The organism is Streptomyces sp. NPDC007917 (genome assembly GCF_042959105.1).
In the GTDB taxonomy this organism is placed as follows: domain Bacteria; phylum Actinomycetota; class Actinomycetes; order Streptomycetales; family Streptomycetaceae; genus Streptomyces.
On sequence record NZ_JBIBKK010000035.1, the window covers coordinates 1 to 57,671 of the forward strand.

General features: G+C 68.2%; 46 protein-coding genes and 5 pseudogenes (1 of these 51 running past the window's edge). 26 read left to right on the plus strand and 25 right to left on the minus strand.

What is annotated here, in order from left to right:
- From ACFZDL_RS41375 to ACFZDL_RS41400, 6 genes and pseudogenes are all read right to left on the minus strand, one after another.
- Positions 1–161: DUF4916 domain-containing protein (locus ACFZDL_RS41375; protein ID WP_353592157.1), on the minus strand; the 161-nt coding region annotated here is incomplete at its 3' end.
- Between the two features lie 222 nt (positions 162–383).
- Positions 384–599, minus strand: a pseudogene (locus ACFZDL_RS41380) (integrase core domain-containing protein); the annotation flags it as partial.
- A gap of 1 nt (position 600) precedes the next feature.
- A pseudogene (locus ACFZDL_RS41385) lies at positions 601–768 on the minus strand (transposase); the annotation flags it as partial.
- Between the two features lie 50 nt (positions 769–818).
- Complete coding sequence (locus ACFZDL_RS41390) at positions 819–1,223, minus strand: hypothetical protein (RefSeq protein WP_353595667.1); 405 nt, start codon at positions 1,221–1,223, stop codon at positions 819–821.
- 438 nt (positions 1,224–1,661) lie between these two features.
- Positions 1,662–1,832, minus strand: a complete 171-nt coding sequence (locus ACFZDL_RS41395) for a hypothetical protein (RefSeq protein WP_353595668.1) — start codon at positions 1,830–1,832, stop codon at positions 1,662–1,664.
- Positions 1,833–1,919: 87 nt separating this feature from the next.
- Complete coding sequence (locus ACFZDL_RS41400) at positions 1,920–2,888, minus strand: LysR family transcriptional regulator (protein WP_353595669.1); 969 nt, start codon at positions 2,886–2,888, stop codon at positions 1,920–1,922.
- A gap of 170 nt (positions 2,889–3,058) precedes the next feature.
- On the opposite strand from ACFZDL_RS41400, the gene ACFZDL_RS41405 reads away from it, so the two are divergent.
- The 3 genes from ACFZDL_RS41405 (at position 3,059) to ACFZDL_RS41415 (ending at position 5,951) form a co-directional block, all read left to right on the plus strand.
- Positions 3,059–4,180 carry a PrpF domain-containing protein gene (locus tag ACFZDL_RS41405; protein ID WP_353595670.1) on the plus strand — a complete coding sequence of 374 codons (1,122 nt, stop codon included), beginning with the start codon at positions 3,059–3,061 and terminating at the stop codon, positions 4,178–4,180.
- A gap of 107 nt (positions 4,181–4,287) precedes the next feature.
- Positions 4,288–5,541 (plus strand): SLC13 family permease, encoded by a 1,254-nt coding sequence (locus tag ACFZDL_RS41410; protein WP_353595671.1) that lies wholly within the window; start codon positions 4,288–4,290, stop codon positions 5,539–5,541.
- Positions 5,542–5,789: 248 nt separating this feature from the next.
- Positions 5,790–5,951: a hypothetical protein gene (locus ACFZDL_RS41415; RefSeq protein ID WP_353595672.1), complete on the plus strand. Its 162-nt coding sequence runs from the start codon at positions 5,790–5,792 to the stop codon at positions 5,949–5,951.
- Positions 5,952–6,003: 52 nt separating this feature from the next.
- On the opposite strand, the gene ACFZDL_RS41420 is transcribed toward ACFZDL_RS41415, so the two are convergent.
- Complete coding sequence (locus ACFZDL_RS41420) at positions 6,004–6,771, minus strand: class I SAM-dependent methyltransferase (RefSeq protein WP_353595673.1); 768 nt, start codon at positions 6,769–6,771, stop codon at positions 6,004–6,006.
- A gap of 158 nt (positions 6,772–6,929) precedes the next feature.
- Between ACFZDL_RS41420 and ACFZDL_RS41425 the strand changes: the two genes are divergently transcribed.
- Positions 6,930–7,289 carry a non-reducing end alpha-L-arabinofuranosidase family hydrolase gene (locus ACFZDL_RS41425; protein ID WP_353595674.1) on the plus strand — a complete coding sequence of 120 codons (360 nt, stop codon included), beginning with the start codon at positions 6,930–6,932 and terminating at the stop codon, positions 7,287–7,289.
- 162 nt (positions 7,290–7,451) lie between these two features.
- On the opposite strand, the pseudogene ACFZDL_RS41430 reads toward ACFZDL_RS41425, so the two are convergent.
- From ACFZDL_RS41430 to ACFZDL_RS41440, 3 genes and pseudogenes are all read right to left on the minus strand, one after another.
- Positions 7,452–8,120 (minus strand): annotated as a pseudogene (locus tag ACFZDL_RS41430) (TIM-barrel domain-containing protein); the annotation flags it as partial.
- Positions 8,121–8,208: 88 nt separating this feature from the next.
- Positions 8,209–9,315 carry a ricin-type beta-trefoil lectin domain protein gene (locus ACFZDL_RS41435; RefSeq protein WP_353595675.1) on the minus strand — a complete coding sequence of 369 codons (1,107 nt, stop codon included), beginning with the start codon at positions 9,313–9,315 and terminating at the stop codon, positions 8,209–8,211.
- Positions 9,316–9,815: 500 nt separating this feature from the next.
- Positions 9,816–9,968, minus strand: a complete 153-nt coding sequence (locus tag ACFZDL_RS41440) for a helix-turn-helix domain-containing protein (protein WP_353595676.1) — start codon at positions 9,966–9,968, stop codon at positions 9,816–9,818.
- A 1,046-nt stretch (positions 9,969–11,014) separates the two neighbouring features.
- On the opposite strand from ACFZDL_RS41440, the gene ACFZDL_RS41445 reads away from it, so the two are divergent.
- Both ACFZDL_RS41445 and ACFZDL_RS41450 read left to right on the plus strand, forming a co-directional pair.
- Complete coding sequence (locus tag ACFZDL_RS41445; RefSeq protein ID WP_353595677.1) at positions 11,015–11,605, plus strand: RICIN domain-containing protein; 591 nt, start codon at positions 11,015–11,017, stop codon at positions 11,603–11,605.
- A 274-nt stretch (positions 11,606–11,879) separates the two neighbouring features.
- Positions 11,880–15,068 carry a glycoside hydrolase N-terminal domain-containing protein gene (locus ACFZDL_RS41450; RefSeq protein ID WP_353595678.1) on the plus strand — a complete coding sequence of 1,063 codons (3,189 nt, stop codon included), beginning with the start codon at positions 11,880–11,882 and terminating at the stop codon, positions 15,066–15,068.
- 137 nt (positions 15,069–15,205) lie between these two features.
- Here ACFZDL_RS41450 and ACFZDL_RS41455 read toward each other — a convergent pair.
- The 3 genes and pseudogenes from ACFZDL_RS41455 to ACFZDL_RS41465 all read right to left on the minus strand — a co-directional run.
- Positions 15,206–15,436: pseudogene (locus tag ACFZDL_RS41455) on the minus strand (transposase family protein); the annotation flags it as partial.
- 98 nt (positions 15,437–15,534) lie between these two features.
- Entirely contained in the window at positions 15,535–16,746 is a 1,212-nt protein-coding gene (locus tag ACFZDL_RS41460; protein ID WP_353595679.1) for an alpha-L-fucosidase, read from the minus strand.
- Positions 16,747–16,873: 127 nt separating this feature from the next.
- Positions 16,874–18,001, minus strand: a complete 1,128-nt coding sequence (locus ACFZDL_RS41465) for a hypothetical protein (protein ID WP_353595680.1) — start codon at positions 17,999–18,001, stop codon at positions 16,874–16,876.
- Between the two features lie 124 nt (positions 18,002–18,125).
- On the opposite strand from ACFZDL_RS41465, the gene ACFZDL_RS41470 reads away from it, so the two are divergent.
- The 3 genes from ACFZDL_RS41470 (at position 18,126) to ACFZDL_RS41480 (ending at position 20,174) form a co-directional block, all read left to right on the plus strand.
- Positions 18,126–18,488 carry a hypothetical protein gene (locus ACFZDL_RS41470; RefSeq protein ID WP_353595681.1) on the plus strand — a complete coding sequence of 121 codons (363 nt, stop codon included), beginning with the start codon at positions 18,126–18,128 and terminating at the stop codon, positions 18,486–18,488.
- Positions 18,489–18,649: 161 nt separating this feature from the next.
- Entirely contained in the window at positions 18,650–18,817 is a 168-nt protein-coding gene (locus ACFZDL_RS41475; RefSeq protein ID WP_353595682.1) for a hypothetical protein, read from the plus strand.
- A 424-nt stretch (positions 18,818–19,241) separates the two neighbouring features.
- The gene (locus tag ACFZDL_RS41480) at positions 19,242–20,174 is read left to right on the plus strand and encodes an aldo/keto reductase (protein WP_353595683.1); all 933 of its coding nucleotides are present in this window, start codon (positions 19,242–19,244) and stop codon (positions 20,172–20,174) included.
- Positions 20,175–20,388: 214 nt separating this feature from the next.
- On the opposite strand, the gene ACFZDL_RS41485 is transcribed toward ACFZDL_RS41480, so the two are convergent.
- The 6 genes from ACFZDL_RS41485 to ACFZDL_RS41510 form a co-directional block, all read right to left on the minus strand.
- Positions 20,389–20,550, minus strand: coding sequence for a winged helix-turn-helix domain-containing protein (locus tag ACFZDL_RS41485; RefSeq protein WP_353595684.1), 162 nt, complete (start codon positions 20,548–20,550; stop codon positions 20,389–20,391).
- 235 nt (positions 20,551–20,785) lie between these two features.
- Positions 20,786–22,369: a GMC family oxidoreductase gene (locus tag ACFZDL_RS41490; RefSeq protein WP_353595685.1), complete on the minus strand. Its 1,584-nt coding sequence runs from the start codon at positions 22,367–22,369 to the stop codon at positions 20,786–20,788.
- A 56-nt stretch (positions 22,370–22,425) separates the two neighbouring features.
- The gene (locus ACFZDL_RS41495) at positions 22,426–24,003 is read right to left on the minus strand and encodes an FAD-dependent oxidoreductase (protein WP_353595686.1); all 1,578 of its coding nucleotides are present in this window, start codon (positions 24,001–24,003) and stop codon (positions 22,426–22,428) included.
- Positions 24,004–24,340: 337 nt separating this feature from the next.
- Complete coding sequence (locus ACFZDL_RS41500; RefSeq protein WP_353595687.1) at positions 24,341–25,342, minus strand: glycoside hydrolase family 3 N-terminal domain-containing protein; 1,002 nt, start codon at positions 25,340–25,342, stop codon at positions 24,341–24,343.
- A 55-nt stretch (positions 25,343–25,397) separates the two neighbouring features.
- Entirely contained in the window at positions 25,398–26,159 is a 762-nt protein-coding gene (locus tag ACFZDL_RS41505) for a DeoR/GlpR family DNA-binding transcription regulator (protein ID WP_353595688.1), read from the minus strand.
- 304 nt (positions 26,160–26,463) lie between these two features.
- Positions 26,464–28,071 carry a PucR family transcriptional regulator gene (locus ACFZDL_RS41510; protein WP_353595689.1) on the minus strand — a complete coding sequence of 536 codons (1,608 nt, stop codon included), beginning with the start codon at positions 28,069–28,071 and terminating at the stop codon, positions 26,464–26,466.
- A 125-nt stretch (positions 28,072–28,196) separates the two neighbouring features.
- Here ACFZDL_RS41510 and hisD point away from each other — a divergent pair, with 125 nt between their 5' ends.
- The 4 genes from hisD (at position 28,197) to ACFZDL_RS41530 (ending at position 33,718) form a co-directional block, all read left to right on the plus strand.
- Positions 28,197–29,525, plus strand: coding sequence for a histidinol dehydrogenase (gene hisD / locus ACFZDL_RS41515; RefSeq protein ID WP_391193929.1), 1,329 nt, complete (start codon positions 28,197–28,199; stop codon positions 29,523–29,525).
- A gap of 89 nt (positions 29,526–29,614) precedes the next feature.
- The gene (locus ACFZDL_RS41520; protein WP_353595690.1) at positions 29,615–31,228 is read left to right on the plus strand and encodes an amino acid permease; all 1,614 of its coding nucleotides are present in this window, start codon (positions 29,615–29,617) and stop codon (positions 31,226–31,228) included.
- Positions 31,225–31,893: a ThuA domain-containing protein gene (locus ACFZDL_RS41525; RefSeq protein WP_353595691.1), complete on the plus strand. Its 669-nt coding sequence runs from the start codon at positions 31,225–31,227 to the stop codon at positions 31,891–31,893. Before ACFZDL_RS41520 ends, ACFZDL_RS41525 begins: the two co-directional genes overlap by 4 nt.
- Positions 31,894–31,930: 37 nt before the next feature.
- The gene (locus ACFZDL_RS41530; protein ID WP_353595692.1) at positions 31,931–33,718 is read left to right on the plus strand and encodes a thiamine pyrophosphate-binding protein; all 1,788 of its coding nucleotides are present in this window, start codon (positions 31,931–31,933) and stop codon (positions 33,716–33,718) included.
- 131 nt (positions 33,719–33,849) lie between these two features.
- Here the strand turns inward: ACFZDL_RS41530 and ACFZDL_RS41535 are convergent, their stop codons facing one another.
- Complete coding sequence (locus ACFZDL_RS41535; RefSeq protein ID WP_353595693.1) at positions 33,850–34,287, minus strand: hypothetical protein; 438 nt, start codon at positions 34,285–34,287, stop codon at positions 33,850–33,852.
- 32 nt (positions 34,288–34,319) lie between these two features.
- On the opposite strand from ACFZDL_RS41535, the gene ACFZDL_RS41540 reads away from it, so the two are divergent.
- Complete coding sequence (locus ACFZDL_RS41540) at positions 34,320–34,760, plus strand: alpha/beta hydrolase (RefSeq protein ID WP_353595751.1); 441 nt, start codon at positions 34,320–34,322, stop codon at positions 34,758–34,760.
- Between the two features lie 265 nt (positions 34,761–35,025).
- Here ACFZDL_RS41540 and ACFZDL_RS41545 read toward each other — a convergent pair whose 3' ends face one another.
- Positions 35,026–35,256, minus strand: coding sequence for a hypothetical protein (locus ACFZDL_RS41545; protein ID WP_353595694.1), 231 nt, complete (start codon positions 35,254–35,256; stop codon positions 35,026–35,028).
- 278 nt (positions 35,257–35,534) lie between these two features.
- Positions 35,535–38,342 carry a DNRLRE domain-containing protein gene (locus ACFZDL_RS41550; RefSeq protein ID WP_353595695.1) on the minus strand — a complete coding sequence of 936 codons (2,808 nt, stop codon included), beginning with the start codon at positions 38,340–38,342 and terminating at the stop codon, positions 35,535–35,537.
- A gap of 436 nt (positions 38,343–38,778) precedes the next feature.
- On the opposite strand from ACFZDL_RS41550, the gene ACFZDL_RS41555 reads away from it, so the two are divergent.
- The 6 genes from ACFZDL_RS41555 to ACFZDL_RS41580 all read left to right on the plus strand — a co-directional run bounded on the left by ACFZDL_RS41555 (position 38,779) and on the right by ACFZDL_RS41580 (position 47,729).
- The gene (locus ACFZDL_RS41555) at positions 38,779–39,777 is read left to right on the plus strand and encodes a LacI family DNA-binding transcriptional regulator (RefSeq protein ID WP_353595696.1); all 999 of its coding nucleotides are present in this window, start codon (positions 38,779–38,781) and stop codon (positions 39,775–39,777) included.
- 107 nt (positions 39,778–39,884) lie between these two features.
- Positions 39,885–42,851 carry a glycoside hydrolase family 2 TIM barrel-domain containing protein gene (locus ACFZDL_RS41560; RefSeq protein WP_353595697.1) on the plus strand — a complete coding sequence of 989 codons (2,967 nt, stop codon included), beginning with the start codon at positions 39,885–39,887 and terminating at the stop codon, positions 42,849–42,851.
- Positions 42,852–42,918: 67 nt separating this feature from the next.
- On the plus strand, positions 42,919–44,223 hold the full coding sequence (locus tag ACFZDL_RS41565) for an extracellular solute-binding protein (RefSeq protein WP_353595698.1): 1,305 nt from the start codon (positions 42,919–42,921) through the stop codon (positions 44,221–44,223).
- Between the two features lie 100 nt (positions 44,224–44,323).
- On the plus strand, positions 44,324–45,304 hold the full coding sequence (locus ACFZDL_RS41570; RefSeq protein WP_353595699.1) for a sugar ABC transporter permease: 981 nt from the start codon (positions 44,324–44,326) through the stop codon (positions 45,302–45,304).
- On the plus strand, positions 45,301–46,179 hold the full coding sequence (locus ACFZDL_RS41575; RefSeq protein ID WP_353595700.1) for a carbohydrate ABC transporter permease: 879 nt from the start codon (positions 45,301–45,303) through the stop codon (positions 46,177–46,179). Before ACFZDL_RS41570 ends, ACFZDL_RS41575 begins: the two co-directional genes overlap by 4 nt.
- A 50-nt stretch (positions 46,180–46,229) precedes the next feature.
- Complete coding sequence (locus ACFZDL_RS41580; RefSeq protein WP_353595701.1) at positions 46,230–47,729, plus strand: alpha-N-arabinofuranosidase; 1,500 nt, start codon at positions 46,230–46,232, stop codon at positions 47,727–47,729.
- Between the two features lie 242 nt (positions 47,730–47,971).
- On the opposite strand, the pseudogene ACFZDL_RS41585 reads toward ACFZDL_RS41580, so the two are convergent.
- From ACFZDL_RS41585 to ACFZDL_RS41595, 3 genes and pseudogenes are all read right to left on the minus strand, one after another.
- Positions 47,972–48,100, minus strand: a pseudogene (locus ACFZDL_RS41585) (IS5/IS1182 family transposase); the annotation flags it as partial.
- 196 nt (positions 48,101–48,296) lie between these two features.
- Positions 48,297–50,348: a family 43 glycosylhydrolase gene (locus ACFZDL_RS41590; RefSeq protein ID WP_353595702.1), complete on the minus strand. Its 2,052-nt coding sequence runs from the start codon at positions 50,346–50,348 to the stop codon at positions 48,297–48,299.
- A 379-nt stretch (positions 50,349–50,727) separates the two neighbouring features.
- On the minus strand, positions 50,728–51,525 hold the full coding sequence (locus ACFZDL_RS41595) for an FCD domain-containing protein (RefSeq protein ID WP_353595703.1): 798 nt from the start codon (positions 51,523–51,525) through the stop codon (positions 50,728–50,730).
- Between the two features lie 398 nt (positions 51,526–51,923).
- Here ACFZDL_RS41595 and ACFZDL_RS41600 point away from each other — a divergent pair, with 398 nt between their 5' ends.
- The 6 genes from ACFZDL_RS41600 to ACFZDL_RS41625 form a co-directional block, all read left to right on the plus strand.
- Positions 51,924–53,285 (plus strand): extracellular solute-binding protein, encoded by a 1,362-nt coding sequence (locus tag ACFZDL_RS41600; protein ID WP_353595704.1) that lies wholly within the window; start codon positions 51,924–51,926, stop codon positions 53,283–53,285.
- Positions 53,282–54,196: a sugar ABC transporter permease gene (locus ACFZDL_RS41605; RefSeq protein ID WP_353595705.1), complete on the plus strand. Its 915-nt coding sequence runs from the start codon at positions 53,282–53,284 to the stop codon at positions 54,194–54,196. The genes ACFZDL_RS41600 and ACFZDL_RS41605 overlap by 4 nt, the downstream gene beginning before the upstream one ends.
- The gene (locus ACFZDL_RS41610) at positions 54,186–55,064 is read left to right on the plus strand and encodes a carbohydrate ABC transporter permease (protein WP_353595706.1); all 879 of its coding nucleotides are present in this window, start codon (positions 54,186–54,188) and stop codon (positions 55,062–55,064) included. The genes ACFZDL_RS41605 and ACFZDL_RS41610 overlap by 11 nt, the downstream gene beginning before the upstream one ends.
- A 93-nt stretch (positions 55,065–55,157) precedes the next feature.
- A complete protein-coding gene (locus ACFZDL_RS41615; protein ID WP_353595707.1) occupies positions 55,158–57,173 on the plus strand; it encodes a hypothetical protein in 2,016 nt (671 codons plus the stop codon).
- On the plus strand, positions 57,170–57,517 hold the full coding sequence (locus ACFZDL_RS41620) for an L-rhamnose mutarotase (RefSeq protein WP_353595708.1): 348 nt from the start codon (positions 57,170–57,172) through the stop codon (positions 57,515–57,517). Before ACFZDL_RS41615 ends, ACFZDL_RS41620 begins: the two co-directional genes overlap by 4 nt.
- A 37-nt stretch (positions 57,518–57,554) precedes the next feature.
- Positions 57,555–57,671: the beginning of an amidohydrolase family protein gene (locus tag ACFZDL_RS41625; RefSeq protein ID WP_353595709.1), read on the plus strand. The gene runs 762 nt beyond the window's last position; the window shows 117 of its 879 coding nt (coding positions 1–117); the start codon lies at positions 57,555–57,557; the stop codon falls past the right edge of the window.

Consider the following 57,671-nt stretch of genomic DNA (forward strand, 5'->3'; position numbering starts at 1 on the left):
TCCGGTCCGATGCGGAGCAGTAGCCCGATGCTGGTGACTTCGCCGCTGTCGTCGACTCGCACGGGCACGGCCTCGACGTACAGGATCGGCATCTGCGCGCGTGCCTGTTCGAGGTTGTCGGGACTCAGCCAACCCGGTGTGGTTTCGGTCATGTCAGCCATTGCGTGATCGTACTTTCACCGCGCCCTGTTGTGCGTGCGCGCCGTATCCGGCTCTGTGGCGCCGTGGCGAGACAGTCCGCTGGGGGCCCATGGTAAGAAAAGTGTGCCAGGCGAGGCAGGGGAGTGCCGGGGGTGTGGTGTCGCCGGAGCAGACATCCGGCATCGCAGTATCTGGTGCTATGGGGGAGGCCTGGGGGCTTGACCCGGAATCTTGGACACGGGCTATGCGGCTTGGGCCAGGATAGTTGATGTTGTATCGAGTGCTGTCTCGTAGGTGACGGGACTGCGTTGTCGGAGGCTGGAGTGGCGGCGTCGGGTGTTGTAGCGGTGCAGCCAGCGGAACATGTCGAGGCGGGCTTCACGCTCGTCGGCCCAGGCACTGCGGCCCTGGAGAGTTTCCCTCTTGCATGTGGCGTTGAAGGACTCGGCAAGCGCGTTATGTCGGGTCCAGGCTCATCAGCGCCATGTAGATGCACTTGAGGGCGGCGGCCTCGTTGGGGAAGTGTCCGCGGGTGCGGACGGCCTTGCGCATGCAGGCGTTGACGCTCTCGATCTCGTTCGTGCTGCAGATGACCTTGCGTATATCGACGTCGAAGTGGATGGGGGGCGGGGGCTGCGTCCCAAATTGCGCCCGCGCGATGTCGCAGCCAATGAAGCTCAACGGTGGATTCGCCGCACCTCCGAGAGAGCCCACTCGGGCTTCGGGCGTACGAAGGGGAGCAGGTAGACGAGCACGAACCCGCCTACTGCTCCCACTCCGGTGGCCGGCCAAGCCCAGATGCGCCGCGTGTTGATCGCCGAGTCGCACGCCGCAACGCGAGCGTCCACAGCCCGCCCCGGCAGCCCGGCCTGGACGGCGTCATAGGTGACGGCGCTTTCCACGCCTGTGACGGCGGTCCCGCACTTCAGAGGGTCCCCCTCGCTCGCATCGACCTTCACTCCGAGCAGCAACCCGCATAGGCCGCTAAGGAAGAGGGCACCAGCGATGACGTACAGCACCGCGTAAACAGTGCCGTCAATCGTCCGTTCCTCGTTCCAGCCCAGGCGTCTTCTGCTTCCCATAGTTCCGTGCTTACCCCGCCGTGCGACCCGCTACGTCGTCGGCATGGCTGCACATGGTGGGCTCTGCGGCCTTTTCAATCTCGGTTTGAGTAGGTCAGTCCTTCTGTTCCCTGTCGGGTAACGCCTTGCTGGCGTGAAAACATGATCGCGGCGACGGCTCGCCGACTCCGTTGTCTCGTTGGGACTTGAGCCCGTAGGTCAGTCTGGTGCTGAGGCCGCTGCGAGCCTTGCCTTGTTGCCGTAGAGCACTGCGCGATCCTGTTGCCCATTTGCTGTTTGTGCTGGTCGGGGTGTTGATTGTTGCGGCAGGCTGGTCTGGTGGCCGGTCTTTCTCGATCCGGTCACGGAGCGGGAGGGGCCCGTGTCGATGGAGCCGCGGTCGTGGCCGGAGCCGGCGCCGGAGGTGGCACGGGTGGTGCGGGCGAAGTACCCGGGACGTCAGGCGCTGTTGCCGGTCGCGGTGTGAACCGCCCCGGGTTCGACAGAGATCTGGGTGAGCTCGTGCCGCAAGATCGGTATTTCCGCGTTCTTGGCCGCAGAGGAGCGGGACAGCAGGACCAGCCATGCGAAGATCCGTGTGGCGATCAGGTAGACAACTCGTGCCAGCACAAGGATTGATCATGCTGGGCGGACGGGCGCGCCATGGCGTTTCCCTCGGTCAGGCAGGTGAAGCCATTCTGGAGCGCTACGGGTTTCTCAGACGCGTCCGGGTCCGCCTCTTCGCACAGCGCCGAGTTGAGTGCGGTCGAGGCCGGCCTCGGTGAACTTCTGTGCCACCACGCGCAGTACGCGGGCCATGGCCTGGGCGGGCGGGGTCGCGGGGCGGGTCGCGGCGCGGGCGAGCAGGATGCGGCGGGTGGGAGCGGGCACGTCGGAGCCGAAGGGCAGCAGGCGGACGTCGCTGCGGCGGCTGGTGAGGGCGAGTCGGGGGGCGAGGGCGATCCCGAGACCGGCCGCGACCATGGCCTGTGCCTCCTGGTAGTCGTGCGAGGCATAGGCGATACGCGGCTCGAACCCGGCCCGGCGGCAACTGCGGCGCAGAACGTCGGCGACGGGATGGTTGTCGGCGCGGATGATCCACTCCTGATCGGCGAGGTCGCCGAGGCGCAGCGCCGGGCGGGTGCGCAGCGGGGAGTCGGCGGGCACTACCAGCACGGTCGGGTCGTCGAGAAAGTGAGTGACGGCGAGGGCGTCGTCGTCGACGCGGTTCCACTCGTAGTCCCACAGCAGCGCCTGCTCGACCTCGCCCGTGTGCAACATCTCGCGCAACTGGTCGAGGACTCCGGCACGTACCACGATCCGCACGCCGGGGTGACGGTGGCTGAACCGGGTGAGGGCGAGCGGCAGCAGTGAGGCGCTGGCCGTGGGGAAGGAGCCGAGCCTGAGAGTGCCCTGGTCGAGGTCGGCGAAGGACTCCAAATCGGCCTCGGCTGCGCCCAGTTCGCGGCGGATGACCCGGCCCCGCTCGGCCAGGGCGGCGCCCGCGGGGGTGGTGCGGATGCCGCGCGGCAGCCGTTCGATCAAGGGCTGTCCGGCCTCCCGTTCCAGCAGGGACATCTGCTGGGAAGCGGCGGAGGTGGTCATTCCCATAGCCTCCGCGGCGGCGGTGAGCGAGCCGCGCTCGGCGGCCTCGGTGAGCAGCAGCAGACGGCGCACGTTCAGCATGCGAAGACTTTAGCTGAGCTAAACCGTACTGAAGGAATCTGTCATTGTGCCCAAGTCACGCGTCTGCGAAGGTCGTCGCATTCGCCGAGCGGTTCACCGGATCGCGACACGCCCGTAACCGTCCGCCCGGCGCTCTCCCTCCCCATGAGACACAGGAAGAGCCCGAAGCCGTGCACACTCCCGCGACCCTGGTACGTGGCGGCACCAGCAAGTGCTGGTTGTTCAGCCAGGTCCATGTCCCCACCGACCGCAGCGAGTTGGAGAAGCTGCTGGTCGCCGCCTATGGCTCCACCGATCCGGTGGAGCTGGACGGGGTGGGCGGAGCGACACCGACCACCTCCAAGGCCGCCGTCGTCGGCGTCTCACCCGAGCCCGGCGTGGATGTCGACTACCTCTTCGCGCAGGTCGGCATCGGCACCGGCACGGTGGAGTGGACCAGCAACTGCGGCAACTGCGCCACCGGCATCGCCCTGTACGCAGTAGCGAAGGGGCTGGTGCCCGTCATCGGTGACCGCACCCGCGTGGTGATGCGGAACAGCAACACCGGCGCGCTGCTGGAAGGCGTGGTGGACACCACGGGCGGCGTGGTGCACGAGTTCGGCGACCAGACCGTGCCGGGCACCCGGGCCGGCGGCGTGGCGGTCGGCCTCACCTTCCTCCGCCCGGCCGGCGGCACGACGGGCTCGCTGCTGCCCACAGGGCGGGCGGCCGAAGAACTGAGGCTCGGCATCGCGGCGCCGCAGCGGGTGAGCATGGTGGACGCGGGCGCTCCCGTGGTTCTCGTGGACGCGCTCGGCGCCGGTCGCACCGGCGCCGAGACCCCGGACCAGATGCGCGCCGACGTGCCGTGGCTGCGCGCGGTCCGGCACGCGGCCGCACCGCTGATGGGACTCCTCGAGCCGGGGCAAGAGCCCGGCGACGCGGTACCCAAGGTGGGCCTGATCGGCCCCCCGGTGCCGTACACCACCACCCTGGGCGAACCCGTCGCCGCCGAGGACTACGACGTCTCGGTGCGCATGCTCACCATGAACGCCCCCCACCCGGCGATCGGTCTCACCTCCGCCGTCGCCGTCGCGGCCGCGGCCCTGCTGGAGGACTCCGTGGTCTCCCGGGCCGCCGCCGCAGAGCGCGGCGAATGGCTGCGCCTGGGCACCCCCGCCGGTGTCGTGGCGGTCCGCTGCTCGGACGCCCGCGACCGCGTCCCGGAGCGGGTCACCGTGCAGCGGGCCGCCCGGCTGCTCGCCGACGCACGCATCTACGTACCGGAACGGGGAGCACGCAAGGCTTCCTGACCGGGACGCATCTCACCTCGGGCGGCCGGTCCCCAGCCGTCCACACCGGGGTAGCCTCGCGCCCTCGGGGCGCGCACTCCCGTCCCCTTCTGCACCAAGGAACAAAGATGTCTCCTGAAGTGATCTCCATAGGCACGCTGCTGGTGATGTTCGTGATCGGCACCGTACTGCCGATCAACCTGGGCATTCTTGCCTTCGTCGCGACCTTCGCGGTCGGCACTGCCTCGCTCGGCCTCACCGAGGACGAGATCTTCGAAGGCTTTCCGGTGAAGCTGTTCGTCACGATCGTGGGGGTCACGTATCTGTTCTCCGTCGCCCGCCGCAACGGCACCATCGACCTGCTCGTCGCGGCCGGCGTGCGGCTGGTGCGCGGGAAGGTCGCACTCATCCCCTGGGTGCTGTTCCTGGTCGCCGCCCTGCTGACGGCGTTCGGCACGTTCACCCCGGCCGCCGTCGCGATCCTCGCGCCGATCGGCATGAACTTCGCCCACCGCTACAAGCTGAACCCGCTGGTCGTCGGCATGCTGGTGATCAGCGGCGGCCACGCGGGCGCGTTCTCCCCGCTCGCCGTCTCCGGTGCGCTGGTCCTCGGCCTGGTCGACAAGACTGGACTGCACGTGTCTCCCGTCGCGCTGTTCACCGCCAGCTTCGTGATCAACCTGGTGCTGTCACTGCTCACCTACGCGCTGCTGGCCAAGCGTCCTGTTCCTCTGGCCGAAAGAGACGAGGCGACCGGAGACGACGAGGATCTCGCCGCCTCCGGCAGGCCCGACTGGCGGCAGTGGCTGACCCTGGGCTGCCTGCTCGCCCTCGTCGTCGGGGCGCTCGGCTTCCGGCTGGAGATCGGCTTCCTGGCCCTGGTCGCGGGAGCCCTCCTGGCCCTGGTGGACATGAAGCGACAGGAGAAGGCGGTCGACGGCATCAGCTGGTCCACGCTGCTGCTGGTCGCAGGCATGATGACGTACATCGCGATGCTCGAGAAGGCCGGCATCATCGAGGAGATCTCCGAGCACGCCGCGGGCCTGGGCGCCCCGATCGTCGTAGCCCTGCTGCTGTGCTTCACCGTGGCCATCACCTCGGCGTTCGCCTCGTCCACCGCGATCCTCACGGCGATCGTCCCCATCGCCGTGCCACTGCTGCTCTCCAGCCACCTCAACGCAGCCGGGCTGATCGCCGCCCTGGCGGTGTCCACCACGATCGTCGACACCTCCCCCTTCTCCACGAATGGTGCCCTGGTCCTGGCCAACGCCCGTGGCGTCGACGCCCGCCGCTTCTACCGCCAAGTCATCAGCTACACCGGCGGCATCGTCGCCCTCGGCCCCGTCGTCGCCTGGGGTGCCCTGGTCCTGCCCTGGTCATAGAGCACAGGACGGCGACGAAACGCCGGCCGGCCGCTCGGCGCGATGATCGCGCCGAGCGGGTCTCTACGCCTGTCGGCGGACCTGCTGGATGGCCAGTTGACCGGGCAGTTGGTCGACCGGGCCCGCGCGGGCGGGCTCCAGTTGACCACGTCAGGACGGCTTCCCAGCCGGGTGGTGACAGGGTGGGGTCCTGGACTCTGGCTGCGAGGTCTTCGTCCTCGGCGATCCAGATCGGAGCGTGTCGTCGGGTGATCACGACCCTGGAGTTCAGGCAGATCGCCATCATCGCCGATGACATACGCTCCGGCTGGCTCACCACCCACGACGTCAACGTCCGCGACCTCAACTTCACCCGCTACCGCGAGGAGTGCCTGGGCGAAGGAAGAAGCCGAGCGGGAGGGCGGGGCTGACGATGGACGCATGAACGCCAGACCTGTCCGACGCGGTGACCTCGACGGTCTGTCAGCCTGCCAGCCGAGCTTTCCAAATTTCCTCGCTGGGCCATTGCTGGGCCCAGTCAGCGGGGACTTCTGCGTAGTCCCGGTCTGCGGGCTTGGGTGCCTGGACCTCAATCAGGTCTTCAACGACGAAGCCGGCGGACCGAAGCAGACGAAGCATCTCGCCGTGCGGCAGGATGAACTGCACGTGATTCCCCCACTCCAGCCGAGTCAGGCCAAATTGTCCGCGAGACAGAGTGGTGGATGCCGACCCTTCGGGCCGTACGCACAGCGCGAACAGCGGCGAGTAGCGCATGAACACCAGATGGCCTCCAGGAACGAGAAGTCGGGCCGCCTCTGGGATCCACTGATAGGGGTCGCACCACAACGAGGCGCCATACTCGCTGATCGCCAAGTCGAACGTGTTGTCGTCGTAGGGCACCTTCTCAGCCTTGCCCAGGACGAGGGGGAAGTCGATGCCGAATTCCGCCTGCATGGCGCGAGCAGTGGCGAGCTGCTTCTCCGATAGATCGATCCCGATCGGGTGGCCCCCTGCCCTGGCCAGCCAAGCGGATACGTAGGCAGTACCGCAGCCCAGCTCAATGGTGCGCATCCCGGCTATGTCGTGGGGAAGTACGGAGACCTGTGACTCAGGGGTGGCCCACAATCCCCAACGCGGTTCCGCCTGTGACCAGTGATCGCGGGCGAGCGGCTCGTGCCACGCAGCCGCCTCGTCATCCCAATAGCGTCGGTTCTGCTCCACGTGGTCCGCACGGCCGTCATGAGCAATCATGGAGGTATACGATCAAAGATGCTGATGCTCCGGCAAGCGACTTACGACCTCACCAGCCTCCGCCGAGAACGAGTGATTGGCACAAAGGTCGGGTCGCGGAGGCTACAGCAACCTGCACTCCAACATCGTCGAAGCGGACAGACCACCACCGTGACGCTGTGCGACCGAGCCACAAGAAGTGGCCTGGTGCTGCGCTGTCGGGGTGGCGGGAATTGAACCCACGGCTTCTTCGTCCCGAACGAAGAAGCCGTGGCCGCGTCTCGCCTGCCCGGTTCGGCGGTGGCTCCCTCGCCGGGCAAGTGCCCGTCTGCGCTGAGAGCAGTGAAAGCAACCCCTTCGCGGGCGAAGCCAACAGCGGTGCCACCTGGACCAACGACGTCAGCCACGGTGGCCTGGTCCGCAACTACCCCGACCAGACCATGACCATCGACCCCTGTAACCTGCGGCTCCTCTGCCAGAGCAAGTCCCCCATCACACCCGCGATCGCGATGTCGTGCGGTCCGCCGACGCGTAGATGAGCGGTTCAGGGCGTGGGCAACTCCACCCGCTGACTGAAACTCACCGCCTCGAGGAACCCCAGCCGCGTCGGCTGGGGTTCCTCTCTTTCGTGGACCTTCGTCGTGAGTACGGACCGAAGCACTACGACGGCAAGGGGGACCCACCCCTTACCGACCGTGTTGTCAGCCGAGCAAAGCGGCGACGTACGCCCCCTCGCGGACGAAGACGGGAATGCGCTCCAGCGGGGCGTCCACTTCGAGCGTCGTACCGCCCTCCACTCCGTGTCCGGTGACCGGGTCGAGCCAGCGCGCGCCGGACGGCAGATACACTCGGCGGGTCCGCGCGCCCGCCTCGTACACGGGCGCCACCAGTACATCGGGGCCGAGCAGGAACTCGTCGTCCACGTCCCAGGCGCGCTCGTCGTCCGGGAAGTCGAAGAACAGCGGGCGCATCGGCGGGGCGCCGGTGCGGTGGGCGGCCTCGGACAGCGTCCTCAGGTACGGGCGCAGACGCTCGCGCAGTATCAGGTGGTCGCGGAGGATGCCGTACGCCTGCTCCCCGTAGGACCAGACCTCGTTCGGCCCGCCCGTCATGTCTGCCGAGAACGTGGGGTAGTTGGGCTCCCGGTCCCCGTACAGCCGCATGACGGGGCTGAAGGTGCCGTACTGGAACCACCGGATCAGTAGCTCACGGTACGCGGGATCGTCCGGGTCGCCGCCGCCGAAGCCACCGATGTCGGTGTTCCACCAGGGGATGCCGCTCATCGCGACGTTCAGCCCGGCCCTGATCTGGCGTGCGAGGGAGTCGAAGGTGGTGGGGATGTCGCCGGACCACAGGGCGGCCCCGTACCTCAGCCATGGTGGGCGCCGCACCCGGCGGTGCCCCCGCCATCGATGTTCTCCTGGGGCCCTGGGCCGGGCTCAGGGCCCCGGGAGCGGGTTATCCGGCGGTCAGAGCGGTCCACTTCTGGTTGGCGCCGCCGTTGCAGTCCCACAGCTGGAGCTGCGTGCCGTCGGCCGTGGAGGAGCCCGGAACGTCCAGGCAGCGGCCGGAGGCTTGGTTGCGGTAGCCGCCGTTGTAGGGCTGCCAGACCTGGTTGGCGCCGCCGTGACAGGACCAGAGCTGCACCTTGGTGCCGTTGGCGGTGTTCCCGCCGGCGGCGTCGAGGCACTTGCCCATGGAGCGCAGGGTGCCGTCGGTGTAGGCGGACCAGAGCTGGTTGGCTTGGCCGCCGCAGCTCCAGATCTGGACGGCGGTCCCATCGGCGGTGCCGGCGCCGTTGACATCCAGGCACTTGCCGGCGATGCCGGACTCTACGCGTGCGGGGGCGGGGGCGGGGTTCTTCAGCCACCCGGCGCTGTCCGCGGCCTGGATGCCGCGGTGGAAGGCGTCGGCCATCTTCTGGTAGCCCGCGTCGTTGGGGTGCAGGGGGTCGGCCAGGTCGGCCGTGGTCAGGCTGCTCATGTCGACGTAGGCGACGTGTTTGCCCGCGGCCTGTGCGTCGCTGACGATTTGAGGGATGGCCCGGTTGTACGCGCCCCGCCACTGCTCCTCCGAGCTGCTGGTGGACACGACCAGGGAGGCGACGAGGACGGTTGCGTCGGGGACGTCGGCGGTGATCTGGTTGACCAGCGACCTCAGCCGGGCGATGGCGGTGTTGACCTCCGAGGCCCCTTGGAGGTCGTTGGTGCCGATGTGCAGCGTCACGACGTTGGGCCGGTAGCGGGTCAGCGAGGCATCGGCGAGTGCGGCGATCTGGTCGATGCGGTATCCGGAGTGGCCTTCGTTGTCGGGGTCGGACATCGAACCGCCGCGCAACGTACCCACGAAGTCCAGCGGATGGCCGTCCGCCGCAAGCTTGTTCCACAACGAGCTCCGGTAGCCGTTGCCCGTGCTGCTTCCCACGCCCCAGGTGATCGAGTCCCCCAACGGCATGACCCGCAAGGGCGTGTTGGAGGCGGCGGAGGCAGGGGTCACGCCTGCCGCCATCACCCCGAGTGCGGCAGCGACTAGCGAGATCAGGGGGCGAAGCCAAGACCTTCTCATGCAGGCGTCCTCTTCTGCGAGTGAGTGATGGAACAACGGGGCTGATCGCCGTTCGTGTCAGCGACTCGGCCGCTGTGCCCTTCCGTCGGGGTCGGCGGCCGCCTGACGCACTGGCAGAACGGCGTGGATGGGGAGCGTCTTGCGCTGTGAGCGTTGACAAAACCGAGCCTGCCCGGTGAATCCCTCTGTCCCGGCCCTCATGTACCGAGAGGGTCGGCCTGAACCGGCCTCACAAGCGCATCCGTATAGATACCACGATCCGGACCGGGACATCCCATGAATACCCAAGAAATCAGGGATCGGCGGCATGGGGCGCATCCGGTGCTGCTCGTGCCAAGTGCGCTGCATCTGCGGTCTGTTCGCCGCTCTCTCCCTCGCTGGTATCGGCTCGCGAACATCCTATGTCTGGTTGCGCGGGCCGCCGCCATCGCCCAGCGCCCGCTGTGCGAAGTCCGGGATCTCGGTGTACGGGACGGGAGGGACGCCGTGCGTGGTCATCGTCAGGCCGAGCACTCCGCCGCCGCGGGCCAGGGGATGGGCCGTGCCGGCCGGGCGTAACCGAGTTCGCGTGCCGCGATGAACACGCGCTGCCTGGTCGCCTCGGAGAGTCGTCCGGTGCCGTTGAGCGCGTTTGACACCGTGGCCGCGGACACCCGGCCCGTGCGGCCACGGCGCCGAGCGGGGGACGCCGCCGGACACGCCAGCTCTTCATGTGTACCTCAACAGCCCTGTGACTGCGCCTTGCGGCATGCCCTCCCCGTGCTTGGCCGGGGGAAGCCTTCGTGGCCGACTCCCTGTCCGACCTACATCAGTTGTGCGATAAATCGAACAGCGTTCGTGGGGTCGGGCAGAGATTAAGTGGGGGCAGCGGGACGCGTCAATACCTTCGGCATCCGTAGTCCATGGGAGCTGAAAGGCTGGTCAGGGGTGGCGAATATGCGCGCATGGCGTTCGAGGTCTCGGACTCCGTCGCTGCAAGGGCTTTGCGTGTTCCGCACCCGTCATGGCCCCGGAGGAGACCTGGGGCGAGGTGCTCCGCAAGGTACGGCAACCTCTGCCGGATTGACGGACGGTCGTGCGGCTCAGGTGAGGAGCGATGACGCCATACGTCAGAAACATGGGATGAATGGGTGAAACATCGAGGCTACTCCTGTCGGGCATGAGGGCCGATGCTCCCGAGAGTGCAGGCCATTTACGAGCCATTTCCGGCTGGCTGACATTGGACATGGGATGATTACCTCGCGGTAACCATTGACGAGGGCATGCCTGGTGTCTAGTGTCCCGGTGGCACTCCGAACAAGATTCACCAATCAAGCCTGTCGTGGGGAGTGCCGCCGGCCTCGAGACCACCATGATCCTGCCCCTGGTACCCCCCATCAGCAGTTCCAGCGGCCTGCGGTGTGAGGCGGGCGCGCCCGGTGGCTCTCGCTGTGATCCACAAAGGGCAACGCCAACCAGCGATTCCGGGATCAGCGGGGTCAGGCTCTGCCTCGGTGCCTGCGCCCCGGCGGGCCAGCCGCGCTCAGTGAAGGAGAGGCAGGCGATGGGCATGCTCAGGGCATGCAGGGTTCCGTGGTGGGGAGGGGGAAGCGAATGGGGGGTGCTCGCCGCGGTGACCGCCCTGATCGCGGCGCTTCTGGCCGGGTTGGGTGCCGTTGGGACGGCACAGGCGGCCACCGTGGATCCCGACGGCTGGTAGGTGTTGGTCAATCGAGGCAGCGGCAAGGCGCTCGACGTGTCCGGCGCGAGCACGGCCGATGGGGCGGGCCTTGCGCAGTGGACCCGCCATGACGGCGCCAACCAGCGGCTCCAGTTCGTGGACTCGGGCGGCGGCTACTACCGGTTGAAGGCGCAGCACTCCGGCAAGGTGCTGGACGTCCGCAACTACTCCGGCGCCGACCACGCGGACATCGTGCAGTGGAGCGACGCCAATGGCACCAACCAGCAGTTCCGGCTGGCCGACTCGCCGGACGGTTACGTGTGGCTGATCAACCGCAACAGCGGCAAGGCCGTCGAGGTGCAGAACGCCTCCACCGCGGACGGCGCCAAGGTCGTGCAGTTCACCGACTGGGTCGGGGCCAACCAGCAGTGGCAAGTCCGCGTCGGCAGCGGCACCGACGCGCTGCCGTCGACGTTCCGGTGGTCCTCCAGCGGCGTCCTCGCCGGTCCGAAGCCGGACGCCCAGCACCCCGACGTCGTGGCGATCAAGGATTTCTCCATCGTGCGGCACAACAACCAGTGGCTGACCCTCGCCACCACCGCCGGCTGCTTGACCTGTACCGGCCGCTGACGCTCACCTCGGGCACCAGCGCCAGCCCCAGCGCTCTCCGGCAATGGCCCATCAAGAGAATGACATCCGATGTATGGGATCCATTCTTGCCTGCTACCACTTGCTGCCGGTGCGGCGTGCTCATCTAGCTAGGTCATACCGCAACCGAGATGGTCAATGCTGCACGCCTCTAGACATCCGATCTATAGCCCAGCAAAGATGGTGTGCCCTCGGCGAATTCGATGAGGGCGCACTTGCCCCTGCACAAGGCCATCGATGGCTGGGAGAACCTGCAGTGACCCATGCATCCCAACCGCAGCGAAGAAGCATCCTGAAGTTCGGCGGTGCCCTTGCCCTCGCGCCTCTGGTCACTCAGCTGACTGGCGGAACCTCTGCGGGACAGGCCGCCGCCGCGTCGGCGGCCGTCCAGTGGCCGACCCTGTCGCGCAAGGCGCTGAAGTATCAGGTCCCAGCCGTGGACTGGCAGTCGCAGGCCCTGCCGATCGGCAACGGCCGACTCGGCGCCATGCTCTTCGCCGACCCGGACGAGGAGCGCATCCAGTTCAATGAGCAGAGTCTGTGGGGTGGTGTCAACAACTACGACAACGCCCTCGCGGGCAAGCCGGACAGCGCTTTTGACACCAGCATGACCGGCTTCGGCTCGTACCGGAACTTCGGTGACGTCGTCGTGACCTTCGCTCCCCGTACCAAGGTCACGGCCCCAGGAGGCCCGTACCGCACCTCCTCGTCGGAGGGCGTCGACAAGACATACGACGGTAACCCGAGCACCAAGTGGTGCATCGAGGGGCCCGATTCGAAGGTGCAGTGGCAGGTCGAACTCTCCGACCCCATCGAGGTCGCGTCCTACCGTCTGACGAGTGCCAACGATGTGCCGCAGCGCGACCCGCAGGAGTGGACGTTCTCCGGTTCCGTCGACGGCACCACCTGGACCACGCTGGACAGCCGCACGTTGGCGGCGCCCTTCGAGAGCCGTTTCCAGACCAAGGAATTCACCTGTGACCACACCGGGGCCTACCGCTTCTACCGGTTCATCTTTGTCCCCAAGGCAGGGATCACCCACTTCCAGGTGAGCGAGATCGGTCTGTCCGGTGTCGACCTGGGAGGGGCTTCGATGTACCTGTCGTCGCCGAGCGGGCACTCCGAGGGATCCGGTGCCGGCGCCGGGTCCCGGGCCACGGACATCTCGTGTTCGGTGGACCGCGATCCGGCCATGGTGTGGCGGGTCGACGGCGCTGCACCGGCGGTCGTCTGGCAGGCCGATCTGCCCCGCGCGGCCGCCGTCACCTCGTACGCGCTGACGGCGGCCCCGGACCGTCCGCAGGACGACCCCCGGCGATGGGTGCTGGAGGCGTCACAGGACGGGCAGGCCTGGGTGACCCTCGACACGCAGAACCCCGGTGCGCCCTTGGCCGACCGCGGTGAGACCCGGAACTTCCGGATCTCCAACAGCACGGCCTACCGTACGTACCGGCTCACGTTCACCCCCGGCGAGTCGTCCGCCGGCTTCCAGATCGCGGAAGTCGCCCTGGAGGGCCGGGGGTTCGACACACGCACGCAGCGCACCTTCGTCGACTACCAGCGCGCCTTGGACTTCGTCGAGGGTGTCCACGTCACCCGCTTCGGCGCGCCGGGGCGGCGCGTCCTGCGGGAGGCCTTCGCCAGCCGGCCCGCGGACGTCATGGTCTTCCGGTACACGTCGGACAGCGACCGGGGACTCTCCGGAGCCATCTCCCTGACGTCCGGACAACAGGGTGCCCCGACGACCGTCGACGCCGACGCCCGGCGGATCGCCTTCCGCGGTGTCATGGGCAACGGCCTCAAGCACGCGTGCACCGTCCAGGTCGTGCACACCGACGGCGACTTCCGTGCCGACGGGTCGGCGCTCCGGTTCACCGGCTGCACGACCCTGACCCTGCTCCTCGACGCCCGCACCGACTACAAGCTCGACGCCGCCGCCGGGTGGCGCGGAGCCGATCCCGGACCGGTCATCGTCAAGGCGCTCGCCAAGGCGGCTGCCCGGTCCTACGAGGAGCTGCGCGCCGAGCACACCGCCGGGATGCGCGCCCTCATGAACCGCGTCTCCGTGTGCTGGGGCACCTCCGACGACGCCGTCGTCGCCCTGCCGACCAACGCCCGGCTGGCGCGTTACGCGGCCGGCGGGCAGGACCCGACCCTCGAGCAGACGATGTTCGACCTCGGCCGGTACCTGCTGATCAGTTCCTCACGCCCGAAGGGCCTGCCCGCCAACCTCCAGGGTCTGTGGAACGACAGCAACACACCGGCCTGGGCCTCCGACTACCACACCAACATCAACGTCCAGATGAACTACTGGGGAGCCGAGACGACGAACCTGCCGGAGTGCCACGAGGCGCTCGTCGGGTTCATCGAGCAGGTGGCGGAGCCCAGCCGCGTGGCGACCCGCAACGCCTTCGGCGAGGACACGCGCGGCTGGACCGCCCGCACCAGCCAGAGCGTCTTTGGTGGCAACGCGTGGCAGTGGAACACCGTCGCGAGCGCCTGGTACGCCCAACACCTGTACGAACACTGGGCGTTCACCCAGGACATGGTGTACCTCCGTACCGTCGCCTACCCGATGATCAAGGAGATCTGCGAGTTCTGGGAGGACCACCTCAAGGAGCGCGAGGACGGACTGCTCGTGGCGCCGAACGGCTGGTCCCCCGAACACGGGCCGCGCGAGGACGGTGTCATGTACGACCAGCAGATCATCTGGGACCTGTTCCAGAACTACCTCGACTGCGAGGCGGCGCTCGAGGCCGATCCCGCCTACCGGGCCAAGGTCGCGGACATGCAGGCGCGCCTCGCGCCGAACCGGATCGGCCGGTGGGGCCAGCTCCAGGAGTGGCAGGAGGACATCGACAGCCCCACCGACATCCACCGCCACACCTCACACCTCTTCGCGGTCTACCCGGGCCGCCAGATCACCCCCAGGACACCTGACTTCGCGGCCGCCGCCCTCGTCTCGCTCAAGGCACGGTGCGGTGAGAAGGAAGGCGTCCCGTTCACCGCCGCGACAGTGTCGGGCGACAGCCGCCGCTCGTGGACCTGGCCCTGGCGGGCGGCCCTCTTCGCCCGCCTCGGTGACGGGCATCGTGCCCAGATCATGCTGCGCGGACTGCTCACCTACAACACACTGCCGAACATGTTCTGCAACCATCCGCCCTTCCAGATGGACGGCAACTTCGGCATCTCGGCCGCCGTGGCGGAGATGCTCCTACAGAGCCACGACGGCGTCATCCAGCTGCTGCCCGCACTGCCGGACGACTGGAGAGCCAAGGGTTCCTTCACCGGGCTCCGTGCCCGCGGCGGCTACCAGGTCGACTGTGAATGGCGGGACGGGAAGGTCACGTCCTACAAGATCGTGGCCGACCGGGCACGGAATCAGGGGAACATCACCGTGCGGGTGAACGGCGCCGACAAGAAGGTGAAGCCGATCAAGCCCTGACAGCGGCGACACCCCGGACGGCGCGAGCGAGACGACCGTCCGCAAGGGTGTGTTCGAGCTGGAGGCCGGTGAGGAGCTGTTGGGGCGGGTGCGGCGGCCGGGCGGCGGACGCAAGCGGCTTAGCCGCACCGCCATGCGTGGTTGGTGGAGTACCAATGGTCCTTCGGCTGCCCGGCGACCTGGTGGTGGTCGCGGGTAGGGACCAGGGCGCCGTCCACGATCAGCACGGTGTCCTTGCGGAACCGCTTGCGCTGCTGAAGCGCGAGTGACGGGCCGAGGTGATCGATGATCCGGTCAGCGGCCGACTTCGACAACCCGAACAACGGCGCCAGCTGCCGCAGGGTGAGGTTCGTGCGCCAGTACGCGGCGAACCCCGGGGCGTAGAGCCCCCGGGGACGGACCGGGGTCCTGACTGGCGAGGCCGGGAACGCGGAGCGTGTCGCAGCGGGGGCCCTGTTCACCGCTCCTATTCGGGCAGGGCGATGGCCACGGTCTCGTAGCCTGGCGCGGTGACGCGGACGGCTTCGGGCCGGTCGGCGATCACGACGAGCTTGTCGCCGCTCGCCCAGGTCCGGTACCAGTTGTCGGCCTCGGCGGACACGGTGACTTCAGCGTCACCCGGGAACTGCCGGTCGGTGGTGTACGGCTTCACCCCGGTCATCCACGAGGCCGCGCCTTCGAGGGTGCGGACCTGGACGTCGGGGATGCGGCCGGAGGCATCGGGTCCGACGTTGAGCAGCAGCCGGCCGCCGCGGGAGACCACGTCCGCGTAGTGTTTCGCCAGCTCGCGGGGGCTGAGGGTGAGCGATTCGTCCTCGACCCGGTTGTAGCCGAAGGAGGATCCGAGTCCGCGGTTGTGCTCCCAGCCGGTGCCGGTCTCGTGGTCGGCGTGCATCGAGTACTCGCTCGTGCGGTAGTCCCAGACGTCCGCGCCCCAACGGTCGTTCACGATCCCGTCGGGGACCGCGTCGCGGTAGTAGGCGATCAGGTCGATGAGCGAGCCGTCTTCTTTGCCCGCCTCGGGCCATTCGATGTCGTTCCAGAGCACGGAGGGCGCGTAGCGGTCGATCAGGTCCCGGACGTGCGTGGTGGCGTAGGCGGCGTAGGCGGCGTCGTTGGGGCGGAACCGCCAAATGTCGTCAGCTTCCACGATCGGTGGGTTGTCGGTGATCGACCAGTCGAGTCCGCCGGAGTAGTAGACGCCGAAGCGCATCCCCTCCGCACGCACGGCCTCCGCGAGCGGGCCGAGCAGGTCGCGCTTCGGGCCGCGGTCGACGGTGTTGAAGCCCTCGCTGCCGGGGGCGTCCCACAGCGTCACCCCGTCGTGGTGCTTCGTGACGGGCACGACGTAGTCCGCCCCGAGTGCCCGGAACAGCCGCGCCCATGCGGCGGGGTCGTAAGCTTCGGCCCTCCACTGGTCGAGGAAGTCCTCGTAAGGCGCCGACCCGTAGACCTCGGCATGGTGCGCCGCCGCCGGCGACCCTTCGATGCGGATGGTGTTCGCGTACCACTCGGCATAGGAGGAGTGCTTGAACCACCCGCCTTCGGGCTCGGGCTCGCCTGCCACGTGTTCCGGCTCGGCCCAGGCGGGAACCGAGTACGGTCCCCAGTGGATGAAGATGCCGAGGCTCGCTTCCTTCGCCCATCCGGGCATGCTCTCGCGGTGCGTTCCGGTCATGATCGGTTCTCCTTAACGAGGTATTCAGTCCAGTCAGGCCGGACGCGGCTGCCGGCGCCGGCTTTCGGCTTGAGGCCGCCCCACGTCGCGTGGGCGGCCTGCTGTCAGTCGGCGATGTCGCCGTAGATCACGCCGCGTGCTGACAGATAGACGCGGCCAAAGATGTCCGGGTCACCGGTGATGGCGCTTCCGGCGAAGGCCCACTGGTGATCGTCGTCGTTGATGCGGAACCAGCGTTCGCCGCCGTCGGTCGAGCGGAAGATGCCGTCCTGGCCTTCGACCGTGGCCGAGGTGTAGATCGCAGGGTAGCCGGATCGCTCGGCGGCCTTGCCGAAGCCGACAGGGACGCCATGAGCGTGCGGGGGTTCTGGCGGTCGACGGTCACACCGCCGAAGCCGGGGATCGGGCCTTTCGGGTTGTAGTCGGGGGTGATGTCGGTCCATTCGCCGGTCTGGGTCGCCAGCCTCTGGATCTTGCCGCCGTTGCCCGAGGCGGGCGCGCCGTTGTAGGGGCCGGGGTCCCAGCTGCTGACGATGTACAGGTAGCCGTTCATGTTGTCCACGGCGGACTGCTTGGGGATGGTGCGGTTGCCGTCGCAGTCGCCGAGCGCTGCGGCCGCTCCGGGGACGGGCTGCCAGGTCGCGCCGACGACGAAGTTGCCGGGGTTCGGGAAGTTCTCGACCCTCGCCCAGGTGCGGCCGTGGTCGCGGGAGCGCCACAGCCCGTTCCCGCTGGGGGTGCCCAGGTACAGGGTCGCGTTGTCGGACGGGTCGATCGCGAGGCGCTCGCCCATGCTGCGGCCGGGCATGTTGCCGCCCTGCTTGAAGGGGAGTTCGGCGATGCCCCAGGTGTCGCCGTAGTCGTCGGAGTAGAGGATCGCGCCGTTGTTGGGGTCCCAGTCGATGGTGTAAGCGCCGACCGCGGCGTAGACGCGGTTCGGTTCGACCGCATCGGTGGCCATGGAGACCACGTAGTAGTAGCCCCACTTGTTGCGGCCGACCCAGTCGAGCAGCGGCTTCCAGGTCCGGGAGTCCTCCTGCCACCGGTAGCAGCCGGCGACGTCGGTGCGGGCGTAGATCAGGTTCGGCTCGGTCTCGTTGAAGATGATGCCGGTCACGAAGCCGCCGCAGTTGACGACGGCATTCTTCCAGGTGTAGGCGTCCTTGGATTGCCGGCCGGGCTTGGCGAAGGCCGGGACGGGCAGGGCACCGGCCGCGACCGCGCCGACGGAGGCGATGAACGTGCGTCGTCGCATCATGTTCTCCTTTGCGGTGGCGTGGTGAGAAGCGTCTGGGCGCTCTGCCTGTCGCTGCCGAGTTTCTGCGCCGGCTGGAGGTAGCCGGGATCGTCAACGACGACCGGCTGGCGCGGGCCTGGAGGTGATCGCCCCGCATCCCGAGCAGCTCGCCGGCACGGTCGGCGCGCGGGCAATCGCCGAGTTCGGTATCAATGTGAGCAGGTTCCACTGGGATGTGACCAGCATGTCCGTGCACGGTGCCTGTGTGGGGGAGGAGCAGGATGCTCAGTTCCCGGTCATCAAGTACAGGCATCCCAAGGACCGCCGTACCGATCTGAAGCAGATCCAGGCCGGGATCGCGGCCACTGGCGACGGCCGGACCCCTGCACGCCCGCGTCTTCGGCAGCGGGGCGTCTGCCTGGCACTGCTGGTCTTCTGCCTGATCGGACGCCAGGTCAGACAGGCACCGCTGGCCCCGAACCTGAATCGTGGACCTGGGACGTAGGGGCCTGGATGACTGAGTCCGCCCCAGCGAGGTTGACGATGCGCAACCGCCCCTGGGGCGCGTCGCTGAGCGCGGCCACCGGCTGTCTCCTCTGGGTGTGGGGGCGGGGTCTGGAGGTGGAGGCGGGTTTGTGGGGGTACGTTTCAGCCTTGATGGCGCCGATGAGCACGCCCTTCGTGAAGTGCCGCTGGACGAAAGTGGAGAGGACGGCGACGGGCAGCAGCGCGCGGATCATCACGGCGGTCTGTACGGCGAGGCTCGGCACCTGGCCGCTGGCGATCATCTCGGACATGCCGGCGGGCCACTGGCGGCGTACCACGATCTGGTAGGGCACGTTCTGAAGCGGCAGCTTCTCCAACCTCTCCGGCTTGGCCCGGAGCGTGGGTTAGGCATGACGTCAGCGACCCTCCATAGCTCTGCTTCATTGCAAGATCCAAGATCCCCAGATACGTAAGTTGCATGGTCGAAGCGCTTCGACGCTTGGCTGAGGTTAAGAGCCCTCAGCGGAGCGCACAAGCCTTGCGGCGGAAGTTCGAGGGGACCGGCAACGTTACCAACAAGTGCCAGCGGGCGCCCCAAGCCGTTGTCATGTGATCTCTTGACAGAATGAGGACCCTGACTGAATATCGAAGCGCTTCGATGACGGGCGCGGGTCCTCCGCTACTGCGGGGAACACCCACCGCTCCGCGCCGGACACGGTCGCAGCCCCCGGAGACGGCCGCAGTCCCACGATGGAAGGACGTTCCACGGGCCATGGACGAGTTGGCGGACGAGCGGATTGTGCCGGGGACCTCGCTGCGCGTGACGGCGGTCAGCGTCGGCACCTCCTTCCTGGGCGATCCGCCGCGTCCGGACGGGACGCCGGCCGAGGCGGCCGACGCCCTGGCGCGGGCGATGTTCGCGAGCCCGTTCGCCATGATCGACACATCGAACAACTACGCCCAGGGCCGCAGCGAGACCGTCCTCGGAGCCGCCGTCCGGCGCGACGGGCTTCCTGCCGGCAAAGCGATCGTCACCAAGGTCGACGCCGACCCGGACACGGGCGCGCTGGACCGTGACCGAGTCTGGCGGTCGTTCGAGGAGAGCGTCGCGCGTCTGGGGCTTGAGCGCCTGCCGCTGCTCCACCTCCACGACCCCTACACCATCGAGGTCGAGGAGGCGTTCGCGCCCGGCGGGGCCGTGCAAGGGCTGACCGAGCTGCGCGACCAGGGGCTGGCCGGGGCCCTCGGCATCGCATGGGGCCCCGTCTCCCAGATGCGCAAGTACGCCGAGAGCGGCGCGTTCGACGTCCTGCTGACCCACAACCGGTACACGCTCGTGGACCGCCGGGGCGAGGAGCTGATCGACCTGGCGGCCGAACGCGGCATGGGCGTCTTCAACGCCGCGCCCTTCGGCGGCGGCATCCTCGCCGGCAGGAGCGAGACGTACGCCTACGCCCAGGCGGGGCCGGAGCTCCTCGCGTGGGTGGCGCGTGCCCGCGAGCTGTGCGAGCGGTGGGGCATACCGCTGCACGCCGCGGCGCTACAGTTCTCGCTGCGCCACCCGGGCATCGCCTCCACGATCGTGGGTGTCGGCCGCCCTGAGCGGCTGACGCAGCTGGAAGTGCTACAGGCCACCACGATCCCCGAGGAGTTCTGGCCAGAGCTGGCCGCCCTGGGCACGCCGCCATCGACGCTGGAGGACTGACGCCGGCAACGCGACCCGTCGCCGGCGTGGATTCTCCGCGGCCAGCCGCAGCACCAGCTCTTTGACCTGTGCCGTTCAGAAACCCGTCGCTGCTGGTCAGGACGCGTGGCAGTGCTCATTGATGAGCGCCGGGGATGCGCGTGCGGAGTAGGTGCGGCGAAGCGCAGCGACTCGAGGCGCGCTGTCTGCGCGGTGGGGTGAGCGATGACGTAGGTCAGCTCTGTGGATAGCCGATCCTTGTGATGTCCCCCGCGAGGTCGGTCCATCCGGCCAGGGTGTACTCGACGCCGAACCGGCGCCCCACGACCTCGGTGGTCCTCGCCAGAGTCCAGCACTGGTCGCTCCAGCCAGCGGCGACCGGGGCGGTATCCAACACGGCCTCCAACACACGCAGTCCGTCGCCATCTTCGCCTCCAACGTCCCCTCCACCGTGGGCGCCGCCAACTGTTCGAGGATCTGTCCCCGGCCTGACGCCGGCCGGGTGGTGGTCCGCGTGCGGCGCCCGCACCACGATTCGCACACATGATGTCAACGACCCCCTCACCCTCCGTCATGGCCGAATGCGAGACAGGGCGGTTGAGTTGACACGCCCCCGGTCGTCCCGCGCTGGGTCAGCTCTTGGTGGCCTGTGCGATGGATGGAGCGATGCGCAGTGCGTTGGCGCCGATCGTCAGGGCCGGATTGAGCGCGGCCGACGACGGGAAGAACGAGGCATCGGCCACCCAGAGATTCTCGACGTCGTGGCTGCGGCAGGAGGGATCGAGGACGCTCTGCGCGGGATCGTGCCCCGCTACCGCAGTGCCGCACATGTGCGAGTTCGTCTCGATGCCCATGCGCTGGGTGAAGATCAGCGGGTAGCCCGCCTTGCGGACCATCCTGGTGACCCGGCGCACGAGTTCGTGGTGGGGCCAGAGGTTGTTCGGCTTCCAGTCGATGAGGATCCGGTCGCCCTCCACCCGGACCCGGTTCTCGCGCGAGGGGAGATCCTCGGTCGTCAGGTAGATGTCGATGCTCCTGCCCGACATGAACGCCAGGGCCCACATCGGTGCCCACGGACGGGCGGGCTTGAGCATCGGGGCCTGGAGCTTGCCCAGCATCTGGAGATTGCCGAGCGGATACGGCGTTCCCGGGCCCGCCTCGTAGAAATCGTTGAGCCCGAGCGTCTTCTGCCACTTCGTGGGGTTGGGGCGCAGCGGATTGACGCCTACGAAGAACGTGCTGTTGTGCACCATGTAGTTACGGCCCAACAGCAGCGACGAGTTGCCGAGCCCCTTCGGATGCGCGTCGTTGGCCGAACGCAGCAGCAGCGCCGCCGAGTTGACCGCGCCGCCGGCCACGGCAAAGCTCTTGGCGTTGATGCGGAGGGTACGGCCCGCGTGCCGCGCCTCGGCCGCGACGACCTTGCGGCCGTCCGGGGCGGTGATCAACCGGGTGATCTCCGTTCCCGTCATGATCTTCACGCCGTCGTTCAGCGCGGGCAGCAGAATCCTGTTCTCCGCGTCGGACTTCATCCCGGTCTCATCCGGACAACCGTCCGCGGTGGTCACTGCGGCACGGTCGTCCTGAGTGGTCACATTCAGCGCGTTCGGGGTGTGGAACGGGTGCAGCCCCTGCTCGCGCAGCGACCCGGCGAACCTTTCGATCACCGGTTCGTGCTTGAGCGCCGGGTAGGGATAGGGCTGTGAGTGCGGGGGCTCGGTCGGATCCTCACCGGTCTGCCCATGCACCTGGAGCAACTGCTCCATGGTGGTGTAGAAGGGCTCCAGGTCCTCGTACGTGAACGGCCAGGCCCGCGAGACACCGTCGTAGTGTGCCACCTCGGTGAAGTCGCTGTGCCGGAAGCGGGGCAGCATGGCGCCGTAGAAGCGGGTATTGCCGCCGACCCAGTAGTAGACCCCCGGCGCGAACGGCCTTCCCGTGCTGCCGTCGTACCAGTGACCGGCGTTTTTGTACCGGCCCTTGATGTACATCTCGGCCGGCCGTGAGTTCTCGGGCTCGCGGGGGAGGAAAGTGCCGCGCTCGACGACCAGGACCCGATGACCGGAGTCCTTGAGGGCCCAGGCCAGCGTTGCGCCGCCCATGCCGGAGCCGATGATCAGAACATCCGTGTCGATTTCATCTGCGGCTCCGGCGCTTATCAGGGAGTCGGGATGCAGCCCCGTGGGCGTGTAGTCCTGGGGGATCGGGTTAACCATTGAGCTTCCTTCTGGCACTCTCATGCTCGATCGACGGGCGGACGACAGGTCGCCGATTACGACTGAATGAATGCAGCGGCTTTTTCTCCGATCATGATGGCCGGCGCATTCGTGTTTCCCGTCACCAATGTCGGCATGATCGAAGTGTCCGCCACCCGGACATTTTCCAGCCCGAAGACGCGGAGCTCGGGGTCCACAACCTTCCCCATCATGCAGGTTCCTGACGGGTGGTAGAAAGAAAAGGACTGCGCACGAATGTATGCGTCGATGTCCTGATCCCGATCCGACACGGGGGCGAGCCCGGCGTCAGCGGCCGCTCGCAGGTCCGACTCCAGGAGGTCGGTAAGTCGCGATTCACTCGCGATCCGCATGCACAGGCGGATGCCTTCCCGAAGTCGTCGGCGGTCGTCGACGTCATCGAGATAGTTATGGTAAATACGTGGCTTGGCGTAAGGATGTGAATGCCGCAGGCGTACCGACCCTCGACTGGCCGGCCGAGCGACATAGGGACCGAACGAAATTCCGGGCTCGAGCGGTGCGGCGAGACCCTCGTCGCGGACGATACCCAGCGCGGCATGCACCTGGATATCAGGGGCCGGGAGGTCATCACTGGACTTGAAGAAACCGCCGACCTCGTTCCACGCCATCGGCCCGGCGCCTCGCTCACGCAGAAGCTGTTCCTCTTGCGACGTGTCCGGCCCGAGGACGGGTTCGGTGTGACTGAAGAAGCTGATGAAGCAGCCGGCGTGATCCTGCATGTTCCGGCCGACGTCCGGCAGGTCGAGAACGGGAGGAACACCGCCTGCGGTGAGTTCGTCCGCCGGCCCGACACCGGACTGAAGCAGAAGGTGCGGTGTGTTGTAGGCGCCCAGGGACAATACGATCTCGCGGTTGATCCGGATCGTACGGACGGAACCCAGGTGATCGACTTCCAGGGCTTCGGCACGGGCACCGTCGAAGCGGACGCGCAGGGCGATCGTCGATGACAGCACGGTGAGGTTCCGGCGGTCGGCCGCCGGTTCCAGGAACGCCACGGCGCTGCTGCAACGCAGGCCGTTGCGCTGTGTGACCTGGTGATATCCGACGCCTTCCTGCTCCGCCCCGTTGAAGTCCGGATTCGGCTCGTGGCCCGCGTCCTGGGCCGCTTCCACCCAAGCCGTCAGCAACGGGTGGACGGAGATGGGATCGCTGACCGTGAGGGGGCCGCCCACGGCGTGGAAGTCGTCGGCCCCTCGCTGGTTGTCCTCGGACTTCTTGAAGAAGGGCAGCACGTCGGCGTAGCCCCAGCCTGGGTTGCCCAGTCGCTCCCAGGTGTCGTAGTCGTAACGGTGGCCGCGGACGTAGAGCATCGTGTTCATCGAGCTTGTGCCGCCTACCACCCGCCCGCGCGGCAGGTAGGCACGGCGTCCGCCGAGCTGGGGTTCGGGCTCGGTCTCGAAATCCCAGTCGTATGCCGTCTTGAGCTGCTGCGAGAACAGTGCCGGGATCTCGAAAAGGCGGCCCTGGGCAGGGGGCCCCGCTTCGATGAGGGCCACGGTGACATCCGGGTTCTCCGACAGCCGAGCTGCGAGCGCGCAGCCTGCCGAACCGGCACCTACGACCACGTAGTCGTAGTTTTCCGCGATGGTCGTCATATCTGCCTCCCGTGGCAGCCGGGCTTGCCGGGCCGGGGTCATGGGTTACGGGGTTTGGACGCAAATGGGGCTGGGCCAGATGGGGCTCTGGCTCTGCCGGGCTCGGAGCGAGGTGGAGAAAGGCATCACTGGAGCGGTTCCTGGCGAGACAGAGACTAAGCAGCCATGGGCGCGCAGGAATATGCACAAGGTGAGCAATATCCGGTCTTCGAATCGCACAGTATGGGCACGGCAGCCATGGACAGCAGCCGCAGCCATGGAGGGGACATAGCGCTCACCACTGTTGGCCTGGCCCTCACGATCCGGAGCCGCTCTTGGGCCGGATCGCGTGTGACCGTCAGGTTCCGGTGCTTTCAGCCAGGGCGCGGACGCGTTCGGCCGCGCTGTGAAGGGTGCGGGCGAAGGCGGTGTCGCCTTCGGCGGTCTTGATCAGAGCAGCGGTAACGTCGCCGAGGTGTCCGTCCTCAGGGGCGAGCAGGAGGTGTACACCGGCGCGGATGGCGGCCACCGCGGTCTGGGGGGCAGAGCGTCCGCGCAGGGTGGCGGGGGCATCGAGGTCGTCGCTGACGATCAGGCCGTCGAAGCCGAGCTCGCGAAGGAGCGTAACCGCGGTGGGGGAGGTGAGGGCGGGTTCATCGCCGTCGAGTCCGGCGACAGGGGTGGGGCCCATCATGACGGCTTGTGTGCCGGCTTGGACGCAGGCGGCGAACGGGATGAGTGCGCTTTCGGTCCAGCGGCCCTCGGGAACGTGCGCCACCTCCAGGGCGGGATCCGCGGTGACCTCTGGGAAGCCGGGGAAGTGCTTGGTGACGGCTGTGACACCTGCGCGCTGCACGCCGGTGACGAAGGCTGCCGCCAGTTCTCCGATGCGGGCGCCAGGAAGGTCCAGGGTGCGTCCTCGCAGCCAGGGGTTGTCTCCTATGAGGCGGTCGCACACAGGAGACAAAAAAGTGTTGACGCCCAACCGTAGTGCGGCGCGGCCGAGTTCGTGGGCGGCACGCTCCACCTCTGCCGGGTCGGTGTCCGGTCCGAAGACGGGCAGGCCGGGGACGAGGCGGTGCAGCCGCTTGATCCCCCAGGGCTCCTGGTCGACGGCGACGAGCACACTCGCCCCCGCGATGGCGCGCAGACGCGCGGTGAAGTCGATGAACTGCTGCGAGGTCTCGGTCGTCTGTCGCTCTTCGGTCATGACACGAGCGGCGTACTCGGTGCGGGATTCGCCCATGATCACGGAGCGGCAGCCGGAGGCGAGCAGTGAGGCCAAGGAGTCAGGGACGGTGAATCCGTCGAGTGCGGGCAGCAGCACGGCGTGAGCGTCCTGCCCGATGGTGGTGGTCATGATAGGCGAGTCCTTCTTGGGTTCGCGGTGCGGTGCGCGCCGCGCAGGGGCCTCGTCAGGCGGTTTTGACGACAGTGCCGGTGTCTTCGAGCGCGGCTACTTCGTCGGCGGGCGCCGTGGTGTCGGTGACGAGGGTGTGCAGGAGGGTGGCGGGGCCGACGTAGGCGTGGGCGGTGTGGCCGAGCTTGCTGCCGTCAGCGGCGGCGATGATGCGGCGCGTGGAGGCGATGACCGCTTTCTTCACTGCCGCGTCGTCGAGGTCGTAGGCGGTCAGGCCCTCTGTTGCGCTCAGGCCGCAGCAGCCGACGACCGCGGTGTCGAAGCGCAGTGCCGACAGGGAGGCCAGCGTGAGGGGGCCGGTCAGGGCGCCTTCCGCGGCGCGGGGCCGTCCGCCCGGCACCAGCAGCGTGGTCGGACTCGGAGAACTGCTGAGTGCGTGGATGGCCTGCAATGACAGGGGCATCACGGTGATCTGCCGTCCACACAGCAGGCGGGCGACCTCCAGGCAGGTGGTGCCGCTGTCGAGGAGGACGGTCTCCCCGTCGCCGATGAGCGAGGACACCTCGGCTGCGATCCGGCGCTTGGCGTCGATGGCCTCGTGGGCGCGCAGCGCGAAAGGCGGCTCCTCGCCCCTGAGCAGCAGGGTGCGCGCCCCGCCGCGGATGCGTTCGAGGGCGCCTTGCGCGGCCAGAGTGTCGAGGTCGCGCCGGATGGTCATCTCCGATGAACCGGTCAGCTCGGCGAGTTCCTGGACGGTGGCACTGCCCGACTCCTTGACGGCCTGGGCGATCAGCCGGTGACGGCCTGCGTTGCTCATGTCGCGATTAAACACTCCCCGTATTGAACATACAAGCTGTTCGGAACAAGTATTTCCGAACACATAAGTTGTTCGTTACGGGTGGTTGGCGCCCCGGGTCACAAACGAAAACCGCCACAACGTGGGGGAACCCTTATGCCCACCGACATGCCCACCAACCGACGCATCGTGCTGTTCGACCCCTTCGGGGTCATCGCGCCAGGGCGCCTGGTCGCGTGGTCGCTTATGTGCGGTTCCGTGCCCGAGAGCTGGCAGCGGCCATCCACACCTGGCTACCGACCGGTACAGCCTGAGCGGCCCGGCCTCAGGTACGTCGGAGGGCCGGTTTGCGCAGCAGATCGTGTCCTCGTACGGCGAGTTGCAATCGCTGCTGGTTGTCGACTCGGGTGAGGTCCATCCCGAGGATCTTGGAGAGTCTGTTGAGGCGGTGGTAGAGCGTTCGCCGCTGGACGAAGAGAGCATCCGCTGCCCGCACTTTGTTACCGCCGCAGTCCAGGAAGGCCCGTAGGGTCGGCAGAAGCGGGCTCTTCACCAGGGCGTCGTGCTCGAGCAGCGGTCCCAGTTCGTCCTCGACGTAGCGTGTGAGTTCGGGCCCCTCGGCGAGTGCCACCAGCAGACGGAGCGCTCCCAGGTCATCGAAGCGACGAACTTCTGGCGCCGCGGCGGCTGCCGCCACGGAGGCCGCGCTGCGACTCTGCCGTAGTGCCAGTGGCAGTGCCGCCGGTGGCACGATACGGCTGATGCCGCCCCTGACGTCGTGGTCAATCAATGTGGTCTGTATGTGGGTGATATCACTGTCAGCGGAAAGGCCCACGACCGCCGTGTCGAAATCTCCGGTATCGCCGACGACAGCGGGCCACCCGGCATCGTGCAGAAGGCGAGTCAGGGTGTGACCTTTGAAGTGTTTGCTGTCCCCTGCACACGCCGTGACGACGATCAGATCACGCCCACGGAGGTCCAGCCCGAGCGCCAAGGCGAGGCTGACGAATTTCTCTCCGGTGATGTCGCCGAGAAGGAGCCGGCTCAGCAGGGCTGTCTGGCGGTGGGCCGAGCGGGCCCCATGCTCTCTTTCGCTCAGCAGGGTGATCGCTACTGCTGTGGCTGCCCGTTCCAGCGTACGAAGCTCGGTTGGACTCGGCGGTACTGTGCCGTGCAGAAGGTGAAGCCAGCCCCACGCCTCGCCACGGAGGATCACCGGCTGGCGTGCGCAGGGCACGACATCACGGAACGATGCCGCTGGGGCGGTGGGAACCGCGGGCAGCTGGGCCGTGAGGGAGTGATGGCGTTCATGAATGGCCCGGGAGTGCGCACTCCACTGGGTCACAGCCTCATCAGCCTCCGGATCGGCGCCTCCGTAGGCGAGCATCTGGTGGGCCGCGTCTTCCAGCACCACGGCGTGCCCGGTGCGGCGAGCCAGTTCTCGGACCACTCCGACATAGTCCTCGTCGGCGAGCAGCAGATCCATGAACGCCTGGCTGGTGGCCTCTTCGGCGGTCAACTGTTTGATGCGCATTTGGACCAGCACTTCGTGGACCTGGGCTGAGGTCTCCACGAAGGGGATCTCGTCGGCCAGGCCGACAAGGGGGAGGCCGACGGCCTCGGCCTCCTCGATGGCGGCCACGGGCATTGAGTCGAACATGCGGCCGGCGAGCTCGACGACCAGAACGGCGGCGCGGGCATCCGCGAGACGCTGAATGAAGGCGCGCTGCTGGGTGGCTGTGGCTCCCATGCCGAGTCCTGCGGTCAACAGCATTTCTTCCCCGGTGAGAAAGCGATGAATATCCGGGATCTCTCCGGTGTGCACCCAGCGCACAGGGCGGTCCAGATTCTTCTCTCCGGCATAGACGCGCACCTTGGTGCGACTGAACACCTCGAGTTCCAGCGCGGCGCGAATGGTCAGGACTTCAGTCATGTACTGCCTCAGTATGTGCAAGTTTCATGCTCAACGTGGCACAGATTGTGCCTGTCGTCACAGCCTGTTGTTTACCCAGACTTCAGGTCAAGCCCGCAGGCACATCTATCTGCAAGGAGTGCGGAGTGTCCACCACGAGCAAGATCGTGAAGGGTCCCGACACGGTAGAAGCGTCGCGGACCACGAGCCGTCCGGAAATCGTCGACATCGTCGCCGAGGTCATCGCCGACGTACGACAGAACGGCGACACGGCCGTGCGTCGATGGTCGCAGAAGTTCGACGGGTGGAGCCCGGAGTCGTTCCGGCTCGGCCCCGACCGGATCGCTTCCGTGGTCTCCTCTGTCCCCGGGACCGTCCTCGACGATCTGCGCTTCGTCCAGCGCCAGGTCCGCGGCTTCGCACAGGCGCAGCGGGACTCCCTCACCGACTTCGAGGTGGAGACCCTGCCCGGAGTGTTCCTGGGACAGCGCAACATTCCCATCAGCGCGGCCGGCGCGTACGTTCCCGGAGGCCGGTACCCGCTGACCGCGTCGGCCCATATGACCGTCCTGACGGCCAAGGTCGCAGGAGTGGGAAGGGTCGCGGCGACGACCCCGCCGGACCGCGGTACGCCACCCCCCGTGAGCATCGCCGCGATGCACCTGGCCGGCGCCGACGAGATCTACGTCATGGGTGGCGTCCAGGCGGTGGCGGCCCTCGCACTGGGCACCGAGACGATCTCCGCCGTCGACATGCTCGCCGGACCGGGCAACGCCTATGTGGCGGAGGCCAAGCGGCAGCTCTTCGGCGAGGTCGGCATCGACCTGTTCGCCGGCCCGACGGAAGTACTGATCGTCGCCGACGAGACCGCCGACCCGTTCGTGGTGGCGACCGATCTGCTGTCGCAGGCCGAGCACGGACCGGACTCACCAGCGGTGCTGATCACCACCTCGGAAGAGGTGGCCACGCGGACGATCGCGTGCGTGGAGGAACTGCTGCCGGGCCTGCCCACGGGCGAAGTCGCCGGACGGGCGTGGCGCGACCGGGGCGAGGTGATCGTGGTCCCCGACCTCGACGCCGCTTACGAACTCGCCGACCAGTACGCGAGCGAGCATGTGCAGATCCTCACGGCCGAGCCGCGTGAGGCCCTGCACCGGATGCGGAACTACGGCGCGCTGTTCCTCGGGGACAAGACGTGCGTCGCGTACGGCGACAAGGTCATCGGCACCAATCACGTGCTGCCGACGCTGGGGGCGGCCCGCTATACCGGTGGCCTCTGGGTCGGCAAGTACCTCAAGACCGTGACGTACCAGGAGATCCAGGACGCCACCTCCAGTGCCGAACTCGGCGAGGTCTGCGGCAGGGCCTCCCGGATCGAGAACTTCGAGGGCCACGCGCGCTCGGGAGACGTCCGCAGCGCACGCTACGGGTCAGCCCGGCTGGACTGGACCGATCACACCTTCGGCCGGGCCTGACCAGTGCCGGTGGATGAGCGCTTACCCCGGACCGCACCCGCGGTGAGGCACAAGAAGCAGTACCACCACTTCAACCCCCGGAGTACGTCATGTCAGCTACCGAGAACGGGGCACGGACGGTACCGAATACCGCCCTTGCCGGCTCCACGGGCGGGACCGCCGGCCCGACCTCATCAGCCGAGGACGCCGAGCTGCTCGCCGCGTTGGGCTACGAGCAGCGGTTCGACCGCAAGGTCAGCACGTGGGCGAACTTCGCCCTCGGCTTCGTCTATCTCTCGCCCCTCGTGGGGGTCGTCTCCCTCTTCGCGGTCGGACTGTCCACCGCCGGCGGACCGTCCATCTTCTGGATAGCCATCGTCGGCCTCGGGCAGTTCCTGGTGGCCCTGGTCTTCGGCGAGGTCGTCTCGCAGTTCCCGCTCGCCGGCGGCCTCTACCAGTGGGTCCGGCGGCTGTGGAACGGGCGCTACGCCTGGTTCACCGCGTGGACCTACATATGCTGCATCACCATCGGCATCACTAGCACGGCGCTGTTCAGCTCCGACTTCGTGGCCAGTCTCTTCGCCGGCACCGCCGACCGGCCGGGGGTCACCTCGACGCCCGGCCAGCGTCTGCTCATCGCGGTCGCCATCACGGCCGTCTGTCTGGTGTTCAACAGCTTCGGCACCCGGACACTGGCCCTGATCTCGAAGATCGGTCTCGCCGCGGAACTGATCGGCATCATCCTCGTGGGCCTCTACCTGCTCGCCTTCGAGCGGCACAACTCCCTTTCGATGTTCTTCGACAGCGGCGGTATCGACCACAGTGGGAGCTACTTCGGGGCGTTCATGGCCGCATCGCTCGTCGGCCTCTTCCTCTACTACGGATTCGAGGCATGCGGCGAGGTCGCCGAGGAGGTGCCTGACCCCGCGCGCAGCATCCCCCGCGCCATGCAGCTGACCGTGGTCGTCGGAGGGCTGGCGGCGATCTTCGCGTTCGCCGGCTACGCGCTCGCCGCACCGGACCTGCCGTCGATCCTCGCGGGGAAGGACGCCAACCCCATCCCCGCGATCCTGCAGAGTTCGATCGGGACCGTCGGCACCAAGCTGGTGCTGGTCGTAACCCTCACCTCCTTCCTCGCCGGCGTGATGAGCCAGCAGGCCGCAGCGAGCCGTATCGTGTTCTCCTTCGCCCGCGACGACATGTTCCCCGGCGCCCACCTCTTCTCGAAGGTTTCCCGCCGGCACCGTGTCCCGCTGAACTCGCTGGTGGCGGTGAACATCGCGCCGCTCCTGCTGTTCGTCTTCGTCTACTATTCCCCCGACTCCCTCGTGAAGATCGCGGCTTTCCAGGTGCTGGCCGGATACGCGGCCTTCCAAATGGTCGTGCTGGCGGCACTGCGGATGCGGCTCCGGGGTTGGCGCCCCGCCGGGGCGTGGACCCTCGGCCGCTGGGGACTCACGGTCAATGCGGCGGCCCTTGTCTACGGCGTCCTGGCGATGGTCCTGCTGGCCCTCCCCACCGGCGACGCGGACACCCCGTTCGTGGACCGGTGGATCGCATTGATCGGTTTCCTCATCGTCTCGGCGGTGGGACTGGTGTACCTACTGGCGGCGAAACCCGAGCGGAAGTCCACCGCGCCGGAAGGAGACGCGCTGGAGGTGGCGGAACGCCTGCGCAACCGCGCCGCAGGCATCACATCGATGGCAGAAGGGAAGAGCGTATGACCCGCGTTCTGTATCTCTACGGTGGCTGGCCGGGACACAAGCCCTATCAGGTCGCCGAGGAATGGGCGCTCCCGATCTTCAGGGATCTGGGGTTCGAGGTCGATCAGACCAATGACATCTTCGCGCTGGACGCCGATCTCACCGGCTATGACCTGATCGCACTCAACTGGAACAACGCGCTGCTGTCCGAGGGGCTCACCGCCGCCCAGGAGACGAGTCTCCTCGAGGCAGTGGAGGCCGGCACCGGGATCGCCGCCTGGCACGGTGCCGCGGCGGCGTTCCGTACGAGCCTGAAGTACCACTGGCTGATCGGGGGGAGCTTCCTGGAGCACCCGGCCGGAGAAGGGGTGAAGTACCCCTACCAGGTCTCCATCACCGACACCGGCCACGAGATCACCGCGGGAGTTGGCGACTTCCGCGTGGCGTCCGAGCAGTACTACATGTCGGTCGACCCCAATAACCACGTCCTGGCGCAGACCAGCTTCACCGGTGAGCACCTGTCCTGGCTGGAGGGGAAGACCATCCCCCAGGCATGGACCCGGACCTGGGGACGGGGCCGGATCTTCTACAGCGCGGTCGGACACGACCTCGACGACCTGCAGAACCCCGATGTGACCCGGCTGTGCGCCCAGGGTTTCGCCTGGGCCGCCCGCCGGGGCCAGTGACCGCACCAACCGAACCAAGCTGAGTGGGAGCAACCACATGCCCGTCCTCACCGGAGGCCAGATTGTCGCGCGGACCCTGCGCAACTACGGCGTCGACTACGTGGCCGGCATTCCCGGCCACGGCATCTGGTCACTGACCGACGCCTTCCTGGACGACGAATCCAAGATCCCGTTCATCCAGACCTTCCATGAGCAGAGCGCCGTCCACCTCGCCGACGGCTACTACCGCGTCACCGGCCGCCCCCAGGCCGCCGTGACGTCCATCGGCGCGGGCGCCAGCAACACCGTCATCGGCATGGGCACCGCTTTCACCGACTCCACCAGCGTCCTCGTCATCACCGGCGGCCCGCCCACCCATATGCGCGGCCACGGCCTGCTCCAGGAGCTCGACCGCTACACGGCCAACGACTTCCCCAAGGTCGCCGAGGCCGTCAGCAAGCGCCACTGGGTCGTCACCCGCGTCGAGGAACTCCCCTTCGTCCTGCACCGCTGTTTCAACTCCATGCTGACCGGCCGCCCCGGGCCCGTGCACCTCGAAGTGCCCATGGACGTACAGGCCGAGGCCGCGGACGTCGACCTCCACGACCTGGCCCGGCGCATGCCCGTCGGCCGCCCGCACCCCGACCCCGAGGCGGTGGACCGCGCCGTCGACGTGCTCCGCGGGGCCACCCGGCCGGTCATCGTCGTCGGCGGTGGCGCCATCACCTCCGACGCCTCCGACCAGGTCCTGGCCCTGGCCGAGCGCTGGCAGATTCCAGTCGTGACCACCTGGAACGGCAAGAGTGCCTTCCCCGAGGACCACACGCTGTTCGCCGGCAGCGTCGGACAGACCGGCACGATCGTCGGCAACGCGATCGCCAGCTCCGCCGATGTCGTCATCTCCGTCGGCTGCCGCTTCACCGACTGGTCGGCCTCCAGCTACGCCAAGGGCGTCAGCTTCTCCATTCCGCCGGCAAAGCTCATCCACATCGACATCGACCCCCATGAGATCGGCAAGAACTACCCCGCCGAGGTGGGCATCGTCGCCGACGCACAGCGGACCGTGGCCGCGATCGTCGACGCCCTGCCCCAGCAGGGCAGCGACCGCTCCGAATACCTCGCCGAGCTGGCCACCCTCAAGCGGCAGTGGGAGGAGAAGCTCGCCGGCCGCCGCGACAGCGACCGCTTCCCCTTCACCTCGCAGCGCCCGCTCGGCGCCCTGCGCTCCGTTCTTCCCCGCGACGCGATCATCGTCGCCGGCTCGGGCAACACCCAGGGCGCGGTCAAGCAGACCTTCCCGGTGTACTCCCCGCGTACCCACCTCACCTCGGGCGGCTTCTCCTCCATGGGCTGGGCCGTCCCGGCGGCGGTCGGCGCCAAGCTGGGCCGGCCCGACCGTCCCGTGGTGTGCGTCCTGGGCGATGGTGACTTCCTCATGACCGCGCAGGAGATTGCCCTGAGTGTCACCACCGGCGCACCGGTGGTCTTCGTCGTCCAGAACAACGCGGGCTACATGTCGATCCGCGGCGGCCAGCGCAAGCAGACCTCCCGGCACATCGGTACCGAGTTCTCCTATCCCGACGGCACGCCGTACAGCCCCGACTTTGCCGCCATGGGCCGGTCCTACGGCATCGAATCGTGGAAGGTGTCGGACGCCGACTCCCTGGAGGGGACGCTGCGCAAGGCCGTCCAGTCGGGCGAGCCCGCGCTGGTGGAGATCCCGACAGACCGCGACGCCGCCGGTCCCTGGGTGCCCGGCTGGTGGGACTTCCCGGTTCCGGCGTACATCACGGACGAACGGCAGGAGGAGTACCAGCGCACTCGGTCCACCGAGCAGCACCTCTGAGCATCCCTTCCGAACCCGCGGCCGCTGCGTCCTCAGCGGTCGCGGGATTCCGCGCGCACAAGCACTTCGGCCAGCGAGGACGTTCCCAGGCAGGCGTCGCGGGCTGGGCGTCCTGCTCAGCGTCACAGGCGCTATGCCGTGGCCTGCGGAGTCAGCGACTCGGGGTGGAACTGCTCGACGCGGTCGCGCTTGGTGTACATGTTCCAGTAGTGCTCTGCGAGGTCGTCGGGGTCGACGACCGGGAACTGCGGACCGTCGGCCGACTCGAAGGCGGCCTGGGCCGCGGCGGACACCTCGCTGCGGGCGATCAGGGACGCGATGGTCAGGGCGCCGACGTAGATACCCGTGTCAGCCGGCTCGGCGTTGAGGGAGTACAGGTAGTTACGGGTGGCGGACATCACCGGGCCCAGGCCGCTGAGGTGGGGCATCGGCTGCGCCGCTGAGTAGCCCTGAGCCAGCAGGAAGGCACCCTCGCCGCGCTCGCTCCACTCCGGCAGCACAGCTTGGACCACCTCGACCGGGGTGAACAGCAGCAGCGGGGTCAGGCCCTCCAGAGTGGCTCGCGGCACTCGAGCATCCCAAGGTCAACTCCTTGGTCTTCGTGGCCGCCTACGTGCCTGATGAGGGCGAGACCATCGGCATGCTGAGCGACAAGGGCGCCGAGATGCCAGGCCGCGCGGCCTTGCGGTTCGCTGCGGACGGCTGGTCCCACGTGGACCCGGAGCTGTTCGGTGACGCACTCGCCCACGACCTGCCGCCCCGCCTTGCCCGGAGCCTCGCCGCCGTGCAGAAGCCGACCCATGGAGCCTGCCTGGCGGCCCCGGCCTCTACAGGCGCCTGGCACGACCTCCCCTGCGGCTACGTCCTCTCCGCCCACGACCGAATCCTCGATCCCCGACTGCAGCGATGGTTCGCCACACGCGCCAGAGCCGTCGTCACCGAGCTCCCCAGCAGTCATCTCTCGCCACTGTCACATCCCGAGGAAGTGGCCGCGGCAATCTCGGCGATGCTGCAGCCCGACGAAGAGGATTCCGCAAGCTGATCCGAGCTGCGGTGTCGCTGAGGCGGGGGTAGTGGGTGTGTGGGGTGGTGTGGGAGCTGGTGTGCTGGGGGTGGGTTGGTGGGACCGTGCCCTATGTGGTGAGGCGGTCGTGGTTGTGCTCTGGCCTCACCCACGTCCAGCATGTCCATTCCGAGCAGTCGCGAAGCACGGTCCTCGTCGCGCATACTGCCCCCCGCAGCTATGACGAGCAGCCCTCCCTTCGCGTAAACCGAACATTCGGTCAGCACGTGGAAAGGTAAAGCAACTAATGGTCGAGGCTGCTTGTCAGCGCGTTCGCAGACAGGGTCCTCTGAGCCTCGGGGCCGTACGCGGCCAGTCCGACGACGTAGAAGAAGCCGTGAGCACGCGACAGCTGCTCCGGCCGGGTGTAAGTAGGCCAGATCGCCACAACGAAATCGTCGAAGGTGCCCTGCTGGGCGGCCTCCAGAAGTGCCTCGTTGTCACGGGATCGCTGCGCCTTGAGTATGGCGGCCAAGACGCCCGAGAGAGACGAAGCCGCGCAGGGCCGTGGCACCGGCGGCGAGGGCGGCCGTGGTGAGGAAACGCCGACGGTTGAGCGGAAGGTCGGGCAGTGGCATGGGTCGACTCCGTTGTCGGACGGTGAGCACAACTGGGCACAGGGCTGCCACCGGTGCGGGTGCGGTGGTGAACAACAGCGCTTTGCCAGACATGCGGTGGCTGCCTCAGTCGTCGACGGCAGAACCGGACGGCTGAGGCCGGCCCGCCCCGCGGGGACGGACCGGCCTCGAGTGTCTACGGGGTCACGGTCACTCCGGGCGCCATCTCGGCGGTCCCGTTGGTGAGCTTCCCGGAGCCGGTGGCGCCTTCCGAGCTGACGAAGCGCAGCTCGTGGTTCGTGCCCCCCGCGTTGCCGACGGCGAGCAGGAGCGTGGACTGGTTGGCCGCGTAAGCCTTCTGGACGAAGGAGGTGATGTCGACGGTGATGTCGCGGCCGTCGATGGCGTTGTTCTGGTGGGTCCCGCCGCCCTCGGGGACGATGGTCGAACCGAGGGTGAAGGTGGCCGACTTTGCGACGGAGGAGGTCGTGGCGGTGAAGCTCGGCCGGTTCTGCCAGGTCATCGTGTTGATCGGGCAGGACGTGCCGCCGCTGGTGCACGTGGTGTCGCTGACGGGTTGCACGAGGAGTTGGTCGGTGTCAGTCGACGGGACCGACGAATAGCGGTGGCCGACGTACGTGAGATGGAGTGTCGCCTGGCTCGGTGCCTTGGTGAGGCCGCTGAGGGGGAACTGGATGTAGGAGAGCTTTCCGTCTCCGGATCCTGTGGTGTACTGCTCGCCCATCAGGCCGACCCCGGTGTTGCGGGTGATGAGGGTCAGGTCCGCGGAGTTGTTCTTGGTCTGGTCGCCGGTCCACGCACCCACCCAGGTGTCGCCGTTGGTGAGGGCGCCGGCCTTGACGTTCTGGGTCTGGCCGTTCGCGTCCGTGTAGGTGGTGGTCAGCGTGCCGATCCCGCTCGTCGTCAGCGGGAACTGGCTGGTGTATCTGACGAGCTGGCCAGCGACGCGGAGGTTGTTCAGCGTCACGTTCGTGGCGCCGTTCAACGGGCTGCTGTTCGTCTTCTGCTGCGAGAACCACACGTTGTCGAGTTTGAAGGTGCTGATCGGGGTCTTGGCGTACGTGTACGTGGTGCCCGACCCGTCGGGGTTGGGGGCGAGCCCGTAGTTCGCCTGCTCGTCGGCGGTGATGGTCTGGGTGGATCCGTTGCCGCCGTTGAGCCTGATCGGTCCCGACGTGTACCGGGAGGTGTCGAACGAGCTGTTCTTCACCACGATGCTCGAGATGCGCGGGTACGGTTTGGGGCTGTTCTGCGTGAAGATGCCGCCGGCCGGTGCCGACACGGAGTTGAAGTTGTCGAACGTGTAGTTGTTGAGCCGGTATCCGTACGAATTCCATCCGATTCGGATCGAGTTGCCAGCACCGACGGACCAGTTCAGCGTGTTGCTGACCGAGATGTTCTTCGAGTCCTGGTTGTCCCAGTGGTAGGAGTCGAACCCGAGCTCGTCGGCGACGGTGTCGTGGGCGCCGACCGCGTTGACATAGCCCTGGACGTCGGCGCTGGAGGTGCCGAGCTGGAAGTTGTTCCACACGCCGGAGGCCAACGGGGTGAATCCGTCGCTGGGGTTGTAGTGGCCGGAGGCGAACGCGTCGTCGTTGCCGAGGGTGAAGACGCCGTTGGCGGTGATGTCCTGGCCGCTCGCGAAGTCCGTCCCGTCGATCCACGGCTGGCGGTACGGGGTGAGGGCCTTGATGTTGTTGAACGTCACCCTGCTGGCGCTGTGGGTCTCATAGTTCCACTGCTTCGCGTCGCGCACGTAGGTGTCGTTGAACGTGATGTCCGACGAGTGCATGACCATGACGCCGCCCTGGTGCTGGCTGCGGTAGGCGTCGTGCGAGTCACCGATGCTGCGGGCGTTGTAGTTCGCCACGCCGTTGCCGTCGAAGACGCCGCGGCCGTCGAATTCGATGTTGCTCGAGTTGATGATCCCGACCGCCGGCTCGAACGCCTCCATGTACCCCTGGATGCGGTTCTTCAGCAGGGCCCCTTCGTCGGTGTAGATCTTCAGCTTGCCGCCCTTGAGCTTGCTGCCGTCCAGACCGTTGACCAAGAGACCGGACGACACGTACGTGCCGTTCGGGAAGTAGAGCGTGTTGAGCGCCGTGGGGTTGGCTTTGATGGTGTCGATGGCGGCCTGCAGGGCGTACGTGACGTCGTTGGCGGCCATCACCCGCACATTCGGGTACCGCACATTGACGCTGCTCGCGCTCACCAGGCTCCCGGCCGAGGTTTTCTGACCGGCGGGGATGGCGGTGCCGTTGACGGTCTTGCCGGCCATGGAGCTCGTCGTCGCGGCGGGAGCCTTCTGAGCCGCGCTGTTCGGGTGCGCCGCGAGGTACTTCGCGGCGAACTCCTGGAAGTTGAGGACACCGGTCTGCAGGTTGACGCCGGAACCGTCCGGTGCGCTCGTGGTGTTCGGGCGCCGCGCCGGGTCTTCCAGAGGGTCGTTGACGACCGCCAGGTAGGGCTGTCCCGTGGCGTTGGTCGAGTCGCCGTTGACCATCACGATCGCTTGGTTCAACCCGGCGTCGGCTGACATCTGGAACGTCAGGGTGTGCTTGTCCGCGCTCACCGAGACGCTGCTGGACGGGTAGTAGCGGGCCGGATAGATGTTCACCGTGTCGATCGTGGTGCTGGGCAGCGTGACCGTGATCGTCGGTGTCCGGGAGTCCGACGCGAAGCGTGCGATGTCGAAGTTGTGGCCGTTTTGGGTGTACTGGACAGCCTGGACGGGCGTGCCGGCGACTTGCACCTGGTACTTGGTGGACGCCACGTCCGGGGACGTCGTCGTACCGCCTCCCACTCCCGTCGGTGCGTACGTGTGGACGGCGGTGGCGGCGTGTGCGGGGACGACGCCGGTGAGCATGAGGCTCGCCACCGCAATGGTGGCGCCGGCAGCGGCCGCGATGAAGCGCTTCACGCGCGAGCTGCGTCGCGCCGGGGCAGGGTTCGGGTCGGCGTCGCCGCCGGCCGGTCTGATCATGCCTGTCTCTCCTCAGGACGAGACCTTTACAGGTCTGTTCAGGCGCTCGCCGTCTGCTGGAGACGGCGCGGAGCATTCGCGATGCCGCGGCCGTCGGGGCCGTCGGGGTCGAGGGGACCACCACGACGCACCGAGCGGGTGACGCGGGTGAGGTCGAGTGTTGTTTCGCGCGGTGGCCCAGGGTGGCTCCACTGCATTGACCGATCCACGGGATCGGGCGTTGCGGGGACGTTACTGCCGTATTTCCGGAACCGTCAACGCTCCGTGCACATCAAGTCGCGGAAACAGCGGTGACCTGCGACGCCCTCGCCGTGCCTCGTAACGGCTGAATCACGGTCGCTGCGCGAAGCCTTGCCCTGTTGCGACAGTCGCCCTACGCTGACGCCACTTTCGTGGATCGATAAACGTCTCAGGGGGCGTGGCGTACGTGGTGACAATGGCGGAGGTGGCAGCTCGGGCGGGAGTCACCAAGCAGACCGTCTCCAACGTGGTGTCCGGCAAGAAGGTGCGGCCGGAGACCCTGGCGAAGGTGAACAAGGCGATCGCCGAACTCGGCTACAAGCCGAACCTGGTGGCGCGCTCGCTGCGCACCGGCAGCACGTCGACGGTGGGGCTGTTCGTGCCGTCGGTGGCCAACCCGTTCTATTCGGAGGTGGTCGAGGAGGTGGAGAACCTCCTGGTCGGCCACGGATACAACCTGCTGCTCGCCACGACGCGCGACGATCCCGACTACACCCGGGCCCACCTGGAGAACCTCGCCGCGCGCTCGGTGGACGCACTGCTGGTCGCCTGCGACAACGGCGTCTCACAGCAGCTGCCGATGCTCGTCGAGGCCGCCTTCCCGGTCGCGCTGTTCGCCTGGGAGGGGGACCCGCCGACCATGCTGCCGGTGGTGTCCATCGACTACGAGCACGCCGGGTTCCTGGCCGGGCGCTACCTGAGGGATCTCGGCCACCGGAACGTCGCGGTGATCGCCGATCTCCCCGCGCACGAGCCGCGCGTGGTCGGGTTGCGCCGGGCGTTCGCCGACCACGGGCTGGCCATCGACGACCGCAAGGTGTTCCCCTGCACCAGGGACGACGCCGCCGGCGGCTTCGACGCGGGCTGTGCGGCACTGGAGGCGGATCCGGAACTGACGGCGATCTTCGCCACCCACGACATCCTGGCCCTCGGTGCCGTCGAGGCGGTGGTCCGGTCCGGGCGGCGGGTCCCCAGCGACGTCAGCGTCGTCGGCTTCGACGACATCGCCCAGGTCGGTCGGATCCAACCAGCGCTGACCACGGTCACCGTCCCGAAGCGGGAGATGGCCCAGCAGGCCGTCGAGCTGCTGCTGCGCGCCGTCGACTCCGGCCGGCCGCCGACCAACGTTCTCACGCTGCTGCGCCCGACCCTGACCATCCGGGACAGCAGCGCCCCGCCCCGGGCGACCGGATAGCACCGGGCACCGCTCCACCTGCACGTCACCCCATGAGCCGCCGGCACGCTCCTGCCGGGCCGGCCTCCCGCCACCGCTACGAGTCGCGACAGAAGGCACGTCCACTGATGAAAGACCTCGACCCCAACGCCTACGTCGAAGACCGGTCGCCGGGCACCGGACGACTGCGGCCGCGCGCCGCGTTCGCTTCCGACCTGCCCACGATCGCGCTCGACGGCGACTGGAGATTCCGACTGGCGACAGGGCTGGACGACCTCACCGGGGACTTCGCCGCGCCGGACTTCGACGACACCGCCTGGGACCTGCTCGTCGTGCCGTCCTGCTGGCAGATGACCGGCCTGCCCGACGAGCCGCGCTACGGTGCCCCAGCCTATACCAACATCCTCTACCCGTTCCCGGTCGACCCGCCGCGGGTGCCCCGGCAGAACCCGACCGGCGAGTACCGCCGGGAGTTCGACGTTCCGGACGGGTTCCCGGCAGCGGCCTCCGTGCTCCGGTTCGAGGGCGTCGACTCCGCGTTCGCGGTGTGGCTCAACGGGATCCGGCTCGGCGACGGCAAGGGCAGCCGGCTGACGACCGAGTTCGACGTCTCCGGCAGTCTGCGGCCCGGCCGGAACGTGCTCGCGGTCCGCGTGCACCAGTGGTCGTCCGGCAGCTACCTGGAAGACCAGGACATGTGGTGGCTGTCCGGGATCTTCCGGTCGGTGTCCGTGGCAGCCCGCGGTGTCGAGGACTTCTTCGTCCACGCCGCCTACGACCACACCACAGGCCGGGGCACCCTGTCCGTAGACGTCACCGCCCCGACCCGCGTGTCCCTGTCGGTGCCCGAGCTCGGCATATCCGCCGCCGATCCGGCCGGCCCGCACGTGATCGACCGCATTGAGCCCTGGTCGGACGAGCGGCCGCGCCTGTACTCGGGGGAACTGGTTTCCGAGGCCGGGGAGCGGATCGCGCTGCGCATCGGCTTCCGCACGGTGGCCGTCGTGGACGGCGTGCTGACCGCCAACGGCCGGCCGATCTCGCTACGGGGCGTCAACCGCCACGAATGGCACCCTCTGACGGGACGCACCCTGACCGAGGACGCCATGGTGACCGACGTGCTGCTGATGAAGCAGTACAACATCAACGCGGTGCGCACCAGCCACTACCCGCCCGACCACCGTTTCCTGGACCTGTGCGACGAGCACGGGCTGTGGGTGTTCTGCGAGGGCGACCTCGAGACGCACGGCTTCGAGCCGGGCGGCTGGCGGCGCAATCCCAGCGACGACCCCGCGTGGCGCGAGGCGTACCTGGACCGGGCCGCGCGGCTGGTGGAACGCGACAAGAACCACCCCTCGGTCGTCGTCTGGTCGCTGGGGAACGAGTCCGGCACCGGAGCCAACCTGGCCGCCGCGGCCGCGTGGATACGGCAGCGCGACGACAGCCGCCTGATCCACTACGAGGGCGACTACGCGAGCTGCGCGTACGTCGACCTGTACTCCCGCATGTACATCGGTGTGGACGAGCTGGCCGCGGTGGGGCGCGGCCAGGAACCTCCGACAGCTGATCCGATTGACGACGCCCACCGCCGGGCCCTTCCGGCCGTGCTGTGTGAGTACGGGCACGCCATGGGCACCGGCCCCGGCGGCTTGTCCGAGTACCAGCAGGTCATCGACGCGCACCCGCGCCTGGCCGGCGGATTCATCTGGGAGTGGATCGACCACGGGATCCTCCGGCGCACCGGACAGGACGCCCCCCACTCGTTCTACGCCTACGGCGGCGACTTCGGAGAGGAGGTCCACGACGGCAATTTCGTCGCCGACGGGCTGCTCTTCCCGGACCGCACGCCGTCGCCGGGCCTGGTCGAGTACAAGAAGGTCATCGAACCGGTCCGGATCCACGTCGACCCGGCGGCGCGGCGGATCGCCGTGCACAACCTGCACCACGTCCGCGACACCGGCTACCTGGACTTCCAGTGGACCGTCGAGGACGGCGGCGAGCCGGCCGGCTCCGGCGGCCTGACCGTGCCCGCGACCGCACCGGGCGCCACGACAACCGTCGAATGGCCCGCCGACCTCGCCGCCGCGTTCGATTCGGTGCGCAAGAACGGCTCCGGCGACGAGGTGTGGCTGACCGTGACCGCGGTGCTCGCCGCCGACGAGACCTGGGCCGCGGCCGGTCACGAGATCGCCTGGGCCCAGGGGCTGGTCGCGGCTCCGGCCGCCTCGCCCGTCCCCGTCACGCCGGCGCCGGCGATCGCCCACGACGGGGACATCACCCTGGGCCCCGCGCGGTTCGACGCCCGCAGCGGAGTGCTGATCCGGCTCGGCGACCTGGACCTCGACGGGCCCAGGCTGGACATCTGGCGTGCCCCGATCGACAACGACCTGCTCAACGCCTCCGGCGAGCCGCAGATCACCGCTTGGCTCGCCGCCGGACTGAACCGGATGCGCCATGAGGTCCTGAGCGTCGAGCCCGACGCACAAGGACTCACGGTCACCGCCCGGCTCGCCGCCGTCGGGTCCTCCTTCGCGCTCGGCACGGTCTACCGCTGGACGGCCTGCGACGGACCGGACGCGGGCCAGGCCCGGCTCCGGCTGGAATGCGCCGTCACCCCTGACGGCGCATGGTCGGTGCCGCTGCCCCGGCTGGGAATCGCGATGTCGCTGCCCGGCACCGACGCCGAGGTCGAGTGGTTCGGCCTCGGTCCCGGCGAGGCGTACCGCGACTCCCGTACCGCCGCTCGCACAGGCCGCCACCGGTCGACTGTCTCGGCGATGCAGACCCCCTATGTCCGCCCGCAGGAGAACGGCAACCGCCACCAAGTCCGGCGCACCCGGATCACTACCCCGGACGGCACCCTGCTCATCACGGGCGACCCGGTCATCGACCTGACCGTACGTCCTTGGAGCACCGCAGCCCTGGCCGCCGCGGCCCACCAGCACGACCTGGTCGGCGACGGCCGACTCCATCTCCATCTCGACCACGCGCACCACGGCCTCGGCAGCGCGGCCTGCGGGCCGGGTCCGTCAGCATCGCACGTCCTGGCCGCGGTCCCGACGGTGTTCCGCGTGGAGTTCAGCACCGGCCGGTAGGCGGGCCTGGCCGCCCGCCCACCGACAGTCCAGCAAGTCAGTCCCCGTCACGAAGGGTTTCCCTCACATGGACCGCACCACCATACGCACCCGCAGGCTCCTGGCGCTCGCCACCGCGACGGCCGTCGCCTTCGGCGTCGGCGCGTGCAGCAATGACAAGAACGACTCCGCCGAGGGATCGGGCCACAGCGGGCCGGTGAAGATGGAGTTCTGGGGCTGGGCCAAGTACGAGAAGATCGTCGACCAGTGGAACGCCGCCCACCCCGACATCAAGGTCACCTTCAAGAAGATCCCGTCGGGCCCCGCGGGCGGCTACACCCAGATCAGCAACGCGCTCACCGCCGGCAAGGGCCCGTGTCTGGCCCAGATCGAGTACCAGGCCATCCCGTCGATGCTCGTGAAGAACTCGGTCATGGACATCACGCAGTACGCGAGCGACGGCATGGACAAGTACGTCCCGTCGGCCGTCTCCTCCTCCAGCGTCGGCGGCAAGATCTACGGGGTTCCGGTGGACGTCGGCCCGATGGTCCTCTTCTACCGCAAGGACCTGTTCGCCAAGTACGGCATCACCAAGCCGCCGGCCACCTGGGCCGAGTACAAGGCCGCCGCCGAGAAGGTCACCGCCGCCGACCCCGATGTGAAGTTCGGCACCATGCTCGGCGACGCCAACGGTATGGCGGCCTTCACCCTGCAGACCGGCAAGTCCTGGTACTCGGCCAAGGGCGACAGCTGGACCGTCAGCATCGACAACCCCGGCACCCGCAAGGTCGCCTCCTACTGGCAGGACCTGAAGGACAAGGGTCTGGTGTCGAAGACCGGCAACGCCTGGGACCCGCAGTTCAACAAGGCCTCCGAAGCGGGCAAGGTGCTGACGTTCGTCGGCGCGGCCTGGTCCGCCGGCGGTCTGAAGTCGGACCTGAAGGCCCTGTCCGGCAAGTGGAGGGTCGCCCCGATGCCGACCTGGAAGGCCGGCGACGGCAAGAGCGCCAGCAGCGGCGGCTCGGCCACCTCGGTGATGACCGGGTGCAAGACGCCCCGCGAAGCAGTGCAGTTCGCCGATTTTCTGTCCAGTGACCCGCAGGCCGTGAAGGCGGGCATCGAAGGCGGGCTGTACCCGGCGTCGAAGGCCGGACAGGACGACCCGTCACTCACGGGGGGTGACCCGTACTTCGGCGGCCAGAAGGTGGGTGACGTGTACAAGACCTCCGCCGCGCAGGTACCCAGCACCTGGACCAACGGCCCGACCTTCCAGCAGGTCACGACGGACTTCGCCGGAGCCATCGGCAAGGGCACCCTGCCGGACGCGGTCACCAAGGTGCAGACCTCCACGGTCGCCGCGATCAAGAAGCTCGGACTGTCGGTGACCAACTGAGGCAGCGGGACTGCCGCCGCCCCGATGGATTCCCGCGGCCGCCCATGTCCGGCGCCGCGGGGATCCGCTCCCTGACGACGAACCGCCCAGCGAGGTTTCCATGAGCAGTCCCAGCAGCACCCGGACCGCGTCACCACCGCGACCGGCGCCCGCGGCCACCCGCCGCGTCTCCCCCTCCGGTCGGCGGCGGCGCACCGGCCGCCGCAGCGCGCTCACCGCGACGGGTTTCCTGGCGCCGTTCGCGGTGCTCTTCCTGTCCATGATGGTCCTGCCCATCTGTTACGCGATCTACCAGAGCTTCTTCACCGTCCATCGCGCAGGGCTGTTCGGCGGAGCGCAGACCACGGAGTTCGCGGGACTGTCCAACTACGCCGACGCCTTCCGCGATCACGACTTCATGGCGTCGATCGTCCGGGTCGTGCTGCTGGGCTGCGTCCAGGTCCCGGTCATGCTCGGCCTGGCCCTCCTGCTCGCGCTCCTGCTGGACTCCCGCTCGGCCCGGCTGCGGAAGACCTACCGGCTCACGTTCTTCCTGCCCTACGCGCTGCCGGGTGCGATCGCCGCGGTGATGTGGTCCTTCCTCCTGGTGAAAGACCTCTCGCCGTTCACCGGACCGCTGTCCCACCTCGGGATCCACACCGACTTCCTGTCGCCGTCGTGGGTTCCGGTCTCCATCGGGAACATGATCACGTGGGGCTGGACCGGCTACAACATGCTGATCATCTACTCCGCGCTGCAGACGATCCCCGCCGAGGTGACGGAGGCCGCCGCGCTCGACGGCTGCACCGGATGGCGCCTGGCGTGGGCGGTGAAGATCCCGCTGGTGCGCCCCGCGCTGGTGCTGACCACGGTCTTCTCCATCATCGGAACGGCGCAGCTGTACACCGAGCCGGCGGTGCTGGTCGGCGCGCGCATCCCGGGCGTCGACCCGAAGTTCTCCCCGATCATGAACACGACCCTGGGCATGGACGTGGGCGGCCAGAACCTGGCCGCCGCCGAGTCCGTCGTGCTCGCGCTGATCACCCTCGTGCTCTCGTTCGGATTCCTCAAGTACAACCAGCGCAAGGGAGCGATGGCATGAGCGTGATCCCGGCCGTCCGACCGACCCGACCGGCCCGCCGCGGCCCCGAGATCGCGAGCAAGGCCGTCGTCAACGGCGTGCTGGGCCTGATGGCCCTGTACACGCTCATCCCGCTGTGGTGGCTGTTCGTCTCCTCGACCAAGGCCTCGGGCTACATGTACACCGGTACGCCCCTGTGGTTCTCCCACTTCGACCTGGTCACCAACATCAAAAACGTGTTCACCTTCGAGGACGGCATCTTCTCCACCTGGCTCGCCAACAGCGCGCTGTACAGCCTCGTCGGCGCCACCGTCGGTACCCTGCTGTCCGCGATGGCCGGCTACGCGCTGTCCAAGTTCACCTTCCGCGGCCGTGAAAGCGTGTTCAACGTCATCCTCGCCTCGGTGCTCATTCCGGCGCCGATGTTCGCCCTGCCGTTGTTCCTGCTCATGGCCAAGCTCGACATCACCAACTCCTACTGGTCGGTGCTGCTGCCCAGCTGTGTCAGCCCGTTCGGCGTCTACCTGTGCCGGATCTTCGCCGCGGCGTCCGTCCCGGACGAACTGCTGGAGGCCGCACGGCTCGACGGAGCAGGCGAACAGCGCACCTTCTTCCGGATCGTCCTGCCGCTGATGTCCCCGGCGCTGGTGACCGTCTTCCTGTTCCAGTTCGTCGGCATCTGGAACAACTACCTGCTGCCCTCGCTCATGCTCAACACCCCCTCGCTACAGCCCGTCACGGTGGGCCTGGTGCAGTGGCGCGCGGAGTTCGCCAACGGCGTGCCGCCGCTGCTGCCGATCACCGGTGCGTTCCTGTCGCTGATCCCCCTGCTCATCGCCTTCATCAGTCTCCAGCGGTTCTGGCGCAAGGGCCTGACCGCAGGCTCCGTCAAGTAGCGCGTTCGCTGCCCCACCACCCCCATCCTGAACTGCAAAGGACCACTGCATTGCCCCGCGCCCACATCGTTCTCGACAAGCAGGCCGTCATCGCTCCTGTCCGACGCCGCACCTTCGGCTCGTTCGTCGAACACCTCGGCCGTTGCGTGTACACCGGGCTCTACGAGCCGGAACACCCGAGCGCGAACGACGAAGGGTTCCGTATGGACGTCGTCGCGCTCGTCAGGGAGCTCGGCAGCACGACCATCCGCTACCCGGGCGGCAACTTCGTCTCCGGCTTCCGCTGGGAGGACTCGATCGGCCCCCGCGACAAGCGGCCGGTGCGCCGCGACCTCGCCTGGCACTCGCTGGAGTCGAACCAGGTCGGCCTGGACGAGTTCGCCCGCTGGCTCAAGCTCACCGACTCCGAGCTGATGCTCGCGGTGAACCTCGGCACGCGGGGCATCCAGCCCGCCCTGGACCTGCTCGAGTACGCCAACCACCCCTCCGGTACGGCGCTGTCGGACCTGCGTATCGCCAACGGCACGCCGGAGCCGCACAACGTGCGCATGTGGTGCCTCGGCAATGAGATGGACGGGCCGTGGCAGACCGGCTTCCTGTCGGCCGACGACTACGGCAAGCTCGCCGCCCGTACCGCCGGCGCGATGAAGATGGCCGACAAGGACCTCGAACTCGTGGTCTGCGGCTCCTCCGGCTCCTGGATGCCGACCTTCGGCGACTGGGAGCGCACGGTGCTCGAGCACACCTACGACCACGTCGACTACGTCTCCTGCCACGCCTACTACCAGGAGCTCGACGGCGACCTCGGCTCCTTCCTCGCCTCGGCGACCGACATGGACTACTTCATCGACACCGTCGTCGCGACCGCCGACCACGTGGGGTACAAGAAGCGCTCCAAGAAGAAGATCAACATCTCGTTCGACGAGTGGAACGTCTGGTACCAAAAGGAGTTCCATGAGTCCGACGAGGTCAACGACGAGTGGCGGCACGCCCCCCGGCAGCTGGAGGACGTCTACTCGGTGGCGGACGCCGTCGTCGTCGGCAACCTGCTGATGACGCTGCTCAAGCACAGCGACCGCGTCACGTCGGCCTCGCTCGCGCAACTGGTCAACGTGATCGCGCCGATCATGACCGAGCCCGGGGGCCCTGCCTGGCGGCAGACGACCTTCTACCCGTTCTCGATCACCAGCCGGCTTGCCGCCGGTGAGGTGATCCGGCCCGTTGTCGAGGCGCCGACCTACACGACGGAACGCCATGGCGAGGCGTCTGTCGTCGACGCCGTCGCGACCGTCGACGAGGACCGGGCCGCGGTCTTCCTCGTCAACCGCGGGCTTACGCAGGCCACTCAGGTCACGGTCGATGTGCGCAGCCTTGGCTCCTCGCGGGTTCTGGAGGCGGTCACACTCGCCGACCCGGATGCGTATGCGAAGAACACACTCACCGAGCAGAACCGCGTGACCCCGCACGCGAACCCGAGCGCGATCCTGTCCGACGGGCTGCTCAGCATCGAGCTGCCGCCGGTGTCGTGGACCGCAATCGCGCTGGGCTGAGTGCCGCGACGACATGACGGCGGGCCTGGTTCTGCCCAGCGCCGGCCCGCCCCGCGCACCACCGCACTGCCGTAAGGCGGCCGGATCCCCAAGCACGGGCCCGAGTGGCCGGGGACCGCTGGGAGGATGCTCTCCTCTGTCCCGTCTGATGTCCCGTCTGAGCCGCGACGACTGCTCGCCGTCCGTGTCCGCCTGCTCCTGGTCGGGCCCGTGGTCTGCCCGGCCCGTTTCGGGGCACGCGGATGCGGTGCGTCACCTGCCTGGCCTGCGGTGAGGGCGAAGGCGAGGGGCCGTGCACGGCCGTCTGCGGCCAGGTGGACCTTCGTGCTCAGCCCGCCGCGGGAGCGTCCGAGCGCGTGATCGGCGGGCTCATGGAAGTGGACCGCCCCTTTTTGAGTGCTCCGGCAGCGTGCTGGTGGGCCCGGAGGACGTCGGTGGTCGGCCCATCGCCGCCCGCGGACCGGATCCGCCGGCATCAGCGGCTCGATCCGGTCCCACATCGCATCGCTGATCACTCATCGGACGGACACACCCGATCAACCGACCAACCCATTAAAGAGGCACGCGCTAGCCGGTGGCCCGGCGGAACCTCCACTGCTGGTTGGTGCTGCCCCTGTCGGCGTACTGGATCAGCGCGGCGCCGTCGGCCGTGCTGCCGGAGCTGACGTCGAGCACCTTGCCGCTGTTGCGGTTGACCACCTGGAACACACCGCCGGGCAGCGGGCGCAGCTGCCACTGCTGGCTGGCCCGGCCGTCGAGGGTCGCCTGTATGACCCGCGCGCCGTCCGCCGTGGAGGATCCGGCCACGTCGAGCACCTTGCCGCTGTGGACGCAGGTGATGGTGTGGTAGCCGTCGGCCGTGGACTGGAAGGCCCACTGCTGGTTCGTCGCGCCGTTGTCGGTCCACTGGATCACGGCGGCGCCGTCCGCGCCGGACCCACCGGAGACTTCGGCCACCTTGCCGCTGCGCACGCTGACGCATGTGTACGTCCGCGCGGGGGCGATGGTGTACTGCACCGAGTCCACGTCGATGTAACCGGTGCCGCCCGGGTTGTAGGTGTACAGGCCGATCCGGTCGCCGCGGTAGCCGCCCCAGGTGAGCTGGTAGGTGCCCCCGACCTGGGTGAACGTGCTCCCGTCGAGGCTGTAGGAGAAGCGGCTGACCCCGTTCACGTCCCACGTGGTGCGCAGCCACACGGCGTTCTGCGTGATGGCCGCGCCGCTGGTCAGGGTGGCGCCGGCGTTGTGCTCGATCGTGGTGGTGGTCCCAGTGCGTCGGACACCCAGTCCGGCGTAGGTGGCGGCGTAGTGGCACAGCCCGGCGTGCTGGCCGTCGGCGAGGCCGGCCAGTTCGAGGCGGACGGTCACCGTGGCGCCGCCCGCGGTGCGCAGCACTCGTTGGGTGAGGGTGTTGCCCACCTTCATCAGGTTGTCCCCGGCCAGCGGTGCGAACGCCTTCAGCCGCAGATAGCCGGGGCGTTCGGTCAACGACCACTTGTCCGCGCGGGGTTGGTAGTACCACTCCCACTGCGGCTTGAGGCGGGTGTCGGTGAACGAGTCGCTGGTCACGACGGCGGGCAGCGCGTCGACGGGGAGGCCGGGGGTGCCGGCGGCGGGCAACTGGCCCGTCCACGCCATGGTGCCGATGCCGTCCGAGCCCACCGTGCCGATGATCGGCCAGCCGTCCACCCAGGTCACCGGCAGCAGGGACAGCACGCGCCCCTCCCAGCCGCCGTGGCCGTGGTGGGTCACGAAGTACCAGTCGCCGCCCGGGGTCTGCACCAGCCCGCCCTGGTTGGGCTCGCGGTCGACCGAGGTGTTGACGTGCAGCAGCTGCCGGGTCTCGAAGGGGCCGTAGAGGCTGGAGCCGCGGTTCATCATGAGGACCCGGCCCTCGGGCTTCACCTCGCTGAACAGGTGGTAGTAGACACCGTCGATCTTGTACAGCTTGCTGGCCTCGCTGCGCGACGACTGGTGGATCACCGGGGCCGGACCGACCAGCGACTTGCCGTCCGCGGACAGCTTGTACAGGTGGATCTTGTAGTTGTCCGAGTAGTGCGTGGTGACCAGGTAGCCCTGGCCGTCGTCGTCCCAGAACGGGCACACGTCGTTCCAGCCGGAGGTCCGCCACATCGAGTGCAACGGCTCCCAGGGCCCGGTCGGCGACGGGGCCGACGTCATGAAGAAGCCCTCGTCGGGCGTGTTGAAGTACACCCAGTACCGCCCCGCGTGGAAACGGATGGCCCCGGCCCACACGCCACGGCCGTAGCGGTTCATCCGGTCCCAGTTCAGCTCCGGTCCGATGCGGGTGACGTCGTCGACCGAGCCGCCGATCGGGCGCCAGTTGACCAGGTCCTTCGAGTGCAGGACGGCCATGCCGGGTGAGTACCCGAACGTGCTGGTGATGCCGTAGTAGTCGGAGCCGACCCGGATGCAGTCCCAGTCGCTGAGGTCGGCCGGGACGATCGGGTTGGCGTAGGTGCCGTCGCCCTGGTCACCCCAGGTGCCGGCCGGAAACGAGTCTGCCGCCGCCACGCTCGACGGGAGCAGGCCCGGGAGCAGGAGGGCGCCGGTACCGACCGCGGCGAGCCGGCCGAGTTGTCTTCTGGTGAGGTCCACGATGCAGTCCTTGGCTGGAGGTCATCAGGTGCGGGGGCGGTGGGTGGACACTGCGGGGAGAGAGGGAGAACGTGGAAGGGACACGGCCTTCGCGTCGTGCGTGCCGCGTCCCAGCGGGCTGACGCCCCTCACCCGTGCTGTGCGGGGGTGGCGGCATGACGAAGGCACACCCCCGGACGCCTGGGCAACGGGTCCTTTGGGACACGCGAGGACCGAGGAGGGAACGACGGTTGTCGATATATCGAACGGCTATCGGCTTGTCGAACCGATCGACGCCGAAGTTAGAGTCCCGGCCGTACAGAAGTCAACGGATCGTCAGCGCTTTTCCGAGACGTGCGGCGGCCGGGACAGGACGCGCACGGCGCGCCGACGGGCGGCGTCAGCCGAACAGACGGCGCTGGATCTCGCGCCGGTAGTCCTCCAGGGTTCGGTCGAGGTGTGCCGCGGTGGCCTGCGCCGCTTCCTCGGGGCGGCCGTCACGGATGGCCCGGTAGATCGCCTCGTGCTCCTCGACGGCCGCCTCGGTGTTCTCCCCGAACGAGTCGTGGATACCGATGGCGCTGGACTGGCGCTGCAGGCGTCGCGCGTCCCGCACCGCGCTGACGAGGAACGTGTTGTGCGAGGCCGCCGACACGGCCGTGTGAAAGTCCTCGTCCGCCTGGTTGAACACGTCGATCTGGCCGTGGACGAACCCGTGCCGGCACTGCTCCGTGGCGACTTCGATGGTGCGCAGCTCCGAGGGGGTGGCGCGGGTGGCCGCCAGACTACTGGCGGCCATCTCCTGGACCCTGCGGAACTCGAACAGCATCAGTACGTGATCGATGTCGACGGGGCGGAAGAAGCCTCCCCACCGGCTGGTGATGAGCATGCCTTCGTCGTCCGCGACGAACAGACCCCGCCCCTTGTGTGCCCGTACCCGACCCAGCGCCGAAAGGATCTTGACGGCTTCCCGCACCACCGCCCTGCTGGTGTCCAGCGTCCGGGCGAGGTCGATCTCCGTGGGCAGCCGGTCACCCGGCGCCAGTCGCTCCTCGGCGATGTACGCGAGGATCCGCTCCGCCACGATCTCATACCCGGGACGGTAGTCACGCCGCTCGTCCGGGCCGTCCACCCCCGCGAGCGCGGCAGGAGGTGCCTGGACCGGCAGGGCCACTTCGATCGCTGGCGTGTCGTCCATCTGCGCTGCCTCCCGGGTGACTTCTGCCCACGCGACTGATCACGGTGGAGTCGACATCATCGTAGCGCACAGAAGATATAAGTCGTACTCATTCTGACCAAGGTCCATGGCGAGGGCCATGGCCATTCGAGTGTATAAAATGGCCTTTATCGGGCATAGGGGGCGCAAATGCTCGCCCGCCGCAGGAAATCCAGCAAGGGAACGTTGCACGCACCCTTGACGTACCACTCGATAAGGCGGCTAATTTCTTTCCACGCCGATCGCAGCACAGCCGCCTCTTCCGTCTCCGTCGTCCTTCCGGGCCGGCCCGGCGTCGTCCCGGCTCGCGCCACTCGCCCACCCGCTCGCGCCGCCTGCCCCATCTGCTCGGGGCACCCGCACACCCAGTGGAGTCACTCATGACCGTCAACCAGTCCTCGTCCGGCCCGAAGAGAGCCCTCGGCAGGAAGCGAGCGGCATCGCTGGCCGGGTGCGCGGTCACGGTGCTGCTGGCCGTGACGGCCTGTGGCGGCGGCACCGCCGGTACGACCACCAAGGACGGCTTCGCCCAGGTACCCCAGAAGGACGGGGCGTTGACCGTCTGGGTGGACGCGACCCGGATGGACGCCGTGAAGCTGTACCAGAAGCTGCACCCAAAGGTGAAGCTGGACATCGTCAGCTATGACGGCGACGCCAACGGGTCCAACTACCTCCAGACGAAGGTCCAGTTGTTCAACCGCACCGGCAAGGGCTGGCCGGACGTCGTGTTCAGCTCCCAGAACAACGAGACCTCCTGGGCGGTCGACGCGGGCTTCGCCGCTCCGCTCAACAAGGGCCTGATCCCCGAGGCGACCCTGGGGAAGTTCGCCAAGGGGGCCAACGACGTCTGCACGGTCGACGGCACCGTCTACTGTCTGCGCAACGACCTCTCCCAGGCGGTGCTCTGGTACAACGCCCCGCTGATGAAGAAGTTCGGCTACACGGTGCCGACGACGTGGGAGGAGTACCAGAAGCTCGGCACGAAGGTGGCCAAGGAGCATCCGGGCTATCTCGTCGGTGACGCGGGTGACTCCTTCGCCCCCGAGATCTATCTGTGGGCGAGCAAGTGCGGCGCCAACCACATCACCGGCCCCAAGTCCGTGTCGGTGAACACCACCAGCGAGGCCTGCACCAGGATGGCCAAGCTCCTGGACGTACTGATCAAGAACAAGTCCATGTCCATCAGCGGCGTCTTCAGCACCGACTTCGGCAAGAACCAGGCCGACAAGGTCCTGCTCATGCCGGGCCCGGCCTGGTTCGGCGGCGCGGTCTTCAAGGACACCCTCAAGGTCCCCGCCAAGCAGATCGCGGTGGCGCCCATACCGCAGTGGCAGGGCGACAACGCGCCGTCCACCGGCAACGTCGGCGGCGGCACCTGGCTGCTGTCCCAGCACTCCACCCACATCAAGGCGGCCACCGACTTCCTGACGTGGGTCACCACCGACAACGCCTACCAGGGGGAGAAGGCGCCCGGCTTCCCGGCCTACGCGCCGGCGGCCGAGGCATGGCTGAAGGAGCAGGACGCCTCCGGCTACTTCGCCGGCGACCTGAGCGCGCTCTCCGCCGCCTCCTCCCAGGTGTGGCCGGGCTGGGGCTCGGGCCAGTTCAGCCAGGAGGCGATCTGGGCGGCCACCGTCAAGCCGGGGCTGACCCAGGGCAAGACCGTCGAGTCGATGCTGCCGGCCTGGCAGGACTCCATCGTCAAGTACGCCAAGTCCAACGGATACAAGGTCGAGCAGTGACCGTCAGCCACTCCCCGTCCGGCTCCGCCCATCGGCGCCCCCGCGGCACCAACCGGCAGAGCCGGGCCGGCATCGCCTTCGTCGCGGCCTACGTGCTGCTCCTGATCGCGTTCGGCATCCTGCCGACCGGGTACGCCGTCTACTTCGCGTTCACCGACGCCGGGGGCACCTTCACCGGCTTCAGCAACTTCGTCACCACCGCACAGGACTTCCGCTTCATGGACGCCGTCGGCCATGTCGCGCTGTACCTGCTGTTCTGGCTGGTCTCCCTCGTGGTGTTCGTGGTGAGCCTGGCGCTGCTGCTGCACCGCCTCGCCTCGGGCTCCCTCAGCAAGTCACTGCGCTTCCTCTTCTACATCCCCGGAGCGCTCGCCGGCGCCGCGAGTGTGCTGGTGTGGCTGTTCATGCTCGACCCGACGGTGAGCCCGGTCAGTTCGCTCCTGAGCATGCTGGGGTTCGACACCTTCGGCGAGGTGATCGCGCCCGGCAACCTGCCGCTGCTGTTCACGGTCATCGCGTTCTGGACCGGCGCGGGTGGCTGGATCGTCGTCATGTACGGCGCGCTCAACAACATCCCCACCGACGTCATGGAAGCCGCGCGCATCGACGGCGCGGGCGCCTGGCAGACCGCCTGGCACATCCAGATCCCCATGCTCCGCAAGTGGATCGTGTACATGATGATCCTGGCCTTCGCGGGCGGTGCGCAGCTCTTCGTGGAGCCGCAGTTGCTGTCCCTCGCCAGTGTGGGGGTGGCCGGACGGGACTACTCGCTGAACCAGCTGACGTTCGACTTCGCCTTCCAGATGAACAACGTCAACGGAGCCGCCGCGGTCTCGGTGGAGCTCCTGGTCGTCAGTGTGTCGGCCGCCGCCGTCTTCGTCGCACGGTCGGGGTTCTTCGATGCCGACTAGTTCCCCGCGCCGCCTCGTGCCCCGTCTGCTGACCGGCTCCGTCCTGCTCGTCTTCCTGGTGTTCTTCGTGCTGCCGGTGCTGTGGCTCGTCCTCGCGGCGACCAAGACCGATCAGCAACTCGTCCACGGCAACCCGCTCTCCTTCGGCTCCTGGCACACCCTCAAGGCCAACTGGGACGCCCTCACCGCCTTCCAGGACAACGCCGTCCTGCAGTGGCTCGGCAACTCGACGTTGTACGCCCTGATCTCGCTGGTCATCACGCTCTGCGTGGCCATCCCGGCGGGCTACGCGCTGGCCATGACCGAGTTCCGCGGACGGCACACCCTGCTCGTCTCGACCCTGGTCGTGATGCTCATGCCGACCGCCACGCTGGTGGTGCCGCTGTTCCTGGAGATCAACGCGGTGCATCTGATCGGCACGATGTGGTCGATCATCCTGCCGTACTCGTTCTACCCGTTCGGCGTGTATCTGACGTACATCTACTTCACCACCGCGGTACCGAAGGATCTGCTGGCGGCGGCACGCATGGACGGCTGCTCGGAGTTCGGCGTCTTCCGGCACGTCGCGCTGCCGCTGGCCACACCGGTCGTCGCGCTCGTCGGGTTCTTCAGCTTCGTCGCCAACTGGACCAACTACTTCCTGCCCTACGTGATGCTTCCCGAGAGCAGCCAGATGCCCATCCAGGTGGGGGTCGGGACCCTGCTCAGCAATGTGCCGTCCTTCAATCCGGCCGTCGGCACCCTCGCGATCCAGCGGCCGCAGCTGGCCCTGGCGACGCTCGTGGCCATCACACCCGTACTGATCGTCTTCCTCTTCGCCCAGCGCTTCCTGGTCAGCGGGATGCTCGCCGGCGCCACCAAGGAGTAGGCCCGGCCTGCCGTCCCGACCCTGATGCCCGATCCGGCGTCATCCGCCCGACCGTCGTCCCCGGCGAGCACCCCCCGAACGGAGCTCCGTCCCATGCCCTTCACTTCTTCCGGCCCCACCTCGGGTGGGGACACCCCGCCCTCCGGCCCCCCGGTTCCGCCACCGGAGATCCGGGCGGGGGTGCCGCTGCTCGAACCACCTGGCTGGGCCGTGGCCCAGCGGGCCCTGTTCGACCTGCTGGACCACGCCTGGCGGCGCTTCGCCCGCGACTTCACCGGCCCGGACGGGCGGCTGAACTACACCGGGTCGCTGACCACCCGCGACGGTGCGGACGACTTCTACGAGGTGTTCTTCAACTGGCCCCAGCTGTACCTCCTCGGCGGCGCGGACGATCTGCTGCCCGCCGGCGAGAAGCACTGGGAGGGCGTGACCCGGCAGCTCACCGAACTCGGCATGCTGCACGACGAGTTCGAGCGCGGCTACGACTGGTTCCACCAGGGCGAGAGCCTGCTGCTGCTCTACTTCCTGTGCATGGCCGCCCCCGACCGCTGGTCCGAACGGGCGCTGCGCTTCGCCGAGCTGTACGTCGACCCGGCCAAGGGGAACTACGACCCCGAGCACCGTGTCATCACCCGCCCGCACAACGGCAGCGACCCCGACCGCACGGGCCTGTTCGACGGCAACGTGTACCCCTGGCTGCCGAAGGAAGCGGAGACGTACGGCTTCCCGCTGGAGTGGATCCCCGAGGCGGAGGGCGGCCCGTACCCGCTCTCCGCGGATCCGCGGCTCGGCGCGCAGATGCGGGACCGGATGGGTGTCGGCGACACCGCGGTCAACCTCGCCGCGGCCGGGCTGGTGCTCAACGCGTGGATCCTGTCCGGCGAGGACCGCTACCGCGACTGGATCGTCGAGTACGTGGGCGCGTGGCGCGAGCGCACCCGTGCCAACGGTGGCCTCGTCCCGGACAACGCGGGGCCGGACGGTGTCGTGGGCAGCCTGCTGGAGGGCCGCTGGTACGGCGGCCACTACGGCTGGTCCTGGCCGCACGGCTGGCACAGCGTGGGTCACGCGGCCTGTGTGGCGGCGCTCGCTGCGGCCACGGCCACCGGGGACGACGACTACCTCTCCATGGTCGCGACCTCGCTCGACACCCTCATCGGTCACGCCAGGGTGATGCCCCACACCGAGGCGGACTCCAGCCTCCCCTCGAAGTGGGTGGTCGAACTCGGCCCCGACATCCACACCCCGACACCGCACCTTCCGTTCCGGCACAACGACTCGGGCTGGTTCGACTACAACCCGCTCACCCCGCCCGTGCCGGTGGCCCTGTGGCACCACACGGCCTCCGACGCCGACCGCGCCCGGCTGGAGCGGCTGCGCGAGGCCGACGGCATCGACTGGCGCACCGTGCGGCCGTTCCGGGCCAAGGAGGAGTCCGGACACGAGAAGGCGTGGTTCGCGTTCCTCGCCGGCGACGACCCCGGCTACCCCGAGCGGATCCTCGCCGCCGCCCAGGCCCAGGTCCGCCACCGGCTGCGCCGCATCGACCGCTATCGCGACCTGGACGTGCCCGAGGCCGACATCCATGTGTGGCAGCAGTCCAACCCCGTGGTCACCGAAGCCCTCGTCCAGCTGACCTGGGGCGGCCCCCAGGTGCTGTACAACGGCGGCCTGCAGCAGGCCCGGCTGCGCTACCACGATGCCGACGCCCGCCGCGCCGGACTGCCGCCGGATGTGGCCGCGCTGGTCACCTCCATCGACCCGGAGGCGACCACCGTCGAACTGGTGAATCTTTCCCCCGAGGCAGACCGCACGGTGATCGTCCAGGGCGGCGCCTTCGCCGAGCACACCATCACGGCCGTCCGGTACACCACCTGCCGGGACGACGGCTGGATCGGCGACATGTACGACTACGGCCACACCGAGCCGGTCGTCACCGAGGCTGAGCAGGACTGCGCCGGCGCCTTCCTGACCGTCCGGCTGCCCGCCTCCACCCGTATCCGGCTCACCCTGCGCCTCCAGCTGCGCTCCCGCACCCCCAGCTACCGCACCCCGTTCGACACCCCGGCGGGCCCGCCCTCCCAGGGCACGGAAGGAGAACGCGCATGAAGCGCATCGCGCAGACCATCAGGCTCCGCCCCGAGCACCGGGAGGAGTACCTGCGACTCCACGCGGCCGTCTGGCCCGGCGTGGAAGCCGCCCTGCACCGGGCGAACATCCGCAACTACAGCATCTTCCTCCACGGCGACGTGCTGTTCGCCTTCCTCGAGTACCACGGCGACGACTTCGAGGCCGACATGGCCGTCCTGGAAGCCGACGCCGAGACCCGGGAGTGGTGGAAGCTCACCGACCCCTGCCAGGACCCCTGGCCCGACCGGGGCGACTCCCGCCAGTGGACGGAACTGACCGAGATCTGGCACCTCGACCCGCCCGGCGAGGACGCCACCGTCTGACACGGACCGCGCCGGACCGACCCGACTTGGAACCGCCATGACCTCCGCCCCCGTTCTCATCGACGCGCACCACCATCTGTGGGACCTCGAACGGCGCCCGCAGCCCTGGCTCGACGAACCCGACCTGACATCGATCCGCCGCACCCTCACCCCC

Coding starts and splice junctions, on each gene's coding strand:
- ACFZDL_RS41525 (WP_353595691.1), top strand. CDS start 31,225: ATGACCCGCGTTCTGTATCTCTACGGTGGCTGGCCGGGACACAAGCCC.
- ACFZDL_RS41480 (WP_353595683.1), top strand. CDS start 19,242: ATGGACGAGTTGGCGGACGAGCGGATTGTGCCGGGGACCTCGCTGCGC.
- ACFZDL_RS41495 (WP_353595686.1), bottom strand. CDS start 24,003: ATGACGACCATCGCGGAAAACTACGACTACGTGGTCGTAGGTGCCGGT.
- ACFZDL_RS41390 (WP_353595667.1), bottom strand. CDS start 1,223: ATGGGAAGCAGAAGACGCCTGGGCTGGAACGAGGAACGGACGATTGAC.
- ACFZDL_RS41610 (WP_353595706.1), top strand. CDS start 54,186: ATGCCGACTAGTTCCCCGCGCCGCCTCGTGCCCCGTCTGCTGACCGGC.
- ACFZDL_RS41420 (WP_353595673.1), bottom strand. CDS start 6,771: ATGATTGCTCATGACGGCCGTGCGGACCACGTGGAGCAGAACCGACGC.
- ACFZDL_RS41475 (WP_353595682.1), top strand. CDS start 18,650: ATGAGCACGCCCTTCGTGAAGTGCCGCTGGACGAAAGTGGAGAGGACG.
- ACFZDL_RS41490 (WP_353595685.1), bottom strand. CDS start 22,369: ATGGTTAACCCGATCCCCCAGGACTACACGCCCACGGGGCTGCATCCC.
- ACFZDL_RS41500 (WP_353595687.1), bottom strand. CDS start 25,342: ATGACCACCACCATCGGGCAGGACGCTCACGCCGTGCTGCTGCCCGCA.
- ACFZDL_RS41510 (WP_353595689.1), bottom strand. CDS start 28,071: ATGACTGAAGTCCTGACCATTCGCGCCGCGCTGGAACTCGAGGTGTTC.
- ACFZDL_RS41600 (WP_353595704.1), top strand. CDS start 51,924: ATGACCGTCAACCAGTCCTCGTCCGGCCCGAAGAGAGCCCTCGGCAGG.
- ACFZDL_RS41620 (WP_353595708.1), top strand. CDS start 57,170: ATGAAGCGCATCGCGCAGACCATCAGGCTCCGCCCCGAGCACCGGGAG.
- ACFZDL_RS41460 (WP_353595679.1), bottom strand. CDS start 16,746: ATGACCGGAACGCACCGCGAGAGCATGCCCGGATGGGCGAAGGAAGCG.
- ACFZDL_RS41410 (WP_353595671.1), top strand. CDS start 4,288: ATGTCTCCTGAAGTGATCTCCATAGGCACGCTGCTGGTGATGTTCGTG.
- ACFZDL_RS41530 (WP_353595692.1), top strand. CDS start 31,931: ATGCCCGTCCTCACCGGAGGCCAGATTGTCGCGCGGACCCTGCGCAAC.
- ACFZDL_RS41570 (WP_353595699.1), top strand. CDS start 44,324: ATGAGCAGTCCCAGCAGCACCCGGACCGCGTCACCACCGCGACCGGCG.
- ACFZDL_RS41435 (WP_353595675.1), bottom strand. CDS start 9,315: ATGAGAAGGTCTTGGCTTCGCCCCCTGATCTCGCTAGTCGCTGCCGCA.
- ACFZDL_RS41550 (WP_353595695.1), bottom strand. CDS start 38,342: ATGATCAGACCGGCCGGCGGCGACGCCGACCCGAACCCTGCCCCGGCG.
- ACFZDL_RS41575 (WP_353595700.1), top strand. CDS start 45,301: ATGAGCGTGATCCCGGCCGTCCGACCGACCCGACCGGCCCGCCGCGGC.
- ACFZDL_RS41465 (WP_353595680.1), bottom strand. CDS start 18,001: ATGCGACGACGCACGTTCATCGCCTCCGTCGGCGCGGTCGCGGCCGGT.
- ACFZDL_RS41555 (WP_353595696.1), top strand. CDS start 38,779: ATGGCGGAGGTGGCAGCTCGGGCGGGAGTCACCAAGCAGACCGTCTCC.
- ACFZDL_RS41560 (WP_353595697.1), top strand. CDS start 39,885: ATGAAAGACCTCGACCCCAACGCCTACGTCGAAGACCGGTCGCCGGGC.
- ACFZDL_RS41520 (WP_353595690.1), top strand. CDS start 29,615: ATGTCAGCTACCGAGAACGGGGCACGGACGGTACCGAATACCGCCCTT.
- ACFZDL_RS41595 (WP_353595703.1), bottom strand. CDS start 51,525: ATGGACGACACGCCAGCGATCGAAGTGGCCCTGCCGGTCCAGGCACCT.
- ACFZDL_RS41615 (WP_353595707.1), top strand. CDS start 55,158: ATGCCCTTCACTTCTTCCGGCCCCACCTCGGGTGGGGACACCCCGCCC.
- ACFZDL_RS41400 (WP_353595669.1), bottom strand. CDS start 2,888: ATGCTGAACGTGCGCCGTCTGCTGCTGCTCACCGAGGCCGCCGAGCGC.
- ACFZDL_RS41505 (WP_353595688.1), bottom strand. CDS start 26,159: ATGAGCAACGCAGGCCGTCACCGGCTGATCGCCCAGGCCGTCAAGGAG.
- ACFZDL_RS41565 (WP_353595698.1), top strand. CDS start 42,919: ATGGACCGCACCACCATACGCACCCGCAGGCTCCTGGCGCTCGCCACC.